At 73.7% G+C, this 56,243-nt stretch carries 52 protein-coding genes and 1 riboswitch (2 of these 53 cut by a window edge); of the genes, 11 read left to right on the top strand and 41 right to left on the bottom strand.

Translation table 11 applies throughout. The features are described from left to right. Both AC3EVP_RS17545 and AC3EVP_RS17540 read right to left on the bottom strand, forming a co-directional pair. Positions 1 to 1,139, bottom strand: partial view of a PucR family transcriptional regulator gene (locus tag AC3EVP_RS17545; protein WP_435130881.1) — the 5' portion only. The gene continues 445 nt to the left of window position 1, outside the view; the window shows 1,139 of its 1,584 coding nt (coding positions 1-1,139); the start codon lies at positions 1,137 to 1,139; its stop codon lies beyond the left edge, outside the window. A 141-nt stretch (positions 1,140 to 1,280) separates the two neighbouring features. Further along, on the bottom strand, positions 1,281 to 3,653 hold the full coding sequence (locus AC3EVP_RS17540) for a type IV secretory system conjugative DNA transfer family protein (RefSeq protein WP_435130879.1): 2,373 nt from the start codon (positions 3,651 to 3,653) through the stop codon (positions 1,281 to 1,283). A 226-nt stretch (positions 3,654 to 3,879) separates the two neighbouring features. Between AC3EVP_RS17540 and gabT the strand changes: the two genes are divergently transcribed. Together gabT and AC3EVP_RS17530 are read left to right on the top strand one after the other, a co-directional pair. Further along, positions 3,880 to 5,211: a 4-aminobutyrate--2-oxoglutarate transaminase gene (gene gabT / locus AC3EVP_RS17535; protein ID WP_435130877.1), complete on the top strand. Its 1,332-nt coding sequence runs from the start codon at positions 3,880 to 3,882 to the stop codon at positions 5,209 to 5,211. A 442-nt stretch (positions 5,212 to 5,653) separates the two neighbouring features. Then, positions 5,654 to 6,292 (top strand): phosphatase PAP2 family protein, encoded by a 639-nt coding sequence (locus AC3EVP_RS17530; protein WP_435130875.1) that lies wholly within the window; start codon positions 5,654 to 5,656, stop codon positions 6,290 to 6,292. Here AC3EVP_RS17530 and AC3EVP_RS17525 read toward each other — a convergent pair. The 7 genes from AC3EVP_RS17525 to AC3EVP_RS17495 all read right to left on the bottom strand — a co-directional run bounded on the left by AC3EVP_RS17525 (position 6,228) and on the right by AC3EVP_RS17495 (position 14,090). Continuing rightward, positions 6,228 to 7,733, bottom strand: a complete 1,506-nt coding sequence (locus tag AC3EVP_RS17525) for a CoA-acylating methylmalonate-semialdehyde dehydrogenase (RefSeq protein ID WP_335981500.1) — start codon at positions 7,731 to 7,733, stop codon at positions 6,228 to 6,230. The genes AC3EVP_RS17530 and AC3EVP_RS17525 overlap by 65 nt on opposite strands. A gap of 100 nt (positions 7,734 to 7,833) precedes the next feature. Next, a complete protein-coding gene (locus tag AC3EVP_RS17520; RefSeq protein WP_335981502.1) occupies positions 7,834 to 8,283 on the bottom strand; it encodes a hypothetical protein in 450 nt (149 codons plus the stop codon). A 160-nt stretch (positions 8,284 to 8,443) separates the two neighbouring features. Further along, a complete protein-coding gene (locus AC3EVP_RS17515) occupies positions 8,444 to 9,838 on the bottom strand; it encodes an NAD(P)/FAD-dependent oxidoreductase (protein WP_435130962.1) in 1,395 nt (464 codons plus the stop codon). Between the two features lies 1 nt (position 9,839). Beyond that, the gene (locus AC3EVP_RS17510) at positions 9,840 to 10,637 is read right to left on the bottom strand and encodes an ABC transporter permease (protein WP_335981503.1); all 798 of its coding nucleotides are present in this window, start codon (positions 10,635 to 10,637) and stop codon (positions 9,840 to 9,842) included. Further along, complete coding sequence (locus tag AC3EVP_RS17505; RefSeq protein WP_435130872.1) at positions 10,637 to 11,578, bottom strand: ABC transporter permease; 942 nt, start codon at positions 11,576 to 11,578, stop codon at positions 10,637 to 10,639. The genes AC3EVP_RS17510 and AC3EVP_RS17505 overlap by 1 nt, the downstream gene beginning before the upstream one ends. Continuing rightward, complete coding sequence (locus AC3EVP_RS17500; protein ID WP_435130871.1) at positions 11,575 to 12,825, bottom strand: ABC transporter ATP-binding protein; 1,251 nt, start codon at positions 12,823 to 12,825, stop codon at positions 11,575 to 11,577. Before AC3EVP_RS17500 ends, AC3EVP_RS17505 begins: the two co-directional genes overlap by 4 nt. A gap of 35 nt (positions 12,826 to 12,860) precedes the next feature. Next, complete coding sequence (locus AC3EVP_RS17495; protein WP_435130870.1) at positions 12,861 to 14,090, bottom strand: polyamine ABC transporter substrate-binding protein; 1,230 nt, start codon at positions 14,088 to 14,090, stop codon at positions 12,861 to 12,863. Positions 14,091 to 14,487: 397 nt separating this feature from the next. Here AC3EVP_RS17495 and AC3EVP_RS17490 point away from each other — a divergent pair, with 397 nt between their 5' ends. Both AC3EVP_RS17490 and AC3EVP_RS17485 read left to right on the top strand, forming a co-directional pair. Further along, the gene (locus AC3EVP_RS17490) at positions 14,488 to 15,645 is read left to right on the top strand and encodes an adenosine deaminase (protein WP_335981512.1); all 1,158 of its coding nucleotides are present in this window, start codon (positions 14,488 to 14,490) and stop codon (positions 15,643 to 15,645) included. A gap of 4 nt (positions 15,646 to 15,649) precedes the next feature. Next, positions 15,650 to 16,357, top strand: coding sequence for a glycerophosphodiester phosphodiesterase (locus AC3EVP_RS17485; protein ID WP_435130868.1), 708 nt, complete (start codon positions 15,650 to 15,652; stop codon positions 16,355 to 16,357). A 102-nt stretch (positions 16,358 to 16,459) separates the two neighbouring features. Here the strand turns inward: AC3EVP_RS17485 and AC3EVP_RS17480 are convergent, their stop codons facing one another. Next, positions 16,460 to 17,905, bottom strand: coding sequence for a gamma-aminobutyraldehyde dehydrogenase (locus AC3EVP_RS17480; protein WP_435130866.1), 1,446 nt, complete (start codon positions 17,903 to 17,905; stop codon positions 16,460 to 16,462). Between the two features lie 206 nt (positions 17,906 to 18,111). Here AC3EVP_RS17480 and AC3EVP_RS17475 point away from each other — a divergent pair, with 206 nt between their 5' ends. From AC3EVP_RS17475 to AC3EVP_RS17455, 5 genes are all read left to right on the top strand, one after another. Beyond that, positions 18,112 to 18,573, top strand: a complete 462-nt coding sequence (locus AC3EVP_RS17475; RefSeq protein ID WP_435130960.1) for an Lrp/AsnC family transcriptional regulator — start codon at positions 18,112 to 18,114, stop codon at positions 18,571 to 18,573. 2 nt (positions 18,574 to 18,575) lie between these two features. Further along, positions 18,576 to 19,955, top strand: coding sequence for an aspartate aminotransferase family protein (locus tag AC3EVP_RS17470; RefSeq protein ID WP_335981517.1), 1,380 nt, complete (start codon positions 18,576 to 18,578; stop codon positions 19,953 to 19,955). Between the two features lie 192 nt (positions 19,956 to 20,147). Beyond that, positions 20,148 to 20,942 carry an ABC transporter ATP-binding protein gene (locus tag AC3EVP_RS17465; RefSeq protein ID WP_435130864.1) on the top strand — a complete coding sequence of 265 codons (795 nt, stop codon included), beginning with the start codon at positions 20,148 to 20,150 and terminating at the stop codon, positions 20,940 to 20,942. 61 nt (positions 20,943 to 21,003) lie between these two features. Then, on the top strand, positions 21,004 to 22,194 hold the full coding sequence (locus AC3EVP_RS17460; RefSeq protein ID WP_435130863.1) for a hypothetical protein: 1,191 nt from the start codon (positions 21,004 to 21,006) through the stop codon (positions 22,192 to 22,194). 419 nt (positions 22,195 to 22,613) lie between these two features. Next, positions 22,614 to 23,690 carry an LOG family protein gene (locus tag AC3EVP_RS17455; RefSeq protein WP_435130959.1) on the top strand — a complete coding sequence of 359 codons (1,077 nt, stop codon included), beginning with the start codon at positions 22,614 to 22,616 and terminating at the stop codon, positions 23,688 to 23,690. 6 nt (positions 23,691 to 23,696) lie between these two features. Here the strand turns inward: AC3EVP_RS17455 and AC3EVP_RS17450 are convergent, their stop codons facing one another. The 10 genes from AC3EVP_RS17450 to rpsB all read right to left on the bottom strand — a co-directional run bounded on the left by AC3EVP_RS17450 (position 23,697) and on the right by rpsB (position 34,760). After that, a complete protein-coding gene (locus AC3EVP_RS17450; protein ID WP_435130861.1) occupies positions 23,697 to 24,773 on the bottom strand; it encodes an ABC transporter ATP-binding protein in 1,077 nt (358 codons plus the stop codon). Then, positions 24,770 to 26,377 (bottom strand): ABC transporter permease, encoded by a 1,608-nt coding sequence (locus AC3EVP_RS17445; protein ID WP_435130957.1) that lies wholly within the window; start codon positions 26,375 to 26,377, stop codon positions 24,770 to 24,772. Before AC3EVP_RS17445 ends, AC3EVP_RS17450 begins: the two co-directional genes overlap by 4 nt. Positions 26,378 to 26,490: 113 nt before the next feature. After that, positions 26,491 to 27,597, bottom strand: a complete 1,107-nt coding sequence (locus AC3EVP_RS17440; RefSeq protein ID WP_435130859.1) for a thiamine ABC transporter substrate-binding protein — start codon at positions 27,595 to 27,597, stop codon at positions 26,491 to 26,493. Further along, a riboswitch (TPP riboswitch) is annotated at positions 27,589 to 27,732 on the bottom strand. It overlaps the preceding gene by 9 nt. 89 nt (positions 27,733 to 27,821) lie before the next feature. Continuing rightward, the gene (gene rlmN, locus AC3EVP_RS17435) at positions 27,822 to 28,940 is read right to left on the bottom strand and encodes a dual-specificity RNA methyltransferase RlmN (RefSeq protein ID WP_435130857.1); all 1,119 of its coding nucleotides are present in this window, start codon (positions 28,938 to 28,940) and stop codon (positions 27,822 to 27,824) included. A gap of 106 nt (positions 28,941 to 29,046) precedes the next feature. After that, the gene (locus tag AC3EVP_RS17430; RefSeq protein ID WP_435130855.1) at positions 29,047 to 30,042 is read right to left on the bottom strand and encodes an SRA domain-containing endonuclease; all 996 of its coding nucleotides are present in this window, start codon (positions 30,040 to 30,042) and stop codon (positions 29,047 to 29,049) included. Positions 30,043 to 30,077: 35 nt separating this feature from the next. After that, on the bottom strand, positions 30,078 to 31,121 hold the full coding sequence (locus AC3EVP_RS17425; protein WP_435130954.1) for a phosphatidate cytidylyltransferase: 1,044 nt from the start codon (positions 31,119 to 31,121) through the stop codon (positions 30,078 to 30,080). 31 nt (positions 31,122 to 31,152) lie between these two features. Beyond that, positions 31,153 to 31,710, bottom strand: coding sequence for a ribosome recycling factor (gene frr, locus AC3EVP_RS17420; protein WP_335981631.1), 558 nt, complete (start codon positions 31,708 to 31,710; stop codon positions 31,153 to 31,155). A gap of 118 nt (positions 31,711 to 31,828) precedes the next feature. Beyond that, positions 31,829 to 32,638, bottom strand: coding sequence for a UMP kinase (gene pyrH, locus AC3EVP_RS17415; protein ID WP_335981529.1), 810 nt, complete (start codon positions 32,636 to 32,638; stop codon positions 31,829 to 31,831). Between the two features lie 244 nt (positions 32,639 to 32,882). After that, on the bottom strand, positions 32,883 to 33,719 hold the full coding sequence (gene tsf / locus AC3EVP_RS17410; RefSeq protein ID WP_335981531.1) for a translation elongation factor Ts: 837 nt from the start codon (positions 33,717 to 33,719) through the stop codon (positions 32,883 to 32,885). 114 nt (positions 33,720 to 33,833) lie between these two features. Continuing rightward, complete coding sequence (gene rpsB / locus AC3EVP_RS17405) at positions 33,834 to 34,760, bottom strand: 30S ribosomal protein S2 (RefSeq protein ID WP_435130852.1); 927 nt, start codon at positions 34,758 to 34,760, stop codon at positions 33,834 to 33,836. Positions 34,761 to 35,275: 515 nt separating this feature from the next. On the opposite strand from rpsB, the gene AC3EVP_RS17400 reads away from it, so the two are divergent. Next, positions 35,276 to 35,740 carry a peptidoglycan DD-metalloendopeptidase family protein gene (locus AC3EVP_RS17400; RefSeq protein WP_335981533.1) on the top strand — a complete coding sequence of 155 codons (465 nt, stop codon included), beginning with the start codon at positions 35,276 to 35,278 and terminating at the stop codon, positions 35,738 to 35,740. Positions 35,741 to 35,857: 117 nt separating this feature from the next. Here AC3EVP_RS17400 and AC3EVP_RS17395 read toward each other — a convergent pair whose 3' ends face one another. The 18 genes from AC3EVP_RS17395 to proS all read right to left on the bottom strand — a co-directional run bounded on the left by AC3EVP_RS17395 (position 35,858) and on the right by proS (position 51,300). After that, positions 35,858 to 36,742 (bottom strand): LLM class F420-dependent oxidoreductase, encoded by an 885-nt coding sequence (locus tag AC3EVP_RS17395; protein ID WP_435130850.1) that lies wholly within the window; start codon positions 36,740 to 36,742, stop codon positions 35,858 to 35,860. A 29-nt stretch (positions 36,743 to 36,771) separates the two neighbouring features. Next, complete coding sequence (locus tag AC3EVP_RS17390; RefSeq protein ID WP_435130951.1) at positions 36,772 to 37,329, bottom strand: TetR/AcrR family transcriptional regulator; 558 nt, start codon at positions 37,327 to 37,329, stop codon at positions 36,772 to 36,774. 65 nt (positions 37,330 to 37,394) lie between these two features. Further along, positions 37,395 to 38,234, bottom strand: coding sequence for an RNA polymerase sigma factor WhiG (whiG, locus tag AC3EVP_RS17385; protein WP_335981539.1), 840 nt, complete (start codon positions 38,232 to 38,234; stop codon positions 37,395 to 37,397). A gap of 279 nt (positions 38,235 to 38,513) precedes the next feature. Further along, complete coding sequence (gene dprA, locus AC3EVP_RS17380) at positions 38,514 to 39,806, bottom strand: DNA-processing protein DprA (protein ID WP_435130847.1); 1,293 nt, start codon at positions 39,804 to 39,806, stop codon at positions 38,514 to 38,516. Beyond that, positions 39,806 to 41,515, bottom strand: a complete 1,710-nt coding sequence (locus AC3EVP_RS17375) for a YifB family Mg chelatase-like AAA ATPase (RefSeq protein WP_435130846.1) — start codon at positions 41,513 to 41,515, stop codon at positions 39,806 to 39,808. The genes dprA and AC3EVP_RS17375 overlap by 1 nt, the downstream gene beginning before the upstream one ends. Further along, positions 41,515 to 41,877 carry a YraN family protein gene (locus AC3EVP_RS17370; protein WP_335981548.1) on the bottom strand — a complete coding sequence of 121 codons (363 nt, stop codon included), beginning with the start codon at positions 41,875 to 41,877 and terminating at the stop codon, positions 41,515 to 41,517. The genes AC3EVP_RS17375 and AC3EVP_RS17370 overlap by 1 nt, the downstream gene beginning before the upstream one ends. Before the next feature lie 78 nt (positions 41,878 to 41,955). Continuing rightward, complete coding sequence (locus AC3EVP_RS17365) at positions 41,956 to 42,282, bottom strand: DUF2469 domain-containing protein (RefSeq protein ID WP_103890395.1); 327 nt, start codon at positions 42,280 to 42,282, stop codon at positions 41,956 to 41,958. An 89-nt stretch (positions 42,283 to 42,371) separates the two neighbouring features. Further along, a complete protein-coding gene (gene lepB / locus AC3EVP_RS17360) occupies positions 42,372 to 43,112 on the bottom strand; it encodes a signal peptidase I (RefSeq protein WP_335981554.1) in 741 nt (246 codons plus the stop codon). A gap of 52 nt (positions 43,113 to 43,164) precedes the next feature. Further along, positions 43,165 to 44,313 (bottom strand): signal peptidase I, encoded by a 1,149-nt coding sequence (gene lepB, locus AC3EVP_RS17355; RefSeq protein WP_435130949.1) that lies wholly within the window; start codon positions 44,311 to 44,313, stop codon positions 43,165 to 43,167. Next, the gene (gene lepB / locus AC3EVP_RS17350) at positions 44,216 to 45,376 is read right to left on the bottom strand and encodes a signal peptidase I (protein WP_435130845.1); all 1,161 of its coding nucleotides are present in this window, start codon (positions 45,374 to 45,376) and stop codon (positions 44,216 to 44,218) included. Before lepB (AC3EVP_RS17350) ends, lepB (AC3EVP_RS17355) begins: the two co-directional genes overlap by 98 nt. Then, positions 45,369 to 46,076, bottom strand: coding sequence for a signal peptidase I (lepB, locus tag AC3EVP_RS17345; protein WP_335981559.1), 708 nt, complete (start codon positions 46,074 to 46,076; stop codon positions 45,369 to 45,371). Before lepB (AC3EVP_RS17345) ends, lepB (AC3EVP_RS17350) begins: the two co-directional genes overlap by 8 nt. 45 nt (positions 46,077 to 46,121) lie before the next feature. Continuing rightward, complete coding sequence (gene rplS, locus AC3EVP_RS17340; protein WP_335981562.1) at positions 46,122 to 46,472, bottom strand: 50S ribosomal protein L19; 351 nt, start codon at positions 46,470 to 46,472, stop codon at positions 46,122 to 46,124. Positions 46,473 to 46,619: 147 nt separating this feature from the next. After that, a complete protein-coding gene (trmD, locus tag AC3EVP_RS17335; RefSeq protein WP_435130842.1) occupies positions 46,620 to 47,441 on the bottom strand; it encodes a tRNA (guanosine(37)-N1)-methyltransferase TrmD in 822 nt (273 codons plus the stop codon). A gap of 1 nt (position 47,442) precedes the next feature. After that, positions 47,443 to 48,015: a ribosome maturation factor RimM gene (gene rimM / locus AC3EVP_RS17330; RefSeq protein WP_335981563.1), complete on the bottom strand. Its 573-nt coding sequence runs from the start codon at positions 48,013 to 48,015 to the stop codon at positions 47,443 to 47,445. Positions 48,016 to 48,177: 162 nt separating this feature from the next. Further along, entirely contained in the window at positions 48,178 to 48,417 is a 240-nt protein-coding gene (locus AC3EVP_RS17325; RefSeq protein WP_335981566.1) for an RNA-binding protein, read from the bottom strand. Between the two features lie 2 nt (positions 48,418 to 48,419). Next, entirely contained in the window at positions 48,420 to 48,860 is a 441-nt protein-coding gene (rpsP, locus tag AC3EVP_RS17320) for a 30S ribosomal protein S16 (RefSeq protein WP_202236462.1), read from the bottom strand. A 147-nt stretch (positions 48,861 to 49,007) separates the two neighbouring features. Beyond that, positions 49,008 to 49,598, bottom strand: a complete 591-nt coding sequence (locus tag AC3EVP_RS17315) for a hypothetical protein (protein ID WP_435130839.1) — start codon at positions 49,596 to 49,598, stop codon at positions 49,008 to 49,010. Between the two features lie 289 nt (positions 49,599 to 49,887). Next, positions 49,888 to 51,300 carry a proline--tRNA ligase gene (gene proS / locus AC3EVP_RS17310; RefSeq protein ID WP_435130838.1) on the bottom strand — a complete coding sequence of 471 codons (1,413 nt, stop codon included), beginning with the start codon at positions 51,298 to 51,300 and terminating at the stop codon, positions 49,888 to 49,890. 126 nt (positions 51,301 to 51,426) lie between these two features. Here proS and AC3EVP_RS17305 point away from each other — a divergent pair, with 126 nt between their 5' ends. Then, the gene (locus AC3EVP_RS17305; RefSeq protein ID WP_435130836.1) at positions 51,427 to 51,954 is read left to right on the top strand and encodes a ribonuclease FAU-1 family protein; all 528 of its coding nucleotides are present in this window, start codon (positions 51,427 to 51,429) and stop codon (positions 51,952 to 51,954) included. Positions 51,955 to 52,071: 117 nt separating this feature from the next. Here the strand turns inward: AC3EVP_RS17305 and AC3EVP_RS17300 are convergent, their stop codons facing one another. The 3 genes from AC3EVP_RS17300 to AC3EVP_RS17290 form a co-directional block, all read right to left on the bottom strand. Then, a complete protein-coding gene (locus AC3EVP_RS17300) occupies positions 52,072 to 52,635 on the bottom strand; it encodes a GNAT family N-acetyltransferase (RefSeq protein WP_435130834.1) in 564 nt (187 codons plus the stop codon). A gap of 117 nt (positions 52,636 to 52,752) precedes the next feature. Next, positions 52,753 to 54,300 (bottom strand): signal recognition particle protein, encoded by a 1,548-nt coding sequence (gene ffh, locus AC3EVP_RS17295; protein ID WP_435130832.1) that lies wholly within the window; start codon positions 54,298 to 54,300, stop codon positions 52,753 to 52,755. A 108-nt stretch (positions 54,301 to 54,408) separates the two neighbouring features. Continuing rightward, positions 54,409 to 56,243 carry the 3' portion of a [protein-PII] uridylyltransferase gene (locus AC3EVP_RS17290; RefSeq protein WP_435130830.1) on the bottom strand. Its footprint extends 598 nt past the window's final position, so the window shows 1,835 of its 2,433 coding nt (coding positions 599-2,433); its start codon lies off the right edge, out of view — the gene reads right to left on this strand; its stop codon occupies positions 54,409 to 54,411.

Below are 56,243 nucleotides of genomic sequence, written 5' to 3'. Positions count from 1 at the left end.
ACCGTGAGCGCCGCGGCGCCCTCGGCCGCGACCAGGACCAGCCGCTCGCCCTCGGTGACGACCAGCACCGGTTCGGCGGCGCGGACCGCCGCGGCCTCCGCCCGCTCGGCCAGCAGCACCAGCGCCTCGGGCAGTTCCGGCGCCTCGACGCCCTGCGGCGCCTCCGCACCGGGCTGCGGCGGCGCGGCGCCGTTCGCCTCGGCGATCATCATCCGCACCGGCGCGTGCAGCAGCGTGCCGTACATCGGGCCGGCGGTGGCGCGGGCGTGGTCGGCCTCGCCGGCCAGCAGCATCCGCAGCAGCGCCGCGGAGAGCCGGCCCTGCGCGGCGACCAGGGCGCGGGACTGTTCGAGGGAGAGCGTCAGCAGCGCGACCGCGGCGTGCACGACGTACCGCGCGGAGGTGCCCAGGCGCTCCTCGGTGCCGACCGCGAGGAAGCCGCGCGGGCGGCGGGCGGTGCCCAGCGACTGGAGCTCGACCCGGTCCTCGCTGCCGGCCGGGCCGGCCACCGCGACGCTCGCCGGGGCCGGCACGGCCCGCAGCCGGTCGATCTCGCCGCCCAGCCGCGCCGCCCGGCGGCCCGCCCACTCCGGCGCGGCGGCCAGCACCGCGCCGGACGCGTCGTACAGCGCCGCCCAGCCGTTCAGGTGCGCCGCCAGCCGGGACAGCAGCGCCGCGGGCCCGTCGGGGGACAGCGCGGCCCGGGTCAGCTCCCGCTGCGCCTCGAACCCGGCGGTCACCGCCTGGTACCGGTCGGCGGCCACGGCCGCCGACACCGCCTTGCTGATCGCGATGAAGGGCGTGGCCCGCGGCACTTCGAGCAGCGGCAGGCCGGCCTCCTCGGCGGCGTCGACCAGGGCCGGCGGCACCTCGTCGTGCCCGACGCCGACGCCGAACCCGAGCCCGACCACGCCCGCCGCCGCCAGCCGCCGCACGTATCCGGCGACCGCGCCGGCGTCGGCGGTGTCCAGCTTCAGCCCGGTGGTCAGCAGCAGTTCCCCGCCCTCCAGATAGGGCGCCGGGTCCTCCAGCTCACTGGTGTGCACCCAGCGCACCTCGGCGGCGAGCTGCCCGCCCGCGGCGAGCACGGTGAGCCTGAGCGACGTGTGGTGCGCCAGCGACGCGAGCGTGAGAGGCATGCCTACCTGGTGCCGTTCGGGGACGGAGGTTCGGGGCCGGAAGTTCGGGGCCGGACTACGGAAGTTCGGGGCCGGACCGAGGACGTGGTTCTGCCGACCGGTCGCCGACACCCTGGAGTCCCCGCACCGTACCGCACCCCCTCACGACCGCAGGTCCACCAGCACCGGCGGCGCGTGCTCCCCCGCGGTCGTCGTCAGCGACACCACCGCGTGGCCGACCGGGACCTGCTGGGCCAGGTCGGCGGCCGACCAGCGCTCCCGCTCCACCTCGCGGACGGTGACCGACTCGGTGGTGACGACCTCGCCGGTGAACAGCCGCCGCACCCCGCGGCTCAGCCGCCTGGGCAGCCCGCCGGACTGGTCGGGGGTGCGGGTGATGTCCTTGGTCTGCACCCGCATGGTGCCCCATGTCTCGGAGAAGAACCGGCCGTCGCGCGGCGAGACGCCCGCGAACACCATCCGGCAGCCCACCGCGCCGACCGCGGCGCCGCGCAGCGCCTCCGGCAGCGCGTCCAGGGAGCGCAGGCCCAGCACCGCGCCGGCGTTCTGGCCCCGCAGCGACGGCAGCGCGCGCAGCGTCGCCTCCGACAGCGCCTGCGCGGCGTCGTCGACCACGATGCAGGCGAACAGCGCGCGGTCCCGGCGGGCGGCGACCGCGGCGGTGAACTGGGCGAGCAGCAGCCGCACCAGTATCCGGGAGGCCTCGGCGTGGCCGCGCTCGGGCAGCTCCACCCGGACCCGCAGCGGGTGCGCCAGCGCGTGCATCGCGAACGGCCGGCTGCGGCCGGAGGTGTCGAAGAACCCGGCGAACGCGGGCCGGTCGAGCACCCCGATCCGGTCGGCGAGGACCGTGCCGATGTCGCCGGGCCGGGCGCTCTGCCGCTCCCGCGCGTCGAGTTCGCGCACCAGGCCCGGCAGGCCCACCGCGTCGACGGCCTCGCGCAGCGCGGCGAAGGCGTGCGGCAGGCCCTCCAGCAGTTCGCGCAGCACCGGCACGGTCGGGAACCTGCCGTGCGCGGCGGCGTAGGGGCCCAGCAGCTGGCCCAGGGCCGTGGCGGCGCGGCGCTGCTCGCTCTCGGGCCCGTCGGTCAGCGCCTCGGCGAGCAGTCCGGCCGCGGTGTCGGGGTCGGTGCTGCCGCCGTACAGGTCGAGGTCGTAGCGGGAGGCGGGGTCGGCGAGGGAGATCACCACGTCGTACGCCTCGGCCGGGCCGAGGTCGACGTCGGCGCCGGCGACCGCGACGACCGCGGCGCGCCCGGCGAGCGCCTGGAGGCACAGCGACTCGACCACCGGGCGCATCAGCAGCCGGCTCTTGCCGGAGCCGGGCGGGCCGACGGCGAGCAGCCCGGTGCCCAGCACCCCGGGGTCCAGGGCGATGCCCGAGCCGCGGTACTGGTAGCCGTTGCGCGGGTCGGCGACGCCGGTGCCGATGCGCACCTGGCCGCCGAGCAGGTCGTGGTCGGCGGTGCGCCGAGGCACGTCGCGGGCGCCGGAGGGGTGCACCATGGCGGCGCCGCCCAGTTCCAGCACGCCGTCGGCGAACTCCCGGGCGCCCTCGGGGCGGGTGTGCACCGCCTGCCACGCCTGGCGGACCCGGGCGCAGTCGACGTCGTTCATCCGCCCGGTGCGGACGTCCTGCGCCAGCCGGTCGGCGGCGGCGCCGTACCCCGCCGCCCGCACCTCCGCCCAGTCGGTGGGGGCGGGCAGGGCCGCGGCGCCGGGGGCGCCCTGCGGCGGCAGCAGGCCCTCGGACCCGGCGGGCTGCCGGCGGGCGGCGCTGCGCGCGCGCAGCAGTTCCGGCCAGCGGCCGTACTTCGCGGCGGCGACCGCCACGACCAGCGCGGCGATCGCGTCGACCTCGTACTCCACGTGCAGGGCCGCCTGCTCGCCGTGCTGGAAGGCCGAGGGCGGGTAGAAGGGGAGGATCAGCGACATCAGCGGCAGGAACTTCTTGTCGCTGAGCACCCAGACGCACACGCCGATCACCAAGGCGGCCGCGGCCCTGGCGCGCGGCTCGCGCAGGTAGCGCCGGCCGACCTCGCCCCAGCTGCCGATCTTCGCGAAGTAGCGGGTGAGCAGCGCCAGCCACAGGCACTCGTAGAACGCGGCGGCGAACTGGCCCACCCGGCTGGGGTGGCTGCCGTGCCACCACGAGCCCGGGGTGAGCAGCGTCAGCGGGCGCCGCCACAGCGGGACGTAGCCGTTCTTCATCAGCGACCACAGCAGCAGCGCGCACAGCAGGGCGAGCACCGCTCCGCCGATCAGGCGGCGGTCGGTCATCCGGTCGGGGTCGTCGGGCGGGCGGGGCACGTGCCCGTACGCGTAGATCCCGGGGGCGTCCGAGACCCGCGGGGTGCGCAGCCAGCGCTCCACCGCGGACAGCGGCGGGGCCTGCACGGGGGCGGGCGGCGGCGCGGCGGGCCGCGGCACCGGGCTGCGGGGCGGGACCGGCGGCGGGGCGGGCTGCCCGTACGGGGGGCCCTGCGGACGGGTGTTGCGGTCCTTGGCATCCATCGCGCGCCTGCTCTCGCCCCTCATCGCCGCCGATGCGCACAATGTAGTCGAGCCGATACCCCGGCAAAAGGATCTTGTCGTTTTACGGTGCCGCCGCCCGCACTGTCCGAACCGGCGAAACCGGCGCCGCCAGTGCGACCGATCGGCGTATGCGGGGGTACCGGGGCCCGCCTAGCCTCCGAAGTGACCGGGGCGTCACAGCACACCGAGTAGGGAGAGCGCCGCCATGACCGCAGTGCCGCAGGAGCGCAGGCTCGTCACCGACGTACCAGGACCGATGTCGCGGGAGCTGGCGGCCCGCAAGTCGGCCGCGGTCGCCGACGGGGTGGGGGTGACGCTGCCGGTGTTCGTCGCGCGCGCCGGCGGCGGCGTCGTGGAGGACGTGGACGGCAACCGGCTGATCGACTTCGGCTCGGGCATCGCCGTGACGTCGGTCGGCAACAGCGCGGAGGCGGTGGTCCGGCGGGCGTCGGCGCAGCTCGCGGACTTCACCCACACCTGTTTCATGATCACCCCCTACGAGGGCTACGTGGAGGTGTGCGAGGAGCTGGCCCGGCTCACCCCCGGCGACCACGCCAAGAAGTCCGCGCTGTTCAACTCCGGCGCGGAGGCGGTGGAGAACGCGGTGAAGATCGCCCGGGCGTACACCAAGCGCCCCGCGGTGGTGGTCTTCGACCACGGCTACCACGGCCGCACCAACCTCACGATGGCGCTGACCGCGAAGAACATGCCGTACAAGGAGGGCTTCGGGCCGTTCGCGCCGGAGGTCTACCGGGTGCCGCTGGCGTACGGCTACCGGTGGCTGACCGGGCCGGAGCACGCGGCGGAGGAGGCCGCGGCGCAGGCGGTCGACATCATCACCAAGCAGATCGGCGCCGAGCACGTGGCGGCGATCGTGATCGAGCCGATCGCGGGCGAGGGCGGCTTCATCGAGCCGGCGAAGGGCTTCCTGCCGCGGATCGCGCAGTTCGCGCGGGACCACGGCATCGTGTTCGTGGCCGACGAGATCCAGACCGGGTTCTGCCGGACCGGTCAGTGGTTCGCGTGCGAGGACGAAGGGGTGGTGCCGGACCTGATCACCACGGCGAAGGGCATCGCGGGCGGGCTGCCGCTGGCGGCGGTGACCGGCCGCGCGGAGATCATGGACGCGGCGCACTCCGGCGGCCTGGGCGGCACCTACGGCGGCAACCCGGTGGCGTGCGCGGCCGCGCTCGGCGCGATCGAGACGATGCGCGAGCTGGACCTGCCGGCGCGGGCGCGGCGGATCGGCGAGGTGATGACGCCGCGGCTGCGCGCGATGCAGGAGAAGTTCCCGGTGATCGGCGAGGTGCGCGGGCGCGGCGCGATGATCGCGGTCGAGCTGGTGCGGCCGGGGACGAAGGAGCCGGACGCGGCGGTGACGGCGGCGGTGGCGAAGGCGTGCCACGCGGCCGGGCTGGTCGTGCTGACGTGCGGCACGTACGGGAACGTGTTGCGTTTCCTGCCGCCGCTGGTCATCGGGGAGGATCTGCTCAACGAGGGCCTGGACATCATCGAGGCGGCCTTCGCCGGCGTGTGAAACCAGGGACGTGCCGTGTGCCGGGTGAGGCCCGTGCGACGCGGGGGACGGGGTCGTGAAGAAGGTGTGCGAGCCTGATGGCGGACGGGTGATCGACGACCCTGATGAGCCGCCTGTGACGTACGGTTTCCGAGGAACACCCCGCACGTGGCCGAATCCCAGTGACGAGGCCGCGGGCGACAACGCGCCGATGAATCCCCATCACCGGCGCGGCAGTGCCCTCGCGCACGACAACGCCGGGACTTCTTGCCCCGGCGATCCTCGCCGATCGGCTGGCCGTTCGTCCCAAACCCCCCGGGACGGACGGTACGGCGATCGCCCTGGCCGCCCCGGAACTCTCCCCCCTGTTCCGGGGCGGCCGACTTCTGCCCGGGCCCGCCTGCTCACCCTCGGCGCCGCCTTCGCCGCGGCCGTCACCGCCTTCTGCCTGCTGACCTGGCAGGTGTCCTCCGGCGGCGGCCTGGTCGGCGACGACTGGCGGGTGCTGCGCGGGGCCCGGCGCGCGGCCGCCGCGCATCCCGCCTTCGACGGCCTCGCGCACGCGCTGAGCGACCTGGGGGACATCGCGGTGGCCGTGCCGGTGCTGCTGGTGGCGCTGGCGGCGGCCGTGCGCCTGGGGCGGCGGGCGGGGCTGCCGCGCTGGTGGCTGCCGCCGGGCGCCGCGGCGCTGGCGATGTGCCTGCTGCCGGTGGTGGTCGGCACCGTGAAGGCGGGGGTGGACCGCCCGGCGCCGGGGCAGGTGCGCGCCGACCCGAGCTACGGCTACTTCCCGTCCGGGCACACCGCGACCTCGTCCGTGGCGTTCGGGCTGGCCGCGCTGGTGCTGCTGCCGTTCGTCCGGCGGGCGGCGCTGCGCGCGCTGCTGGCCGCCGGCACCGGGCTGCTGGCACTGCTGGTCGGGGTCGCCCTGGTGTGGTGCGACTACCACTGGCCGCTGGACGTGCTGGCGAGCTGGTGCCTGGCGGCGGCGCTGCTGTCGGCGGTGGGGGCGGCGCTGCTGGTGCCGGGGGCGGCGGTCAGGAGTTCGTCGGGAAGCCCAGGTTCAGGCCCGCGTGGGAGGGGTCGGGCCACCGCTGGGTGACGGCCTTGCCGCGGGTGAAGAAGCGCACCCCGTCCTCGCCGTAGGCGTGCGTGTCGCCGAAGAGCGAGTCCTTCCACCCGCCGAAGGAGTAGTAGGCGACCGGCACCGGGATCGGCACGTTGATGCCCACCATGCCCACCTCCACCTCGTGCTGGAAGCGCCGGGCCGCGCCGCCGTCGCGGGTGAACAGCGCGGTGCCGTTGCCGTACGGGTTGGCGTTGACCAGCTCCAGGCCCGCTTCGTAGCTGGGCACGCGGACGACGGACAGCACCGGGCCGAAGATCTCGTCGTCGTAGACGGACATGCCCGGGCGGACGTGGTCGAAGAGGGTCGGGCCGAGCCAGAAGCCGCCGGGGTCGCCGTCGACGGCGTGCTTGCGGCCGTCGGCGACCAGCACGGCGCCCTCCGCGGTGCCGGCGTCGAGGTAGCCGGTGACCTTGTCGCGGTGCGCGCCGGTGACCAGCGGGCCCATCGCGGAGCCGGGCGCCGCGCCGGGGCCGACGGTCAGGGTGGCGATGCGCTGCTTGATCCGCGCCACCAGGTCGTCGCCCACCGGGTCGACGGCGACCAGCACCGACACCGCCATGCAGCGCTCCCCCGCGGCTCCGTAGCCGGCGTTCACCGCCGCGTCGGCGGCCAGGTCCAGGTCGGCGTCGGGCAGCACCAGCATGTGGTTCTTGGCGCCGCCCAGGGCCTGGACGCGCTTGCCGTGGCGGGTGCCGGCCTCGTACACCGCGCGGGCGACCGGGGTGGAGCCGACGAAGGAGACCGCCTTGATCCCGGGGTGCTCCAGCAGCCGGCCGACCGCGTCCTTGTCGCCGTGCACGACGTTGAACACCCCGTCGGGCAGGCCGGCTTCGCGCCACAGCGCGGCGAGGAAGTTCGCGGCGGACGGGTCCTTCTCCGACGGCTTGACGACGACGGTGTTGCCGGTGGCGATGGCGAGCGGGAAGAACCACATCGGCACCATGGCGGGAAAGTTGAAGGGCGAGACGATCGCGACCGGGCCGAGCGGCTGGCGCAGCGAGTACACGTCGACGCCGGTGGACGCCTGCTCGGTGTAGCTGCCTCGGGCGAGCTGGGGGATGCCGCAGGCGTACTCGACGACCTCCAGGCCGCGGGCGACCTCGCCGAGCGCGTCGGAGTGCACCTTGCCGTGCTCGGCGACGATCAGCGCGGCGAGTTCCTCGCGGCGGGCGTTGAGCAGCTCGCGGAAGGCGAAGAGCACCCCGGTGCGCTTGGCGACCGACGTCCGGCGCCACTGGCGGAAGGCGTCGGCGGCGGCGCGTACCGCCTCGTCCACGACCTCGGGCCCGGCGAAGTCCACCCGTCCGGTGATCCGGCCGGTGGCCGGGTCGTGGACGTCGCCGTGCCGCTCGGCGGTGCCGGTCCAGGGCCGGCCGGCGATCCAGTGCGTGATGTGCGAGGTCGAGGTCGTCACGGGGTGAGCCCTTCCGTCGTCGTCTGCCGCCCAGTGTCGCCACCGGCGGCGGGGTGCCACAAGCACCCGGCCGGGCGGGCGGGGCCGCGACGCGCGGCGCTCACCCGCCCGCGAGCCGGGCGGCCGCCTCGTGCATCGCCAGTTCCAGCACCACCGGGTCGGTGAGGTGGCCGGTGCCGTCCGGGGGGACCAGCCAGCGCACTCCCCCGGTCGGCCGGCCGGGGTAGGGCACCACGATCCAGGTGCCGCGGCCGGCGCCACGCACCCCGGTGCCCAGCCAGCGGGCGGCGGTGCCCGGCGGCACGAAGAAGCCGATCCGCTCGTCGCCGAAGTCGGCGAGCACCGGGCCGGGCGGGCCGGTGAGCCGGGTCAGCACGTCGAGCGTGGAATAGCCGATCCGGCCGGGCAGGATCAGCACGTCCCACTGCCGTCCGGCGGGCAGCAGCGCCACCCCGAGCGGGCTGCGCTCCCACTCCCGTCTGCATCCGCGCGGGTCGTCCGCGACCGAAGCCAGCCACTCCACCGCGCCCTTCGTACCCGTGTCGGCCATCCTGGGACCCCTCCGTCCGTCGTGCGAGGCGTGTGCCGTCACACGGGAGAGGGCGTGGGGGCCGGATCATTACGCGGGTTTCACCGGCCATCGGATGTGACGCGCCTCACACTGCGAGGGGAGTGGTGCGGGCGAGGCGGCGCCACCAGCGGCGGGGCGGTCACGAGTCGAAGCCGAGGCCGGCCCGGTCCAGGACCCGCAGCCACAGGTTGCGCCGCCCCTGCGACCGGTCGGCCCGCGCCAGCGACCACTGGGTCAGCCCGATCCCGGCGGTGGCCAGCGGCTCGGGCGGGAAGGGCGGCGGGCGGCGGCGGACCATGGCGAGCACCGTGCGCTCGGTGGTCAGCCCCGACAGCAGGTCGAGCATCACCTCGGCGCCGAACCGGGTGGCGCCGACACCGAGCCCGGTGTACCCGGCCGCGTAGGCGACCCGCCCGCCGTGCGCGGTGCCGAAGAACGCCGAGAAGCGGGTGCAGGTGTCGATCGCGCCGCCCCAGGCGTGGCTGAAGCGCACCCCCTCCAACTGCGGGAAGCAGGCGAAGAAGTGCCGGGCCAGCCGCAGGTACGTCGCCGGCCGCTGCTCGTACGCCGGGTCCATCCGGCCGCCGCGCGGGTAGACCGCGTCGTAGCCGCCCCACAGCACCCGGTTGTCGGCGGTCAGCCGGAAGTAGTGGAAGCGGTTGGCGCTGTCGCCCAGGCCCTGCCGGCCGCGCCAGCCGATCGCGGCGCGCTGGTCCTCGGTGAGCGGTTCGGTGGTCAGGGCGTAGTCGTAGACGGGCACGGTGCGGTGCCGGGTGCGGCGCAGCAGCGAGGGGAACACGCCGGTGCCCAGCGCCGCGTGGTGGGCCAGCACCCTGCCGTATGGGGTGCGGACGGCCAGTGCGGCGCCGTGGCGGACCAGGGCCAGCGCGGGGGTGTGCTCGTAGATCCGCACCCCGGCCCGCTCGGCGGCGCGCCGGAGTCCCCAGGCGAGCTTGGCAGGATGGACCATGGCCACCCCGCGCCGGTCGTACAGCCCGGCGTGGAAGGTGGGCGAGTCGACCTCGGCGCGCACCTGGTCGCGGTCCAGGTACTCCAGGTCCAGGCCGTGGTGGAGCGCGGTGGCGTGCGCCTGGCGCAGTTCCTCGGCCTGGTAGGGGGCGGTGGCCACGTCGATCTCGCCGGTCCGCTCGAAGTCGCAGTCCAGGCCGTACCGCCGCACGGCGGCCTCGATGGCGTCGAGGTTGCGTGCGCCGAGGTCCTCCAGCGCCGCGAACTCCCCCGGCCAGCGGGCCAGTCCGTTGGCGAAGCCGTGGGTGAGGCTGGCCGCGCAGAAGCCGCCGTTGCGGCCGGAGGCAGCCGAGCCGATCCGGCCCGCCTCGATGAGGACCACGTCGCGGCCCGGGTCGCGCTCCTTGGCCAGCAGCGCCGTCCACAGCCCGCTGTAGCCGCCGCCGACCACCAGCAGGTCGCAGTGCTCCGCGCCGGCCAGCGCCGGCTGCGCGGCCGGCCGGGCCGGGTCGTCGAGCCAGTACGGCACCGGGCGGGCGGCGGCGAGCGCGCGGGCGGGGTCCATGTCAGCCACGCGCCTTCCGGCGGCCGCCGACGAGTTGCCCGGCCAGCACCAGCAGCACCGCGAGCACGAACATGGCCGTGCCGATCACGTTGACCTGCACCGGGGTGCCGCGCTGCGCCGAGCCCCACACGAACATCGGGAAGGTGACGGAGTTGCCCGCGTTGAAGCTGGTGATGATGTAGTCGTCGAAGGACAGCGCGAACGACAGCAGCGCGCCGGCCGCGATACCCGGCGCGGCCAGCGGCAGGGTGACCCGCAGGAAGGTCTGCGCCGGGGTGGCGTACAGGTCCTGGGCGGCCTGCTCCAGGCGCGGGTCCATGCTCATCACGCGGGCCTTGACGGCGGTGACCACGAAGCTCAGGCAGAACATGATGTGCGCGATGAGGATCGTCCAGAAGCCGAACCGGATGCGCATGTTGAGGAAGAGGGTGCCGAGCGAGGCGCCCATCACCACCTCGGGCATCGCCATCGGCAGGAAGATCAGCATGTTGGTGGCGGCGCGGCCGCGGAAGCGGTAGCGGGCGAGCGCGAAGGCGGTCATGGTGCCCAGCACGGTGGCGGCGAGCGTGGCGTAGACGGCGATCCGCAGGCTCAGGCCGAGCGAGCCGCACATGCCGGAGACGCTGCACGGGTGCTGCCAGGCGTCGGTGGAGAAGTGGTTCCAGGTGTAGTTGAAGCGGCTCTTGGGCTTGTTGAAGGAGAAGGCGAGCACCACCAGGTTCGGCAGGATCAGGTAGCACAGGGCGAGGACGCCCGCGATCACCACGAGGTTGGCGCGCAGCCGGCGGATCAGGCGCATCAGACCAGCTCCTCCGTTCCGGCCCGGCGGATGTAGAGGGTGACGACGGCGAGGATGACCGCCATCAGCAGGAACGACAGGGCGGCCGCCGTCGGGTAGTCCAGGACCCGCAGGAACTGCGACTCGATGACGTTGCCGATCATCTGCTGGTTGGTGGAGCCCAGCAACTCGGCGTTGATGTAGTCGCCGGAGGCCGGGATGAAGGTCAGCAGGGTGCCGGCCACCACCCCGGGCATCGACAGCGGGAAGGTCACCTTGCGGAAGACGGTGAACGGGGTGGCGTACAGGTCGCCGGCCGCTTCGTGCAGGCGCCCGTCGACGCGTTCCAGCGAGGTGTACAGCGGCAGGATCATGAACGGCAGGAAGTTGTAGGTCAGGCCGCACACGACGGCCAGCGGGGTGGCGAGCACCCGGTCGCCCTGGGTGACGCCCAGCCAGGACGTCACGTCCAGCAGGTGCACGCTGTTGAGGAAGGACACCACCGGGCCCTGGTCGGACAGGATCGTCTCCCAGGCCAGGGTGCGGATCAGGAAGCTGGTGAAGAACGGCGCGATCACCAGGATCAGCAGCACGTTGCGCCACCGGCCGGCTCGGAAGGCGATGGTGTACGCCAGCGGGTAGCCGATCAGCAGGCACAGCGCGGTGGCGATGGCGGCGTAGGCCAGGGAGCGCACGAAGTGCGGCCAGTACTCGCTGAGCGCGTCCCAGTAGGTGGCGAAGTGCCAGGTGACCTTGAAGCCGTCCTCCAGGGTGCCGGTCTGCACCGAGGTCGACGCCTGGTACACCATCGGCGCGACGAAGAAGACCAGCAGCCAGGCCACCCCGGCGAGCAGCAGCAGATAGGGCACGCGGCGCCGCCGCGCGGCGGCCCGGCGCAGCGCCTGGGGTGGCGGGGGCGCCTTCGGGGCGGGCGCGGCCAGGGGTTCGGTGGCGGCGGTCATACGGCGGCCCCCTCAGCGGGCTCGGTGCGCCCGGTGCCGCCCGCCCCGGTCGCTGGCCCCGTCCCGGTGCCCGGCGCCGCCTCGTCCAGGTCCGCGCCGAGCCCGGCGCCGATGTCCTGTCCAGCGTCCAGCCCGAAGGTGTGTGCGGGGTTCCAGTGCAGGACGACGGGTGCTCCGGGCACCAGCCGGGTGTCGCGCTCGACGTTCGGCACGAAGACCTCCAGGCCCGCGCCGACCGGGCTGTCGACCACGTACTGGGTGGAGACGCCGATGAAGCTGGAGTCGGCGATCGTGCCGGATATCCGGTTGCGGCCGGCGGGCACCTCCCCGGCGTCGTCGCGGTGGGTCAGGGTGATCTTCTCCGGGCGGACCCCGGCCAGCACCCGGTCGCCGCGGGCGGCCTCGGTGCGGCAGCGGGCCGCCGGCATCGCCAGCTCCTGCCCGGCGCGCACCAGCCGCAGGGTGCCGTCGGCCACGCCGGCCACCTCGGCCTCGATCAGGTTGGAGGTGCCCAGGAAGTTCGCCACGAAGGTGGAGGCGGGGTTCTCGTAGAGGTCGGCGGGCGCGCCCATCTGCTCGACCCGCCCGGCGTTCATCACCGCGACCGTGTCGGCCATCGTCATGGCCTCCTCCTGGTCGTGCGTGACGTGCACGAAGGTGATGCCCACCTCGGTCTGGATGCGCTTGAGTTCGAGCTGCATCTGGCGGCGCAGCTTCAGGTCCAGCGCGCCGAGCGGCTCGTCCAGCAGCAGCACCTTCGGCTGGTTGATCAGGGCCCGCGCCACCGCCACGCGCTGCTGCTGGCCGCCCGAGAGCTGGTGCGGGCGGCGCCGGGCCAGCGGGCCGAGCTGCACCAGGTCGAGCATCTCGCCGACCTTCGCCCGCACCGGCCTGACGCCGCGCCGGCGCAGCCCGAACGCCACGTTCTCGTAGATGTCCAGGTGCGGGAAGAGCGCGTAGTTCTGGAAGACGGTGTTGACCGGGCGCTTGTACGGCGGCAGGGCGGTGACGTCCTGGCCGCCGAGGTGCACCGCGCCGGTGGAGGGGGTCTCCAGGCCGGCGATCATCCGCAGGGTGGTGGTCTTGCCGCAGCCGGAGGCGCCGAGCAGCGCGAAGAACGAGCCGGCCGGCACGGCCAGGTCGAGCGGGTGGACGGCGGTGAAGGCGCCGTAGGACTTGCTGATCCCGGTGAGGCGGACGGCGTCGGCGGAGGGCTGCGGGCTCGGGCTCGTGCTGGGGGTCGTCATGGGGTGTCCTCGGGGGGTGCGGGTGCAGGCCGGGGTCAGGCGCCGATGAGCTTGGCGAACTTGTCCTCGTACCGCGCGTCCTCGGCGTCGGAGAGCGAGCGGAACGCGTGGCCGCGGGCGTCCATCGCCGCGTCGGGGATGATCAGCGGGTTGCTCGCCAGCTTCGGGTCGATCTTCGCCAGGTACGGCTTCACCCCGGCGACCGGGCACACGTAGTTGATGTACGCCGAGACCTGGGCGGCGACCGCGGGCTCGTAGTAGTAGTCGATCAGCCGCTCCGCGTTGGCCTTGTGCCGCGCCTTGTCGGGGATGAGCAGGTTGTCGGTGGAGGAGACGAAGCCGGAGTCGGGGAAGACGTACTCGATGTCCGGGTCGTCGATGCGCAGTTGGACCAGGTCGCCGGCCCAGGCGACGCAGGCGGCGATGTCGCCCTTGCTCAGGCCGTCGGTGTAGTCGTTGCCGGTGAACTTCCGGATCTGCTGGCTGTCGACGGCCTTCTGGATGCGGGCGACGGCCGCGTCGAAGGTGTCGTCGGTGACCTTCTCGGGCAGCTCTCCCATGTCGAGCAGGGTCATGCCGATGGTGTCGCGCATCTCCGAGAGCATGGCGACCCTGCCCTTCAGCGAGCCGTCGTCGAGGAGCTGGGAGACGGAGGTGACCTTCCGGCCGCCGGTGGCCTTCTTGTTGTAGGCGATGCAGGTGCTGATGCCCTGCCAGGGGTAGGAGTAGGCGCGCCCGGGGTCCCAGTCGGGGCTGCGGAAGCGCTGTTCGAGGTTGGCGTAGGCGTGCGGCAGGTTGGCGGAGTCCAGCTGCTGCACCCAGCCGAGCCGGATCATCCGCCCGGCCAGCCAGTCGGTGAGCACCATCAGGTCGCGGCCGGTGTCCTGGCCGGCGGCGAGCTGCGGCTTGATCTTGCCGAAGAACTCGACGTTGTCGTTGATGTCCTCGGTGTACTTGACCTTGATGCCGGTGCGCTTGGTGAAGGCGTCCAGCGTCGGGTGGTGCTTGCCGTCGTCGCTGACGTCGATGTACTCGGTCCAGTTGGAGAAGTCCACCACCTTCTCCTGCGCCGAGTGGTCGGTGGAGGCGGTCTCGCCCTTGCGGCCGGCCGCGGGGATGCCGCAGCCGGTGAGGCCGGCGCCGGCCACGGCGCCGAGCCCGGCGACCCGCAGCAGCGAGCGGCGGGCGAGCGCGGCCCGCCCACTGGTCATGCTGCGCGCCATGGCGGCACGCTGGGGCGGGGAGAGGGTCTCGAACTGCTCCATGGGTGGTGCCCTTCCGAGGGTTCGGCCGGGTGGCGCCGGGCGGGTGGGCCGGGGCGGCCGGATGGACCGGCCCGCTCGGGCCGGGACACCCCGCCGGGGTCGCGAATCCATGTACCAGCGTGGTCAAAGCCTGGATTGATCGCTGATCCTGGCAGAGCCAGCCTCCTCCAACAAGGGATTCCGTTGTTGCCTTTTGGTTAATCGACGGATTCTGTGCCCTGTCCGTTCATCGCACCGATCACCCCGAAGCGCGCGTGAACAGCCACGCGCCGGCCGCCGGCCGCGCCTTCTCCCCCCGCCCCGGCGCGGCCCGGGGGACGGGCGGGCGCGCGGATTACGATGAACGGCACCGGCCGGCGCCCCGGCCGTCCCGCACGTCCCACCGGAGGAACCCCGCATGCCCGAGACCGCACCCGGCCCCTCCCCCGCCGCCGGGACCGCCCCCGCGGGCAGCGCCCCCGCCGCCGCGCCCGCCACTGCGCCCGGCACCGCACCCGGCACCGGGCTGGACGCCTTCATCGCCGGGCTGCCGAAGGCCGAACTCCACGTCCACCACGTCGGCTCCGCCTCCCCGCGGATCGTCTCCGCCCTGGCCGCGCGGCACCCGGACTCCAAGGTGCCCGCCGACCCGGCCGCGCTCGCCGACTACTTCACCTTCCGGGACTTCGCCCACTTCATCCAGGTCTACCTGTCCGTGGTGGACCTGATCCGCGACGCCGAGGACATCCGGCTGCTGACGTACGAGGTCGCGCGGGACATGTCCCGGCAGCAGATCCGCTACGCCGAGCTGACCGTGACGCCCTACTCCTCGACGAACCGGGGCATCCCCGAGCAGGCGTTCATGGAGGCGATCGAGGACGCGCGCAAGGCCGCGGAGGCGGAGTTGGGCGTGGTGCTGCGCTGGTGCTTCGACATCCCCGGCGAGGCGGGCCTGGCCTCGGCGGAGCAGACCGCGCACCTGGCGCTGGACCTGCGCCCGGAGGGCCTGGTCTCCTTCGGCCTGGGCGGGCCCGAGATCGGGGTGCCGCGCCCGCAGTTCAAGCCGTACTTCGACCGGGCCAGGGCGGCCGGGCTGCACAGCGTGCCGCACGCCGGGGAGGCCACCGGGCCGCAGACGATCTGGGACGCCCTGAACGTGCTGGGCGCCGAGCGGATCGGCCACGGCACCAGCGCCGTGCAGGACCCCCGGCTGCTGGACCACCTCGCCGAGCACCGCATCCCGCTGGAGGTCTGCCCGACCTCCAACATCGCCACCCGGGTGGTGACCGACATCGAGGAGCACCCGATCCGGCGGATGGCCGAGGCGGGCGTGCTGGTCACCGTCAACAGCGACGACCCGCCGATGTTCGGCACCGACCTGAACACCGAGTACGCGGTGGCCGCCCGGCTGCTGGGGCTGGACCGCGCGGGGGTCGCGGAGCTGGCGAAGAACGCGGTGCACGCGTCCTTCCTGGAACCGGCGGGCAAGGCGCGGCTGGCGGCGGAGATCGACGCCTACACGCTGTCCTACGGCGCCGCCGCGGGCGGTCCCGGCGTCCCCTCCGCGCGGGGCTGACGCCGTGGCCGCGCGCCCTGGGCACGGGGTAACGGTCGTCGCCCACAGGGGCGACCCTTACGCCCACCGCGAGAACACGCTGCCGTCGGTGCGTTCGGCGCTGCGCAAGGGCGCGGACGTCGTGGAGGTGGACGTCCGCCTCACCCGGGACGGCGTGCCGGTGCTGCTGCACGACCCGACGCTGGAGCGGCTGTGGGGCGTCGTGGCGCCGGTGGCCTCGCTGGCCTACGACGAGGTGGCCGAGGCGACCGGCGGCGGGGTGCCGTCCTTCGCGGCCGCGCTCGCCGAGCTGCTGGCCGGCCCGGACCGGACACGGATGCTGATCGACCTGACCGAGGCCGACCAGGCGCCCGCGGCCGTCCGGGCGGTACGGGAGGCGGGTGCGGCGGACCGGGTCTACTACTGCGGGAAGCTGGCCGCGATGCGCCAGGTGCGGGCCCTGGAGCCCGCCGCCGAGATCGCGATGACCTGGACGACGTCCGCGCGCCCGGCCGACGCGCTGCTGGACGGCCTCGCCCCGCGCTGGCTCAACCTCCGCTTCGGGCTGGCCGATCCAGCGACGGTGGCGTGGGCGCACGACCGCGGGCTGCTGGTCGCCGCCTGGACCGCCGACTGGCGCCGCTCGATGTCCCGCCTGGTAGCGGCCGGGGTGGACGCGGTCACCACCAACCGTCCGGAGGTGCTGCTGCGGCTGCGCGCGAAGGCGGCCTGAGCACCGTACGCGGGCTGAGCACCGTACGCGGCGCGCGGCGCTGACGCGCCGGCGGCCGGTCCGCACTCCTCGGTGCGCACCGGCCGCCGGCGGGGTTCGCGCTCACGCCTCCAGCGAGGTCATGACGTGCTTGATGCGGGTGTAGTCCTCGAAGCCGTACGCGGACAGGTCCTTGCCGTAGCCGGACTGCTTGAACCCGCCGTGCGGCATCTCGGCGACCAGCGGGATGTGGGTGTTGATCCACACGCAGCCGAAGTCGAGCTTCTTCGACATCCGCATCGCCCGGCCGTGGTCCTTGGTCCACACCGAGGAGGCCAGGCCGTAGTCCACGTCGTTGGCCCAGGTGACCGCCTGCTCCTCGTCGGTGAACGACTGGACGGTGATGACCGGGCCGAACACCTCGCGCTGCACCGCCTCGTCGTCCTGCCGCAGCCCGGAGACGACGGTGGGCGCGTAGAAGTAGCCCTCCTCGCCGACCCGGTGGCCGCCGGCCTCGACCTTGGCGTGCGCGGGCAGCCGGTCGACGAACCCGGCGACCTGGGCGAGCTGGTTGGCGTTGTTGAGCGGGCCGAAGAGCACGTCCTCGTCGTCGGGCAGGCCGGTCCTGGTGGCGGCGGCGGCCTTGGCCAGCGCCGCGGTGAACTCCTCGCGCACGCCCTCCTGCACGAGCACCCGGCAGGCGGCGGTGCAGTCCTGGCCGGCGTTGAAGAACCCGGCGAGGGCGATGTCCTCGGCGGCCTTGGCGAGCGCCTGGCTGTCGAGGTCGTCGAAGACCACCACCGGCGCCTTGCCGCCCAGTTCCAGGTGCACCCGCTTGACGTCCTTGGCGGCGGACCCGGCGACCTCGATCCCGGCCCGGACCGAGCCGGTGATGGACGCCATCGCCGGCACCGGGTGCTCGACCATCAGCCGGCCGGTGTCGCGGTCGCCGCAGACCACGTTGAACACGCCCTTGGGCAGCACCCCGGCGATGATCTCGGCGAGCAGCACGGTGGAGGCCGGGGTGGTGTCGGAGGGCTTCAGCACCACGGTGTTGCCCGCCGCGATCGCCGGGGCGAACTTCCACACCGCCATCATCATCGGGTAGTTCCACGGCGCGACCTGCGCGCACACCCCGACCGGCTCGCGCCGCACGATCGAGGTCAGGCCCTCCATGTACTCGCCGGCCGAGCGGCCCTCCAGCAGCCGGGCGGCGCCGGCGAAGAACCGGATCTGGTCCACCATCGGCGGGACCTCCTCGCTCGCGGTGAGCGCGAGCGGCTTGCCGGTGTTCTCGCTCTCCACCGCGACCAGTTCGTCCGCGCGCGCCTCGATGGCGTCGGCGATCCTCAGCAGCGCCTTCTGCCGCTCGGCGGGCGTGGTGTCGCACCAGCCGGGGAAGGCCGCCCGGGCGGCGGCCATGGCCGCGTCGACGTCGGCCCTGCCGGACAGCGGCGCGGTCGCGTACGCCCGGCCGGTGACCGGACTGACCACCTCGGTGGTGCGCCCGTCGGCGGCGTCGCGGAATTCTCCGTCGATGTGGTTGCGCAGAGTACGGAGTTCGGTCACGGCGCTTGCTCCCTGGTCCATCCGGTTCGTGTCCATGTAGTGAGACGCCGCCCAGCTTAACGCCAGGACTGCCGTATTCGACACGCCCGCCGGGCTACAACAACCGATTCAGTGTTGCAGGCGGCTTAACACAACGGAATTCATCGTGCGGGGCTTGCGGGACCGTCGACCTCTCCTGCACAGTGGTGCGCGTGGCCACTCGTGACATGAACGGCGCCTCCGCCTCGATAGACGCGGTCTCGAAGGCGATCATCGAACAGCTCCAGGAGGACGGGCGCCGCCCGTACGCGGCGATCGGCAAGGCGGTGGGGCTGTCCGAGGCCGCGGTGCGCCAGCGGGTGCAGAAGCTGCTGGACCAGGGCGTGATGCAGATCGTCGCGGTGACCGACCCGCTCACCGTCGGCTTCCGCCGCCAGGCGATGGTCGGCGTCAACGTCGAGGGCGACCTCGAGCCGGTCGCCGACGCGCTCGCGGCCCTCGACGAGGTCGAGTACGTGGTGCTCACCGCCGGCTCGTTCGACCTGCTGGTGGAGATCGTCTGCGAGGACGACGACCACCTGCTGGAGATGATCAACAAGCGCATCCGCGCGCTGCCGGGCGTCCGCACCACCGAGACCTTCGTCTACCTCAAGCTCCGCAAGCAGACCTACACCTGGGGAACCAGATAGCCATGACCGCTTCGCACGCCGAGCAGCCCGACCAGTCGAAGTCCGCCTACGACCACCTGTGGATGCACTTCACCCGCATGTCGGACTACCAGGACGCCCCGGTGCCGACCATCGTCCGCGGCGAGGGCGCGTCCATCTACGACGCGCGCGGCAAGCGCTACATCGACGGCCTGTCCGGGCTGTTCGTGGTGCAGGCCGGGCACGGACGCCACGAACTCGCCGAGACCGCCTACAAGCAGGCGCAGGAGCTGGCCTTCTTCCCGATCTGGAGCTACGCCCACCCCAAGGCGGTCGAGCTCGCCGAGCGGCTGGCCGGGTACGCGCCCGGCGACCTGAACAAGGTCTTCTTCACCACCGGCGGCGGCGAGGCGGTGGAGACCGCCTGGAAGCTGGCGAAGCAGTACCACAAGCTGACCGGCAACCCCACCAAGTACAAGGTGATCTCGCGGGCGGTCGCCTACCACGGCACCCCGCAGGGCGCCCTGTCCATCACCGGACTGCCCGCGCTCAAGGCCCCGTTCGAACCGCTGGTGCCCGGCGCCCGCAAGGTGCCCAACACCAACATCTACCGCGCCCCGATCCACGGCGACGACCCGGAGGCGTTCGGCCGCTGGGCCGCCGACCAGATCGAGCAGGAGATCCTCTTCGAGGGCCCCGACACCGTGGCCGCGGTCTTCCTCGAACCGGTGCAGAACGCCGGCGGCTGCTTCCCGCCGCCGCCCGGCTACTTCCAGCGGGTCCGCGAGATCTGCGACCGGTACGGGGTGCTGCTCGTCTCCGACGAGGTGATCTGCGCGTTCGGGCGGCTGGGCACCATGTTCGCCTGCGACAAGTTCGACTACGTGCCCGACATGATCACCTGCGCCAAGGGCATGACCTCCGGCTACTCCCCGATCGGCGCGTGCGTCGTCTCCGACCGGCTCGCCGAGCCGTTCTACCGCGACGGCAACACCTTCCTGCACGGCTACACCTTCGCCGGACACCCCGTCTCGGCGGCCGTGGCCCTCACCAACCTCGACATCTTCGAGCGCGAGGGGCTCAACCAGCACGTGCTGGACCACGAGGCGGCCTTCCGCGCCACCCTCGACCAGCTGCGGGACCTGCCGATCGTCGGCGACGTGCGCGGCAACGGCTTCTTCTACGGCATCGAGCTGGTCAAGGACAAGGCGACCAAGGAGACGTTCACCGACGAGGAGACCGAGCGCGTGCTGTACGGCTTCCTGTCCAAGGCGCTCTTCGACAACGGGCTGTACTGCCGCGCCGACGACCGCGGCGACCCGGTGATCCAGCTCGCCCCGCCGCTCATCGCCGAGCAGCCGCTCTTCGACGAGATCGAGTCCATCCTGCGCGGCGTGCTCAAGGAGGCGTGGACGAAGCTCTGACCGGCCGCCGGCCGCTGAGCACGGACCGCAGCCCGCCCCCTGCCGCCCGGCAAGGGGCGGGCTGCGCCGATCGGGGGGTTCGCGGGGGCGCCTGCGGGGCGGGCGCGGCGGCCGCGCATAGCGTGCCGAGCAGTGACCGGACACGTCCCGGGCTCGTTGCCCGGGTGAACTCGCGATCCGCGGAGGTACGGCATGGAGGCCCCGCCCGACAACGACGTGCTCTGGGCTCGCGCCCTGCGTCACTCCTACCAGGGCTCGCCCGCGCTGCTCGGCGTGTCGGTCAGCGTGCGGGCCGGGGAGATCCTCGCGCTCGCCGGACCGCGCGGCGCGGGCAAGTCGACGCTGCTGCGCTGCCTTTCCGGACAGCTCGTCCCCGACGAGGGCGAGGTCTGGTTCAACAGCGGCCCGGTGCACACACTGCCCGACCCCGCCCGCGAGCGGCTGCGCCGCGACCGGTTCGGCTGGGTCGGCACCGACCCGCACCTGCTGCCCGAGCTGAACGTGTGGGAGAACGCCGCCCTGCCGCTGCTGCTGCGCGGCGAGAGCAGCCGGACCGCGCGGACCGCCACCCGCGAGTGGCTGGAGCGCCTCGACATCGGCGACGTCGCCCGCAGCCGGCCGGCCGGGCTGTCCGCCGCTCAGCGCCAGCGCGTCGCCGTGGCCCGCGCCCTGGTCACCGGCCCGGCCGTGGTCTTCGCCGACGAGCCGACCGCGACGCTGCACCGCGACGACCGGGCGCACGTGCTGCGCACCCTCACCAGCGCGGCCCGCTCCCACGGCATCACCGTCGTGCTGGCCACGGCCGACCCCGACATCGCCGCGCACGCCGACCGGACCGTGCCCTTCGCCGACGGCCGCGTGGTGACCGCCGCGCCGGAGCAGAACTCGGGCCAGGGCGCCGCCCAGGGCAAGGGGCCGGCCCAGGGCAAGGGCAAGGGGACGGGGCAGAACCCGGACCTGGCCGCTCCCCGCCCGGCCAGCGTATGAACGCCCGCGTACGGCGCCCGCGCCCCGGGCGGAGCGCGGCCGGCCGCGGGGGGTGCGGCCGGTGCTGAGCCTTCGGCTGCTGCGCGGGGCGAGTCCGGCGGCGCTCGGCCGGTGGGTGCTGGCCGCTCTCGCGTCGTGCGGCACCGGACTGCTGCTGCTGGCGGCCCTCGGCTGGGCGCTGGCCCACCCGGGCGGCGCCTCGCACACGGTGGTACGCCTCGGCTGGTGCGTGGTGCCGGCGATCGTCAGCGTGCAGCTGGCGGTCGCGGTGGGCCGCGCCCAGTCGACCGGCTGGCCCCGGGCCGGGCTCACCGCGGTCGGCCTGGGCCGGAACGGCCTGGTGCTGCTCGCCGCGGCGACGGTGACCCTGGTGTGCGCGTGCGGCAGCGTGCTGGCGCTGCTGCTCTTCCTCCAATTGCGCGGCGACGTGACCGGTGTGCCCTACCACGGCGTCGGCCCCGGGCTCCTGGCGGCGGGCCACAGCCTGCCGCTCGCCGGGGCGGTCACGCTGCTGGCCCTGGTCCCGCTGGCGGCGGGCGCCGCGAGCGCGGCACGGCTGCGCACCGAGCAGCGCCCCGACGGACGGCGGACGGACGGGCAGCGGCCGGACCGGGGCCGTGCCCGCCCGGGCGGCCCGGACGCGGGCGCGATCGAACCGGACGAGCAGGTGCCCGCCGGGCTCCCGTGGGGCGTCGCGCTGATCGCCGTCGGGCTGGCGCTCGAGGCGACAGCCCCCGACCGGCACACCTTCCCGCTGCCCAGCGGCCTGGGCGCGATGGCGCCGGCCGCGGTCGGCGGCTGGGTGCTCACCGCCGCCGGGCTGGTGCTGGCCGGCCCCGGACTGGTCCACGCCTGCGGGCGGTTGCTCGCCGCCTACCGGCCCGGCGGGCTGCGGCTGCTGGCCGGGCGCGGGCTCCAGCACGAGGCGCGGCGGCTCGGCCGCCCGCTCGGCCTGCTCTCGGCGACCGTGGCGGCGCTGGTGGCCGGCTACGGCCTGCACCAGGACAGCGGCCGCACCCTCGGGCCGGTCACCACCTTCGCGGTGCTGCTGATCTGCATGTGCGTGCTGGCCTCGGCCGCGCTGGCCGCGCGGGAGTCCCACGCCGCGCGCGCGTCCGCGCGGGCCGCGCTGCGCGAACTCGCGGCGCCCGCCGCGGTGCTGCGCGCGTCGGCGGCGGTACGGGCCGGCGTGCTGGCGGTCGCGTTCCTGGTGCCGGCGCTGCTGGTCGCGGCGCTCTCGCCGACGCCCTAGCGCTCCCTCTCCCGGTCCGCAGCCCCTCCGCCTCCCGGCCCGTAACCCGTCCGCTTCCCAGTCCGCAGCCCCTCCCCTTCCGGCCCGTAACCCGTCCCCTTCCCGGCCCGTAGCCCGTCCCCTTCCCGGCCCGTGGCCCCTCCCCCCGTCCCGATCCGTCCCCGGCGCCGCGCGCGGTCCTCCCGCACGCGGCGCCGCGTCAACGGCGCGCCGCCGCTGTCCCTCTTCGCGGCGGCCCGGCGCCGACCGCGGCGCGCTATCGTGCTCGCGTGGCAGCGCCTACCTCCCCAGACTCGCCCCGTCCCGCCCGTCCGCGGCTGCCGCGTCCCGCGGCCGGCCCGTACCGCGGCCCGGTGCCGCCCGAGCCGCCGAAGGCGCCCTCGGGCGCCGCGCCGGAAGGTGTCCGCCGGACCCGCGAGGTGGAGACGCTGGAGGAGTTCGACGCGGTCGCGCTCGGCGGGTCCTTCGCGGACTGCCGGGTGCGGGCGGTGGACCTGACCTCCCGCACCTTCGCGCTGCTGGTCACCGACACCTCGCAAGCGGTCTTCCTCGGCTGCCCGATGGAACCGCAGGCGCTGGCCCAGGTGCGGGCCGGCGGCGCGCTGGTCTTCCCGCCGGTGCCCGGCCTGCCCTTCGACCCCTACCGCGCGGCGCCCTACCGGCCCGAGGAGCTGTACGCGGGCCTGGCCGAGAGCGGCTACGGCGCGACACCGGACGCGCTGACGTACGACTGGTGGCTGCGGACCGCCGCCGAGCGCGACGTGTTCGCCTCCATGCTGCGCTCCATCCACGACGACGCGGTCTCCGACGCCCTGGACGAGCAGCTCGGCGGCGAGCAGGTGGTGGGCGTGCTGGGCGGGCACGCCATGGAGCGCGGCACCCCGGCGTACGCGGGCGCCGCCCGGCTGGGCCGCGCGCTGGCCACCGCCGGGCTGACCGTGGCGACCGGCGGCGGCCCGGGCGCGATGGAGGCGGCGAACTTCGGGGCGTACGCGGCCGCGTACGACGACGTGATGCTCGGCAAGGCGCTCGACGTCCTCGCGGGCACCCCGTCCTTCGCGCCCTCCGTCGACGCCTGGGCGTCCACCGCCTTCGAGGTGCGCGAGCGCTGGCCGGACGGCGGGCCCTCCTACGGCCTGCCCACCTGGTTCTACGGCCACGAGCCGCCCAACCCGTTCGCCGCGCACATCGCGAAGTTCTTCGCGAACGCCACCCGTGAGGACGGGCTCCTGACACGCTGCACCGCCGGCGCCGTCTTCCTGCCGGGCGCCGCCGGCACCGTCCAGGAGGTCTTCGACGCCGCCACCGCCAACTACTACGGCTCGCACGGCGACCCGGCCCCCATGGTCCTGGTCGACCACGCCCACTGGACCGCCGAGCTGCCCGTCTGGCCGCTGCTCCAGGCCCTCGCCGACGGCCGGCCCATGAGCGCGCGCATCACCCTGGTCGACAGCGTCGACGAGGTGCCCGCGGCGCTGGCCCGCCTCAGCGCGTAGCCCGCCTCACCCCGCGGCCGGGCGTTCGCCGGGAGCGGCCCGCACGGCGGACCGGGCGAGGACGACGACGTCCTCGGGGGCGAACACCGCGCCCACCCGGGCGCCGATCTCCGGCGCGTCGCGCAGCGCGCACTCCGCTTCGAGGGCGGGCCCCTGCGCGGGCTGGAGCAGCACTCCCACATGGCCGCCGCGGAAGGTCCGCGAGACCACCTCGCAGCGCGGTCCGGCGCCGTCGGCCGGCCCGAGCCGTACGCCCGAGGGCCGCACGAGCAGGCGGTGCTCGCCGTCGGGGGTGCCGTCGGGGACGGCCAGCTTGCCCCAGGCGGTCACCGCGACACCACCGCTGACCACGGCGTCGGTGATGTTGTCGAACCCCAGGAAGCGGGCCACGAACTCCGAGCCGGGCTGCTGCCACACCTCGAGGGGCGTACCGCTGCGCACGATCCGCCCGTCGCGCATCACCACCACCCGGTCCGCGAGCGCGAACGCCTCCCCCTGGTCGTGCGTGACGGCCAGCACGGTGGTGCCCAACTGCCCGAACAGCCGACGCAGTTCGACGACCAGCCGTTCGCGCAGGGAGCGGTCGAGCTGGCCCAACGGCTCGTCGAGCATCAGCAGCCGCGGCTCGGACGCGAGGGCGCGGGCCAGCGCGACCCGCTGCTGCTCGCCGCCGGAGAGGGTGGCGACGGGGCGGGCCGCGGCGCCGGGCAGCCCCACCAGGTCCAGCAGTTCGGCGGTCCGCCGCTCGCGGTCCTGGCGCGGCATCCCGTGCATGCGCGGCCCGAACGCCACGTTGCCGCCGACGTCGCGCTGCGGGAAGAGCTGGTGGTCCTGGAACATCAGCCCGACCCCGCGGCGGTGCGCGGGCACGCCCCGCTGGTCGGCGCCATCCAGCAGCACCCGGCCGCCGTCGAGCGCCTGGAGCCCGGCGACGGCGCGCAGCAGGGTGGACTTGCCGCTGCCGGACGGCCCGAGCACGCAGACGATCTCGTGCGCGGCCGCGTCCACGCTCACCTCGTCCAGCGCGGCGCGCGCCCCGAACCGTACGGTGGCCGCGTCCACGCGCAGCAGGGTGCCGGTCATCGCGACCTCTCCGACAGCGGGTACTCCAGGATCAGCAGGCTGGCCGCGCAGACCACCATGAGGATGGTGCTCAGCGCCATCGCCTGGCCGTAGTTCATCTCGCCGGCCCGGCCGAGCAGGCGGGCGACGGCGACCGGCAGGGTGGGGCTGTCGGGGCGGGCGATGAAGACCGTGGCACCGAACTCGCCGAGCGAGACGGCGAACGCGAACCCGGCCGCGATGCCCAGCGCCCGCCGTACCAGCGGGAGTTCGACCTCGCGCCAGACCCGCAGCGGGGAGGCGCCCAGCATCGCCGCGGCCTCCCGCAGCCGTTCGTCGACGGCCCGCAGCACCGGCAGCATCACCCGCACCACGAACGGCGCGCCGACCAGCGCCTGGGCCAGCGGCACCAGCAGCCAGGAGTCCCGCAGGTCCAGCGGCGGCTTGTCGAGGGCGATCAGGAAGCCGAAGCCGACGGTGACCGCGGAGGTGCCCAGCGGCAGCATCATCAGCCCGTCGAAGCCGCGCATCAGCCGGCCGCCGCGGCGGGTCAGGGCGGCCGCGGCCAGCCCGCCGACGACCAGGGCGATCACGGTGGCGGCGGCCGCGTAGCGCACCGAGTTCCAGACGGTCTGCAACGGTGGGACGAGGAAGGTGCCGTCGCCGCCGGTGGTGCCAAGCGCGCGGTAGAAGGCCAGGCCGTAGCCGTTCGGGCCGTCGAAGGAGCGGGCGGCGAGCACGCCGAGCGGCAGCAGGATCAGCAGCGCGACCGAGGCGAGGACGGCGGCCAGCAGCGCGCGTTCGCCCCGGCCGCGCGGGCGGTGCGCGGTGCCGGCCGGGTCGACCAGGCGCAGCGCGGACTCCCCACGCCGGGTGGTCCAGGCGTGCACGGCCAGGATCGCGGCCACGGCGGCGAACTGGAGCAGGGTGAGCACGGCCGCGGTGGGCAGGTCGAAGATCTCGGCGGTCTCCCGGTAGATCTCGACCTCCAGGGTGGCGCGGGTGGGGCCGCCGAGGATCTGGATGACGCCGAAGGAGGTGAAGGTGAACAGGAAGACCATCACCCCGGCGGCCGCGACGGCAGGCCCGAGCGCGGGCAGGGTGACGCGGCGCCAGGCGGTGAGGCGGCCCGCGCCGAGCATGCGGGCGGCCTCCTCCTGGCGCGGGTCGAGCTGGGCCCACAGGCCGCCGACGGTGCGGACGACCACGGCGTAGTTGAAGAAGACATGCGCGATGAGGATCGCCCACACCGAGGTGTCCAGGCGCACCCCGAACAGGCTGTCGGTGAAGCCGCCCTGCCCGAGCAGCGCGAGGAACGCCGAGCCCGCGACGACGGTCGGCAGCACGAACGGCACCGTGACCACGGCCCGCAGCAGCCGCTTGCCGGGGAAGTCCAGCCGCGCGAAGGCGTACGCCCCCGGCAGGGCGACCACCAGGGTCAGCGCGGTGGAGGCGGCCGCCTGCCAGCAGGTGAACCACAGCACGTGCCGGACCGAGCCGTCGCCGAGGACGTCGCCGATCCGGCCGAGCTGCCAGCGGCCGCCCTCGTGCAGGCCGCGGCCGACGATCGCCGCCACGGGGTAGGCGAAGAAGGCGGCGAAGAACGCCAGCGGCAGTGCGGCCAGGGCCGCTCCGGTGAGGACGCGGCGGCTACCACGGTGGGAGCCGGCCCGCGGCGCGGCGTTGCGCGGTGCGGCCTTGCGCGGCAGCCCGTTCTTCGGCGCTCCCTCCCGTGGCGCTACAGGACGATCGAGTTCCACGACTTCACCCAGTCGTCCCGCTTCGCGGCGATCTTGTCGGGCGCCAGCGTCGTGGGGTGCGGGACCTTCGCGCCGTACTTGGTGAACACCTCGGGCTCCACCGCGCCCTTCACGACCGGGTCGACGTACATCTGGAGCGGCATGTCCTGCTGGAAGGTCCGGCTGAGCATGAAGTCGATGAACGCCTTGGCGCCGGCGGGGTTCTTCGCGCCGTGCAGCAGCCCGGCGAACTCGATCTGGCGGAAGCAGGTGCCGGTGGCCACCCCGACGGGCGACTGCGCGGGCTGCGGGGTGACGCCGACCACCTCGGCGGGCGGGCTGGAGGCGTAGGAGACGACCAGCGGCTTGCTGCCCTTGGCCTTCTTGCCGGCGGCCGACCCGGAGAAGGCGTTGTCGTACGCCTGCTCCCAGCTGTCGACGACCTGCACGCCGTTGGCCTTCAGCTTCTTCCAGTACGCCTGCCAGCCGGAGTCGCCGTAGGTGGCGGCGGTGCCCAGCAGGAAGGCGAGCCCCGGGGAGGAGGTGGAGACGTTCTCGGTGACCAGCAGGTTCTTGTACTGCGGCTTGACCAGGTCGGCGAAGGTCTGCGGCGGCGCGAGGTGGTGGGAGGTGAAGTAGGCGCGGTCGTAGTTGACGCACACGTCGCCGGAGTCGATCGGCGTCACGCGGTGCTTGGCGGCGTCCAGTTGCACGTCCGCGGCGACCTGGTCCAGGCCCTTGGCGGTGTAGGAGTCGAACAGGCCGTTGCTCAGGGCGCGGGAGAGCAGGGTGTTGTCGACGCCGAAGAAGACGTCGCCGCGCGGGTGGTCCTTGGTGAGGATGGCCTGGTTGACCGCGGCGCCCGCGTCGCCGCCGCGCAGCACCTTGACGGTGTAGCCGGTCTCCTTGGTGAACTGCGCGAGCACCGAGGAGGAGGCGGCGAACGAGTCGTGGCTGACCAGGGTGACGGTCTTGGAGGGCTTGCCGGCGGCCGAGGAGGAGCCGGAACCGGAGCTGGAGCTCGAGCCGCAGCCGGCGAGGACGGTGGCGCCGGCGGTGGCGAGGACGAGCGCGCCGATGGCACGCCGACGGATGGTGCTGTTCACTGTGTGACTCCCTACGCCGGTATGACCCGGATCAGGTGGGAGGGTCTGCGGCCTGGGTCCCTCGACGGTCCTGCCGTCGGATCGGGTCCCAGCCGCACTCTCAGCGCCGTCTCAGGCGCTCCCCTGTCGGATGTTCACTTGTCCTGCGGTTCTGCGGTCGTGCGGTTCATGTGTCCTGCTGTTCATGTGTCCTGCTGGTACGACGAACACACCAGCGCACCGTATCAGCGTGCGGAGGCGGCGAGCTGACCGCAGGCCCCGTCGATCTCCTGGCCGCGGGTGTCGCGGACGGTCACCGGCACGCCGTGCGCCTCCAGTGCGGCCACGAACGCCCGCTCGTCCTCCGGCCGGGAGGCGGTCCACTTGGAGCCGGGGGTCGGGTTGAGCGGGATCAGGTTCACGTGCACCCGGTGGTTCTTCAGCAGCCGGCCGAGCCGGTCGGCGCGCCACGCCTGGTCGTTGACGTCGCGGATCAGGGCGTACTCGATGGAGACGCGGCGGCCGGAGACGTCGGCGTAGTGCCAGGCGGCGTCGAGCACCTCGCGGACCTTCCAGCGGGTGTTGACCGGCACGAGGGTGTCGCGCAGCTCGTCGTCGGGGGCATGCAGGGACACCGCGAGGCGGCACTTGAAGCCCTCGTCGGCGAAGCGGTGCATGGCCGGGACCAGGCCGACGGTGGAGACGGTGATGCCGCGCTGCGACAGCCCCAGCCCGTCGGGCGCCGGATCGGTCAGGCGCCGGATCGCGTCGACGACCCGGCGGTAGTTCGCGAGCGGCTCGCCCATGCCCATGAAGACGATGTTCGACAGCCGGTCCGGGGCGCCGGCCGCGCTGCCGGGCACGTCGCCGTCGCGCAGGGACCGCATCCCGGCGACGATCTGGTGCACGATCTCGGCCGTCGACAGGTTGCGGTCCAGGCCCGCCTGGCCGGTCGCGCAGAACGGGCAGTTCATCCCGCAGCCGGCCTGCGACGAGATGCACATCGTCACCCGGTCCGGGTACCGCATCAGCACCGACTCGACGAGCGTCCCGTCGAAGAGCCGCCACAGCGTCTTGCGGGTCTCCCCGTCGTCGCACGAGGCGTGCCGCACCACCGTCATCAGCTCCGGCAGCAGGTCGCCGGCCAGCTTCCCCCGCGCCCCCACCGGAATGTCCGTCCACGTCGCCGGATCGTCCGCATAGCGCGCGAAGTAGTGCTGCGACAACTGCTTCGCCCGGAACGGCTTCTCCCCCAGCGCCGCCACCGCCTCCCTCCGCTCCGCGGGCGAAAGATCAGCAAGATGCCGCGGCGGCTTCTTGGCCCCGCGCGGCACGGCAAACGTCAGTTCTCCGGGTACAGGCATGATGCCTACCAGTGTCGCAGACCCGCGGCAAGTAGCTGACCGTCGCATAACGTGGAGCACCGGCAACGCATAGCAACGAGGCGGGCGCTCCTGCGGCCACTGATGGCTACTGCACCGGGAACCCTTCAAAGCCGTCGTCGGACTGGGTGACCAGGGCGATGTTTTCGGCTGCCAGGAAATCGCGGAGGTCCTCGCCCGGGTCGCCGGGCAGCAGCACCGCGAGCCGTAGCCCAGGGGGTGTGTTCAAGTGGCGTCGGTAGTCGCGCAACTGCCCAATCGCCATGCGAACGTCGATACGTCGGCTCTTGCCCTTGGCTTCGTACAACACATTGTCGGTGTCGTCGTAAAGGTCGGTCATCAGCGATCCGGGCTCGCCAGCCACGGTGATCTGATGGCGATGGAAGGTATGTCCTGCCTCGGCCAACACCTGCTGGAAGGCGGTCACCAACTGGCCCTCTCGCCGCACTATGGCAACTGATCCGCCCGGCAGGTTGGCGGTGGTCTGGTCCGTTCCATGTCGCTCTACCGGGACGGCTGTCGCCCCGGGTGTCCCAATCCGGGGCTCGGAACTCGTCGGTACCTCAAGCACGGTCGTCGCCGGCGCAGGCTGCAAGAGGTCACGGTCGGTGAGCGCCAACTCTCCGGTCGCAGCCGGCCGCAGCCGAAAGACGTAAAGGCGGCGAGGCTCCACGCTGTTGGACGTACTCCAGCACTCTTCGTAGCTCTGCTCAGGATCGACCACGACCTGGCCGACATAGCGCTGCCGCACGGTTTTGGACTTACCTACGTATCCGTCAGCGACGAAGAGGTGTACCTCACGGCCCATCTCTGCATGGCGCAGCAATGATCCATTGACGCCCGTCAACGCTTGATCGCCCGTGGCGCCAGCACCGGTGTACAGATAAAGCGGTCCGCGCTCGTCATCCTCGGCGCGACCGTCGAAGGTGTAGCCGTGTTCGGCGCCCGCCTGCGGGTCCGAGAAGACCAGCACCATTTTCGTGTCGACAATGGGGACGATCCCACCCTGGAGCGACCCGCCTACCAGACGAGCAAGCTCCGCGCGCGTGGTGAAGTCGCCAGGAACGAGACGCGGTATCGGCATGGCCTCAATCTAGCGGCAACGCCCACGGCTTGGGGTCAGCCCTGGCCGACGAAGGAGACGAGGAGGAGCCAGACGACGGGGGCGGTGGGGAGGAGGGAGTCGAGGCGGTCCATGATGCCGCCGTGGCCCGGGAGGAGGGTGCCCATGTCCTTGATGCCGAGGTCGCGTTTGATCATGGACTCGCCGAGGTCGCCGAGGGTGGCGCTGACCGCCGCGGCCAGGCCCAGGAGCAGGCCCTGCCACCAGTGGCCGCCGTCGATGAAGTACTGCATGAGCAGGGCGCCGACGACCATCGCGAAGCTGATCGCGCCGACCAGGCCCTCGCGGGTCTTGCCGGGGCTGATCCGGGGCGCGAGCTTGTGGCTGCCGAAGCGCCAGCCGACCGCGTAGGCGCCGGTGTCGCTGATCACGGTGAGCAGCAGGAAGACCAGCACCCGCCGCGGACCGTCGTCGGCTGCGAGCATCATGACCACGAACGTGGCGAGGAACGGCACGTAGAACGCGGCGAACACGGCCGCGGTGACGTCCCGCAGGTAGTCCTCGGGCGGGGTGGCCATCCGCCAGACCAGCACCGCGAGCGCGGTGAGCGCCATCGCGATCCACGCGCCGTCGGCACCGCGGACGTACCCGGCGATCACCATCGCGGTGCCGCCGACCGCCAGCGGGACCAGCGGCGCGTGGATCTGCTTGCGCTCGGCGAGCCGGGAGGTCAGCTCCCACAGCCCGACGACCACCGCGACCACCACGATGCCGACGAAGACCGCCTTGACCACGAACAGCGCCGCCACGACCACCGCACCGAGGCCGACACCGACCCCTATCGCCGCCCGCAGGTCGCGCCCGGCGGACTTCTTCGCGGCCGGCGGTGGGTCCTGGGGCGGCGCGGACGGTGGCGGTGGCATGGTGGAGATCTTCCTCCTGACCCCGGGCTCCGTGGCGGAACCCGCCGCGTGACCGGCGCGTGGCGAAGCGCCCCAGGAAGAATCGTTCACGGAACGTCGCCTCGCGTCGTCGTCAGGTTGGTGGTCGGCCGGGGGGAACGTGCGGCGGTCCGGCCCGGACGCGCAGGGTCCGGCCAGGACACATCAGGTGCGCGGGAGACCGCGGAGGTCAGACCTCCAGCAGCTCCGCTTCCTTGTGCTTGAGCAGCTCGTCGACCTGCGCCACGTACTTCGCCGTGGTGTCGTCCAGCTCCTTCTCCGCGCGGCGCACCTCGTCCTCGCCGCTCTCGCCGTCCTTGACGAGCTTGTCCAGCGTCTCCTTGGCCTTGCGGCGGACGCTGCGGATGGAGATCTTCGCGTCCTCGCCCTTGGCCTTGGCGACCTTGATGTACTCGCGCCGCCGCTCCTCGGTGAGCTGCGGGAACACCACGCGGATGATCCGGCCGTCGTTGCTGGGGTTCACACCGAGGTCGGAGTTGCGGATCGCCTCTTCGATGTTGCGCAGGCTGCTGCTGTCGAAGGGGGTGATCACGGCCATCCGCGGCTCGGGCACGGCGAAGGAGGCGAGCTGGTTGATCGGGGTGACCGCGCCGTAGTACTCGGCGACGATCTTGTTGAACATCGCCGGGTGCGCACGGCCGGTGCGGATCGCCGCGAAGTCGTCCTTGGCGACGACGACGGCCTTCTCCATCTTCTCCTCGGCCTCGAGGAGGGTCTCTTCAATCACCATGTGCTCCTGGTATTCAGAAGGCAGAGCCGTCGGGTCCGGGCCCCTGCGCGCGTCTTCGTGCTCTTCCTGCACGGTGTCGGACCGGGCAGCCTGTTGTCCATACCGGCCGCGCCGGTCACGCCCTGGTGCCCTGGTCGTTGACCAGCGTGCCGATCTTCTCACCCTTGACCGCGCGGGCGATGTTGCCCTCGGCGAGCAGTTCGAAGACCAGGATCGGCAGTTTGTTGTCCTGGCAGAGGGTGATCGCGGTGAGGTCGGCGACCCGCAGGTCGCGGGCGATCAGCTCGCCGTACTCCAGGGCGTCGAAGCGGACGGCGTTCGGGTTGTGCTTCGGGTCGGAGTCGTAGACCCCGTCCACCCCGTTCTTGCCCATCAGCATCGCCACCGCGTCGATCTCCAGGGCGCGCTGCGCGGCGGTGGTGTCGGTGGAGAAGTAGGGCATGCCCATGCCGGCGCCGAAGATGACCACGCGGCCCTTCTCCAGGTGCCGGACGGCGCGCAGCGGGATGTAGGGCTCGGCGACCTGGCCCATGGTGATGGCGGTCTGCACCCGGGTCTCGATGCCCTCCTTCTCCAGGAAGTCCTGGAGGGCGAGGCAGTTCATCACGGTGCCGAGCATGCCCATGTAGTCGGAGCGGGCGCGGTCCATGCCGCGCTGCTGGAGTTCGGCGCCGCGGAAGAAATTGCCGCCGCCGAGCACGACCGCGATCTCGTAGCCCTCGCGGACCACCGCGGCGATCTCCCGGGCGATGGCGTGCACCACGTCGGGGTCGACGCCGAGCCCGCCACCGCCGGCGAACGCCTCGCCGGAGAGCTTGAGCAGGTAGCGGCGCGGAGCGGTCCCGTCGCGGCCTTCGTGCTGCTGCCCGCCGCCCTCGTGGGTGTGGTCGCGGGCCTTGCGGGCGCCTTCGGCACCATCATCCATGGGAGATCTCCTCGTGCACGTACCGAGGAGGCCATTGCCGTGGGTCCTTATCGGTTCCCGGTACGGCAATGGCCTCCTCGTCACCTCTGCGGCCGGCCGGCGGGCGGCCGGCCGCGTACGGCCCTGGCGGACCGTCTGTCTTGCCCCGTACGGCCGCCGGGCGGCCGTACGGACATCGGTGGCAGCCCGCGGCGGCCGAGTCGGTGTCTGCGGCCGGACCGGCGGGTGCCGGTGGGTGCGGACGTCAGACGCCGACGCGGAAGCGCGCGAAGGCCTTCAGGGTGACCCCGGCCTCGTCGAGCACCTTCTGCACGGTCTTCTTCGCGTCCTTGGCGAACGCCTGCTCCAGGACGACGTTCTCCTTGAAGAAGCCGTTGACCCGGCCTTCGACGATGCGCGGCAGGGCGGCGTCGGGCTTGCCCTCCTCGCGCGCGGTCGCCTCGGCGACGCGGCGCTCGTTGGCCACGGTCTCCTCGTCGATCTCGTCGCGGGTGAGGAACTTCGGGGCGAACGCGGCGATGTGCTGCGCGACGTCCTTGGCGGTCTGCGCGTCGGCCTTGTCCAGCTCGACCAGCACGCCGACCTGCGGGGGCAGGTCCGGGCTGGTGCGGTGCAGGTAGGAGGCGACGTAGCCGCCGGTGAACTGCGCGAAGCGGTCCAGCACGATCTTCTCGCCGAGGGTGGCGTTGGCCTCGTCGACGAACGCCTGGACGGTCTGGCCGTCCTTGATCTCGGAGGCGAGCAGCGCGCCGAGGTCGGCCGGCTTGGTGGCGGCGACGTGGGCGGCGATCGCGTCGGCGACGGCGACGAACTTGTCACCCTTGGCGACGAAGTCGGTCTCGCACTTCAGCTCGACGAGGACGCCCTCGGAGTTGTCGGCGGCGATGAGGGAGACGACGGCGCCGTTGGAGGCCGAGCGGCCCTCGCGCTTGGTGACGCCCTTCTGGCCCTTGACGCGGAGGATCTCGACGGCCTTGTCCAGGTCGCCTTCGGCCTCGGTGAGGGCGTTCTTGCAGTCCATCATGCCCGCGGCGGTGAGCTCGCGGAGCTTCTTGACGTCGGCGGCGGTGAAGTTCGCCATGGGTGTGAGTCTCTTCCCGGATGGTCGGTGGATCTACGGGTGAACGGCGGGGGCGCTCGGCCCCCGCCGTTGTCACGCGTGGTGCTGTTCCCGGACGCTCGCGTCCGCGGGCGGTCAGGCGCCGGTGGCGGCGTCGCCCTCGGTGGTGGCGGGCTTCTCGTCGGCCGGGGCGGCGGCGGGCGCCTCCTCCGCCGGGGCGGCGGCCTCGTCGGCCGGGGCGGCGTCGGCCGGGGCGTCGGCAGAGGCGGGGGCCTCGGCGTCGGCCTTCTTCTCGCCCTCGAGCAGGTCGCGCTCCCACTCGGCGAGCGGCTCGGCGGCGCCTTCGGCCTTCTTGTCGCCGGTGGCGGCGCCGGAGCGGGCGATGAGGCCCTCGGCGACGGCGTCGGCGATCACGCGGGTGAGCAGCGTGACGGAGCGGATCGCGTCGTCGTTGCCCGGGATCTTGTAGTCGACCTCGTCGGGGTCGCAGTTGGTGTCGAGGATCGCGACGACCGGGATGCGGAGCTTGCGCGCCTCACCGACGGCGATGTGCTCCTTCTTGGTGTCCACGATCCAGACGGCGCTGGGCACCTTCTGCATCTCGCGGATACCGCCGAGGGTCTTCTCCAGCTTGTCCTTCTCACGGGAGAGGACGAGCAGTTCCTTCTTGGTGAGGCCGGAGGCGGCCACGTCCGCGAAGTCGATCTCCTCGAGCTCCTTCAGGCGCTGCAGGCGCTTGTAGACGGTCGAGAAGTTGGTGAGCATGCCGCCCAGCCAGCGCTGGTTGACGTAGGGCATGCCGACGCGGGACGCCTGCTCGGCGATGGCCTCCTGCGCCTGCTTCTTGGTGCCGACGAACATGATGGAGCCGCCGTGCGCGACAGTCTCCTTGACGAACTCGTAGGCGCGGTCGATGTACGACAGCGACTGGAGCAGGTCGATGATGTAGATGCCGTTGCGCTCGGTGAAGATGAAGCGCTTCATCTTCGGGTTCCAGCGGCGGGTCTGGTGCCCGAAGTGGACGCCGCTCTCCAGCAGCTCCCGCATCGTGACGACGGCCATGGCCGTACTCCTTGAGGTACTCGGTTACCGCGACCGCCGGACGGTGGCCGCGCCTGACGTCCCGACGCGCCGTGCCACAGGGGACCGAGGGGCGCGGCCACCGCCCGTGACCATCAAGGTCCGGGGTTGGTGGCGGGGCGTGCGAAGTCGACCCGGTGACCCGGGTCGCCAGGGAAAGTGTACGGGACCGCCGGAGCCGCGGGCGACACCCGAGTTGTCCACAGGGTGCGGACCAAGATCATCGCGGGCGGGGCGCGGTGGGTCATCGTGGGGACATGGCGTACACGGCGGTGTGGTTGACGGTGGTGGCGGTGGTGCTGGCGGCGGGCGGAAGCGTGGCGGCCGGGGCCGAGGGCGGGGCGGGCACGGGAGTTGGGGACGGCGCCCGGGCCCGGGCATGGGAGGCGGCGGGTCCGGGGTCCGGGTCTGGAGCGGGGTCGACGGCGAGGTCGGGGTCGGGAGCGGGGTCGGCGGGCTGTACGGGGCCGCCGGGTCCGGCGGCGCGGTGCTGGCCGGTGGTGGGGCCGGGGGCGCGGGGCCGCCCGCTGGTGCTGCGTGCGTTCGAGCCGCCGGCGACACCGTGGGCGGCCGGGCACCGCGGGGTCGATCTGGCGGCCGGGGCGGGGGCTTCGGTGCGGGCGGCCGCCGCGGGCGAGGTGGCGTTCGCCGGGCCGGTCGGGGGCGTCCCGGTGGTGGTCGTGGCGCTGACCGGCGGTCTGCGCACCACCTACGAACCGGTACGGGCCGCCGTCGCGGTGGGTGCGGCGGTGGCGGCCGGGGACCGGGTGGGCGAGGTTGCCGTAGGGCGGCTGCCGCACTGCCCGGAGGTGTGTGTGCACTGGGGGCTGCTGCGCGGGGACGTCTACCTCGACCCGCTCACCCTGCTCCCGCCGGTGCTGCGCCGGGCCGGGCCGTCCCGGTTGCTGCCGGTGGCGGGGGCGGGCGGCGGCGGGAAAGGGGTGAGCGGGCGGAAGGGGTGAGCGCGGCTGCCGGGCGGGCGGCGGACGCGGGCGGGCCGCGGAGTGGGGCGGTGGAGCGGTGGAGCGCGGGGCCGCGGAGCCGGGCGGGCCGCGCGGTGGCGGCCCGCCCGGGCCGGATCAGCTCAGCGGCAGTACGGCGGCCAGCTCGCGCCACTCCTCACGCGGCAGGGCGCCGTCGGGGCGCAGCACCTGGAGGGCCACGTGGTCGGCGCCGGCCTCGTGGTAGGCGGCGACGCGGGTGCGGACGTCGACGGTGTCGCCGATCGCAAACAGGGCCTCGAGCAGGGCGTTGCTGCCGCCGTCGGCGAAGTCCTCGTCGGTGAAGCCGAGCCGGCGCCAGTTGTTCACGTAGTTGGGCAGCTGGAGGTAGCCGGCGAGGGCGGCGCGCGCGGTCTGGCGGGCCCGGACGAGGTCGGAGTCGAGGACGACGCCCAGCTCGGGGGCGAGCAGCCGGTCCGGGCCGAGGGCGGCGCGGGCCTGTGCGACGTGCTCGACGGTGACCAGGTACGGGTGGGCGCCGGCGGAGCGGTCCGCGGCCAGCTTGAGCATGCGGGGGCCGAGGGCGGCGAGCACCCGCCGGGCGGGCGGCACGGGGACGGGTGCGGAGTCCAGGCCGTCGAGGAACTCGACCATCTTCGCGTACGGGTGCGCGTACCCCTCGGTGATGGGGGCGTGGCTGACGCCGAGGCCGAGCAGGAACCGCTCGGCGGCGCCGGGCTCCAGCGCGGCGACGTCCCGGGCGACTTCCTCGGCGGGCTGGTTCCAGACGCTGAGGATGCCGGTGGCCAGGGTGATGCGGCGGGTCGCGGCGAGCAGCGGCACGGCGCGGGCCACCCGGGGCGAGCCGCCGAGCCAGATCGCGCCGTAGCCGAGTTCGTCCAGCTCCGCGGCGGCCGCGCGGTTCTCGTCCGGGGACTCGGCGTTGTCCTGGCTGAGCTGGAAGGCCCACACGCCGACCCGGCCGATGTTCTGCTGCGGTGTTCCTGGGGCTTGTGAAGTCATACCAGCGGCAACAGGGCGCTGTCGGCGGGCTATTCCGCGCTGTCCGCCGACCGGGTGACGCCGTGCAGGGCCATGGCGACGGCGGCCTCGACGATCTCGGTGGGCATCTCCGCCGCGCCCAGCTCGATCCGGCGGACCGCGGCGTCGACCACGCCTTGCAGCAGCATGGCGGTGAGCCGCGGCTCGGGGTGCCCCAGGCACGACAGTGCGGCCACCACCATGGCGATCAGGCCGCCGTGCGCGGCGCGGATCTTCTCCCGGGCGCCGGCGTCCAGCTCGCCGGCCGAGATCGCCACCACCGCGCGGTGCCTGCGGTCGCCGACCAGGGTGAGCTGGCTGCGGACGTACGCCTCGATCTTGTCCGCGGGGGTTTCGGCGGCCTGCATCGCGGCCTCGACCTCGGCGGCCCAGACCGGGAAGTCGACCGCGCACAGCTCCTCGACGACGGCGGCCCGCGAGCGGAAGTACTCGTAGACCGAGGAGCGGGCCAGTCCGGTCCGCTCGGCGAGGGCGGGGAAGGTGAGGGCATCGGTGCCGCCCTCGGACAGCAGGGTGCGGGCGGCGTCCAGCAGGGCGCGGCGCTGCATGGTCCGGTGCTCGGCCACCGAGGCCGCTCGAATTCTCGGCATTACTCCACTGTAGACAGTCCGGCTCAGCGTGCCTCCATGTCGGCGAGCTTCGCCCGGAGTTGGAGGACGGACTTGGTGTGGATCTGGCTGACCCGGCTCTCGGTGACGCCCAGTACCTGGCCGATCTCGGCGAGTGTGAGCCCCTCGTAGTAGTAGAGGGTGACCACGGTCTTCTCGCGTTCGGGGAGGGTGTTGACCGCGCGGGCGAGCAGGCGGCGCAGCTCGCGGTCCTCGGCGACGTCGGACGGGTTGTCCGCGCCGGTGTCCTCCAGGGTGTCGACCAGGCTGAGCCGGTCGCCGCCGTCGGCCCCGACGTGCAGCAGCTCTTCGAGGGCGACGACGTTGGCGAGCGACAGCGCGCTGAACACGCCGTGCAACTCCTCCAGGCCCACGCCCATCTCGGCGGCGACCTCGGGTTCGCTGGGGGTGCGGTGCAGCTTCGCCTCGAGCGTGGCATAGGCCCGCTCGACCGCGCGGGCCTTCTGCCGCACGGAGCGCGGAATCCAGTCCAGCGCCCGCAGTTCGTCGATCATGGCGCCGCGGATGCGGGTGATGGCGTAGGTCTCGAACTTGATCGCCCGGTCCGGGTCGAACTTCTCGATGGCGTCGATCAGGCCGAACACCCCGGAGGACACGAAGTCGGCCTGCTCCACGTTTGCGGGCAGCCCGACGCTGACCCGCCCGGCCACGTACTTGACCAGCGGCGAGTAGTGCAGGATCAGCTGCTCCCGCAGCCGCGCGTCCCCCGTGGACTTGTAGGTCCGCCACAGCGCGTCGAGCGAGGTGGGCGCGCCGGGCCGGGGGGTGGCCCGGGCGGTGGCCACGGCCGTCGCCTGTTCGGACCCGGGGGTGTGCTGGGGCATACGTTGTCGTGAGCCGTTCTGCCTTGGCGTGGGCGGGAGATCAAACCTCCGCGAGCGTAGCGTGACCATAGTGTCGCGGATTGCTACGGCATCCGTGTGGGACATGCGCAGATACGTTCCTCTATGGGTGCGGGCGGTCCGTGCGGGGCGCACGGGGGCGCACCGGACAGCGCGGGGGCATGAGGGCAATCATGCGCCGCCCGTCGCCGCCGCACCGTCCGCCCTGCGAACACCGCAGGTCAGCGAGGTTCCGTGTCACCTGATGGGGTGTCGGCCGCGTCAACCTGGCGACGTTTTCGGGCCGTCGCGCCCGGTACGGACCAACCGCCAGCGCCCGCACTCGCGTACGACGAACCCGAGTGCCCGCAACTCGTGGAGCCGGCCGAGCGTGTCGGCCGCCGAGAGGCCGAGCAGGTCGGCGAGGTCCTGCTCCGCCGCGTCGCCGCGGCCGGGCATCGCCTCCAGCACCCGGGCCGCCGCCGGGCGCAGCAGGTCCCGGGGCAGCACCGGGCCCTGCCGGGCCGGGGCGAGGTCGGCGCCGATCTCCCCGACCAGTTCGACGACTTCGGCCGCGTCGGTGACCATCTGCGCGCCGCCGCGCAGCAGTTCGTGCACCCCTTCCGACATGCTGCTGGTGCAGGGCCCGGGCACGCCCATGGTGATCCGGCCCAGCTCCGCCGCCCGCCGCGCGGTGATCAGGGAGCCGCTGCGGTAGCGGGCCTCGACGACGACCGTGCCCCTGGTCAGCGCGGCGATGACCCGGTTGCGCAGTACGAACCTGGACCGGGTCGGGTGGTCGCCGGGCGGCAGTTCCCCGACCAGCAGCCCCTGTTCGGCGATCGCGGCGATCAGGTCGCTGTTCCCGGACGGGTAGGCGGTGTCGATGCCGCTGGCCACCACGCCGATGGTGGCGCCGCCGGCCGCCAGCACGGCCCGGTGCACGGCGCCGTCCACGCCGTACGCCGCCCCGGACACCACCGCCCAGCCCGCGCCCGCCAGCCCGGCGCCGAGCCGGACCGCCATGTGCCGGCCGTAGTCCGTGCAGGCGCGGGCGCCGACCACCGCCACCGATCGCAGGGCCCACAGCCGCAGCGACGGCCTGCCGCGCACCCACAGCCCGTAGGGCCGCTGCTCCGCCAGGTCGTCGAGCTGGCCGGGCCAATCGCCGTCGCCCGGGCACAGGAACCGGCCGCCCGCCCGGTGCGCCGCGGCCAGGTCCGCGACCGGGTCGGCCCGCGCGGCCCGCGCCCGGTATCCCGCGGTCCGCTCCGGGCCGGCCCCGGGCAGCCGCCGCCCGCCGAGCGCCGCGGCCAGCGCCTCCCGCGGACCCGACTCCCGCACCGCCCGGCCCATCACCTTGTCGCCGGGGTCGGCCACCCTGGTCAGCGCGACCCGGGCCAGCCGCTCCGGCCACCCCACCACCGCGTCCGGCCCCGCGGCGCCGGTCGGCCCGCCCCCGGCGTAGACGGCCCGCAGCTGCTCCTCGACCGCGCCGGCGCCGGTTTCCGGCCCGGCCGGAGCAGCCGCGGCGCCCTCCTGCTCCGGGGTCCGGCCCGCCCCCTCCCCGGCCATCACGCCCTGCCCGCCACGGCCGCCGCTCCCCTTTGCACCCCGGTGCGCAACTGGAGCGCCAGCAGCACGTGTTCGGGGGTCGGCCGGTCCGCGCCCGCGAGGTCGGCGACGGTCCACGCCACCCGCAGCACCCGGTCCAGGCCCCGGGCGGTGAGCAGGCCGCGCTCCATGTCCCGCTCGACCGCGCGCAGGGCGCCGGGCGCGACATGCCACCGGGTGCGCAGTTCGTGGCCGGGCACCTCGCTGTTCAGCTTCCAGGGGGTGTCCTGGTAGCGGGCGGCGGCTCTGGCGCGGGCCTCGCGGACCCGCGCGCCCACCACCGCGGTGGACTCCCCGGCCGGGCCCTTACCGCCAGGTCCGATCAGCTCGGCCCGGCCGACCGGCTCGACGTCCACCCGCAGGTCCACCCGGTCCAGCAACGGCCCGGACAGCCGGGCCTGGTAGCGCCGCACCGCGCTCGGCGAGCAGTCGCAGCCCCCGCCGATCACCGAGTACCGCCCGCAGGGGCAGGGGTTTGCCGCCAGCACGAGCATGAAGCGGGCCGGGAGCCGTATCACCCCCGCGGCCCGGGCCACGACCACATGGCCGGACTCCAGCGGCTGCCGCAGCGCGTCGAGCGACTGGGAGCTGAACTCCGGGGCTTCGTCGAGAAAAAGTACGCCCCGGTGAGCGAGGGAGACCGCGCCGGGCCGCGGCAGTCCGCTGCCGCCGCCGACCAGCGCGGGCATGGTGGCCGAGTGGTGGGGCGCGCAGTAGGGCGGGGTGTCGACCATGGGGCGGCCGAACGGGAGGATGCCGGCCACCGAGTGCACCGCGGTGACCTCCAGCGACTCCTGGCGGGTCAGCGGCGGCAGGATGCCCGGCAGGCGCTCGGCGAGCATGGTCTTGCCCGCGCCCGGCGGCCCGTGCAGGTAGAGGTGGTGGCCGCCGGCCGCGGCGACCTCCAGGGCGAGCCGGGCCGCCCGCTGCCCCGCGACGTCGGCCAGGTCGGGCCGGTGCCGGTCGCTGTCGGGGCCGGCGCCGCCCTCGGCGCCCGGGCCGCCCGTGAAGTCGGTGCTGCCGAACCCGGCGCCGCCGAACCGCGCCCCGCCGAAGACGCCGGCCCCGCTGCCGCCGAGCCCGTCTCCCACCCCCGCAGCCGCGGCCGGCAGCGCCCGCCGGCCCCCCGCGGTGTCCTCGGGCTCCTCGGGCACCACCTCGTCGTTGAGCACCGCGACGAGCTGGCGCAGGCTGCGCACACCCAGCACCGACACGCCGGGCACGAGCGCCGCCTCCGACGTGGTGCGCTCGGGCACCACCACCTGCCGGTACCCCGCGTCGGCCGCGGCGAGCACCGCCGGCAGCACACCGCGCACCGGGCGGACCCGCCCGTCGAGCCCCAACTCGCCGATCATCATCAGGTCGGCGATGGCGCTCGGCGCGATCCGGCCGCCGGCGGCCAGCACCGAGCACGCCACCGCCAGGTCGAAGCCGGAACCGCCCTTGGGCACCGACGCCGGGCTCAGGCCCACGGTGAGCTTCTTCTGCGGCCAGGTCTCCCCGCTGTTCACGATCGCCGCGCGCACCCGGTCGCGGCTTTCCACCAGGCTCTTGTCCGGCAGCCCGACCAGCGCGAAGGCGGCGACGCCCGGCTCCAGGTCGGCCTGGACCTCGACCACCACGCCTTCCACGCCGACCAGCGCGACGGAGCAGGTGCGGGCGAAGCCCATCACGCCACCCCCCGCACGTGCTCGACCCGCGGCGCGCCGCGCGCGGGCAGCACCACGCCGACCAGGTCGATCCGGACGCCGCCGGGCGGCGCCCCGCCGTGCTCGGCGGCCCACCGCTCGGCGAGCGACCGCAGCCTGGCCGCCTTACCGGGCGTGATCCCCGCCATGGGGTGCTGGTGGCCGCCCTCCCGACGGGTCTTCACCTCGCACACCACCACCGCGTCGCCGTCGGCCGCGACGATGTCGATCTCGCCCCGGCGGCCCCACCGCCAGTTCCGCGCCAGGATGGCCAGCCCGGCGTCCTGCAGGGTCCGGGCGGCCACACCTTCGCCGTACCGCCCCAGCGCACCTCGTGCGTTCATCAGTACCACCTCCGTCACTCACAGTGACAGAAAGTGGCCCACCAAAGATGATCTTGAACGCCGGCCTGTGGAAAACTCTCAGTTGTTGAAGCCGGAGTCGTCCGACGGCAGATCCAGGTCCGCCTTGTTCAGTTCCTCGATGTTCACGTCCTTGAACGTGAGGACCCGGACCTGCTTGACGAAGCGGGCCGGCCGGTACATGTCCCAGACCCACGCGTCGGCCATGGACACCTCGAAGAACACCTCGCCCTGGACCGAGTGCACCTGCATCTCGTAGTCGTTGGTGAGGTAGAAGCGCCGCTCGGTCTCGATCACGTACTTGAACAGGCCGACGACGTCGCGATACTCCCGGTAGAGCTTCAGCTCCATCTCGGTCTCGTATTTTTCGAGGTCCTCGGCGCTCATGGCATGTTCCCCTTCAGCCGTACGTGACCCCATTGTGCGCTACGCGGGGACCGCCGGAGCCGCACACCGCCGTATCACCCGCCGCCGCCTCAGCCCGAGCGCCGCCGCACCAGGCCCGCCAGCGACGGGTACGCGGCCCCGCCGAGGATCAGCACCACCCCGGCCACCACCGCCGCCAGCAGCCAGCGCAGCGGGCCGTAGGCGGACGCGCCGCCGCCGGTCAGGCCGTCGAACGCGGAGGTGCGCGCCACCGACCCGGCCCGGCCCAGCGGCCACGCCGTGGCCTCCACCCGGGCCTTCACGTCGGAGGCAGGCACCGCGCCGCCCTCGGCGTCGTCCAGGTGCAGCCGGGAGTCCTGCGAGACCGCCCGGTTGTCGCCGACCAGGAACAGCTTGCCCGCGGGCACCTTCGTCTCGAACTTCGTCGCCGACGCCTGCCCGGTCGCGTCCAGGTACGTCTCGTCGACCGGCTTGCCGTCGACCATCAGCCGCCCGCGCGCGTCGCAGCAGGAGACCGTGTCACCGCCGACCCCGACGACCCGCTTGACCTCGGGCAGGTCGCCCCACAGCTTGTCCTTGAAGACCACGATGTCGCCGCGGTGCACCTCGCCGCCGGAGACCCGCTCGGCCAGCACCTTGTCCCCGGGCCGGACCGTGGGCTCCATCGAGTTCGTCGGCACCGTGTAGGGCCGGTAGACCACCGCCGCCCACGCGAAGCCGCCCAGGAAGAGGACGCAGCCCAGGGCCACGGCGATCCCGGACAGCCGGTGCCCGGTCCCGCCGCGGCCTTTGGATACCACCTGGCGGCTGCTCGTACGTGTCGCGCTCATGGAGCCGCACCCTATCCGGCGGCACGCGCCCCGGTCAGCCCTCTCAGCCCGCTCAGCCCTGCTCCGCGCCCGCCGCCTCGTGCCGGCGCAGCAGCCGGCGCCGCCGCAGCATCACCAGCGGGACCGCGCCGGCCACCCCGAGCGCGGTCGGGGCGACCGTGCCTGCGGCATTGATGCCCGACTGCGAGAACGTGCCGGGGATGCCCAGCCAGTCCCAGCGGTTGATCGGCCAGGCGACCACGATCGCGCGGCCGACGACCTGCTTGGTCGAGACGGTGCCGTCGGTGTGCTTGCCGTTGATCACCTCGTCCATGTGGTACCGGGAGTCGAGGGAGTCCTGGCGGTGGTCGCCCATCACCCAGATGTGGCCCTTGGGCACATGGACGGTGAACGGCTTGTCCGGGCTGCACGGGGTGTTCCCCGGGTAGACGTACGGCTCGTCGAGCGCCTTGCCGTTGACCATCACCGGGCCCGTGCCCTTGCAGCTGACGGTGTCGCCGCCGACCCCGATCACCCGCTTGATCAGGTCCTTCTCCTCGGCCGACGGCATCAGGCCGATGAAGCTCAGCGTCTTCTGCAAGCCGCGCACCACCGGATTGCTGCTCGGCGGCGGGTTCTCCGGCAGCCAGCCGCCCGGGTCGTGGAAGACGACGACCTCGCCGCGGGTCGGCTCGGAGCCGAACCACGGGGTGAGCTTGTCGACCAGCACCCGGTCGCCCCTGAGCAGGGTGTTGTTCATGGAGTCCGACGGGATCGAGAACGCCTGCACCAGGAACGTCTTGATCAGCAGCGCCAGCACCAGCGCGATGCCGATCAGCAGCGGCAGCTCCTTCCAGAAGGAGCGCGGCTTGCGCGCCGCGGCGGGCGCCGGCTCACCGCCCGAGGGGTCCTCGCCCTCCGGCCCGCCGGGCCCGCCGGGGCCCTCGGGGTCGTAGCGGTGCGCGCCCACGCCGTTCACGTCCTCCGGCCTGGTGCCCGCCACGGGGACGTAGCCCGGCTCGTAACCGGGCTGGCCCGCCGCGCCGCCGTCACCGGGAACGCCCGGGTCGTACGCCGGGCCGCCCGGGTCGTAGCTCTGGCCGCCGGGCTGGTGGCCGCCGGGGTCACCGCCGCCCGGGTAGCCGCCGTCGGAGGGCCCGGGGACCCTGCCGACGGACGGGCTGCCGTATGCCGCGCTGCCCGTCGAGTCCGCGGGGACCACGCCGTCGGCCCGTGCGCCGTCCGCAGGGGGCACCGGGCGGCCATCCCCCTTCTCGGGCTCGCCGGAACCGGACCGCGCGCCGACCACCAGGTCCCCCACATCCACTCCTCATTCGATAACGTCGCCCGCGCCGGATTCGGCGCAGGCCCACCATTCCCATAACGAGCGGGAGTTCCGCAGGAGTCGGGAGCGGGTCGGTCCTTTGAGCATTGTTGGCCGAGTTGTCGGTCCCGTCCACCATAGTCCCGGCCGCTGTACGGCCCGGGAACGCCGCGTCGGCCCGCGGCACCGAGCCGAACGTCGCGGGCGCCTTCAGCCGCCGCCAGTGCCCGATCGGCCAGCCGATCACGACCGCCCGCCCGACCACCTGCTGCTCGGAGATGGTGCCGTCGGTGTGCTTGCCGTCGATCACCTCGTCCATGTGGTAGCGCGAGTCGGCGGAGTCCGAGCGGTGGTCGCCCATCACCCACAGCCGGCCCAGCGGTACGTGCACGGTGAACTTGATGGTCGAGGGCGGGTTGCCGGGGTAGAGGTAGGGCTCGTCCAGCGGCTGTCCGTTGACCGTCAGCCGGCCCTGGGCGTCGCAGCACTTCACGGTGTCGCCGCCGACGCCGATCACCCGCTTGATCAGGTCCTGCTCGCCGGAGGCGGGCAGCAGCCCGATGAAGCTGAATGCCTGCTTGACCTGCTTGAGCACCACCGGGTCGGGCTTGGGCGCGGGCTCGCCCTGCAGCCAGCCGCCGGGGTCCTTGAAGACCACCACGTCGCCGCGCTGCGGCTTCGCGCCGAACCACGGGGTGAGCTTGTCGACCAGCACCCGGTCGCCGATCCGGATGGTCTGCTCCATGGACCCGGACGGGATCACGAACGCCTGCACCAGGAAGGTCTTCAGCAGCAGCGCGATGGCCAGTGCCACCAGGATCAGCAGCGGCACCTCGCGGGCGGTGGCGCGGCGCCGTTTGCGCCTGACCTTGCGGGCGAGCTTGCGCCGCTCCACCCGGCTGCCGCTGACCGGCGCCGCGGGGGGCGCGTCGGTGCCGCGCGGGCGGCCCCGGTTACCCATGCGCACCGGCCGGCGCGGGCACGTGGGAGAAGGTGGCGGGGCGGCGCAGCCGGGTCCAGTGGCCGGGCGGCCAGGCGATCCACTCGGCGCGGCCGATCACCTTGCCGACCGGTACGGTGCCGCCGCCGGGGTCGCCGAGGTGGTCGCGGGAGTCGGCGGAGTCGGCGCGGTGGTCGCCCATCACCCACAGCCGGCCCGCGGGCACCACGATGTCGAACGGGTCGCGGGAGGGCGCGTTGCCCGGGCGCAGGTAGCCGGTCTCGTCCAGGGCCCGGCCGTTGACGGTCATCCGGCCCTGGGCGTCGCAGCAGGTGACGCGGTCGCCGCCGACGCCGATCACGCGTTTGACGTAGTCGGTGCCGGCGGTGGTGGTGAAGGAGTCCTTGCCGTCGAACACGATCACGTCCCCGCGCCGGGGCGTGCCGCCGAACCGGTACGCCAACTTGTTGACCAGTACCCGGTCGCCGACCCGCAGTGTGTTCTCCATGGACGAGCTGGGCACTTCGAAGGGCTCCACCACGAAGTGGCTGACCAGCAGCAGCGCGGCGCAGCAGGCGAGCGCGAGCAGCAGCGTGCGGTGCCAGTCCTCCCAGAAGTCGGCGATCCGCTCGCTCACGACGGAACGCGACCGCTCCTCCGGTTCCGCCTGATCGGCGGTGGGGGAACGGTCGCGCTCCGGGGTCACTGCTTCGCTGTCCATCGGGGCGGAAGCTTATCCGGCCCGCCCCAAGGGAAGGTCAAGCGATCAGTTGTCGCGCTTCTCCTTGATCTTCGCGGCCTTGCCGCGCAGCTCACGGAGGTAGTACAGCTTCGCGCGGCGGACGTCGCCGCGGGTGACGACCTCGATCTTCTCGACGATCGGCGTGTGCACCGGGAAAGTGCGCTCGACGCCGACGGAGAAGCTGACCTTGCGGACCGTGAAGGTCTCGCTGATCCCCGCACCCTGGCGGCGGATGACGACGCCCTTGAACTGCTGCACACGGGAGCGGTTGCCCTCGATGACGCGCACGTGGACGTTGACGGTGTCGCCGGGGCGGAAGGCCGGCACGTCGGTGCGCAGGCTCGCGCTGTTGACGCTGTCGATCAGGCTGCTCATGGTCGTTCGTCGCTTCCTCGCCGATGCCACAGGTCATCGGCGGCATGCTCGTGTCGGATGTTCATCGGTCCTACGGTGTGGCCGCCTCGCTCCGGGCGGCGGCTGTCCCCCTGTGGCAGGGGCGCTCGCCGGGCAGGCAACAGCGGGTCATTCTTCCACGGCGTCGGGGTTGCGCCCAAATCGGCCGTCGGGGCCGGGCTGCCAGCCCAGGATGCTGAGCATCTCGCGGTCCTTCTTGTCGAAGGCGGCGGGGTCGGCGCGCTCGACCAGGTCGGGCCGGTTGGCGACGGTCCGGCGCAGCGCCTCGTCGCGGCGCCAGCGGGCGACCTTGCCGTGGTGGCCGCTGAGCAGCACCTCGGGGATGCCGCGGCCGCGCCAGGAGGGCGGCTTGGTGTAGACCGGGCCCTCCAGCAGGTCGGCCATGGCGCCGGGGGCGAAGGAGTCGTCGGCGTGCGACTGCGCGTTGCCCAGGACACCGGGCAGCAGCCGGGCGACGGCCTCGGTGACGACCAGGACCGCGGCCTCGCCGCCGGCCAGGACGTAGTCGCCGATGGAGACCTCGCAGACCGGCATCCTGGTGGCGTACTCGGCGGTGACGCGGCTGTCGATGCCCTCGTAGCGGGCCGGGGTGAAGACGAGCCAGGGGCACCGCGACAGCTCCACCGCGGTCTGCTGGGTGAAGGGACGGCCGCTGGGGGTGGGGACGACCAGGACGGGGTCGTGGGCGCCCTGCTCGTAGCCGTCGGCGAGGGTCTGGTCCAGGGCCTCGCCCCAGGGGCCGGTCATCATCACCATGCCGGGCCCGCCGCCGTACGGGGTGTCGTCCACCGTGTTGTGGCGGTCGTGCGCCCAGCCGCGCAGGTCGTGCACGCGCACGTCGAGCCGGCCGGCCGCGCGGGCCTTGCCGACCAGGGAGACGTCCAGCGGCGCGAGGTACTCGGGGAAGATCGTGACGACGTCGATCCGCATGTCAGGCGCCGCCCTCACCCGGAGTACCGCCCTCGCCCGGAGTACCGCCCTCGCCCGGCGCGGGAAGCTCGTCCAGCAGCCCGGGCGGCGGGTCGATCACGGCGCGCTGCTCGGCCAGGTCGATCTCCGGCACGATCGCCGAGACGAACGGCACCAGCACCTCGCCGCCCCCGGTGCGCGCCACCACCAGCAGGTCCTGGTACGGCAGGTGCGTGATCTCGGCGATCCGGCCGATCTCGCGGCCGTCGACGGTCACCACGTCCAGGTCGATGAGCTGGTGGTCGTAGAACTCCTCGGGGTCCTCCGGGGTCTCCTCCGGGTCGACCTCGGCGATCAGCAGGGTGCCGCGCAGCGCCTCGGCGCCGTTGCGGTCGGTGACGCCCTCGAAGCGCAGCATCAGGCGGCCGGAGTGCACCCGGCCGGTGGCGATGGTCAGCGGCCCGGTCGCGGCCGGGTCGGTGGCCAGTACGGCGCCGGGTGCGAGCCGCAGCTCCGGCTCGTCGGTGCGCACTTCGACGCTCACCTCGCCCTTGATGCCGTGGGCGCGTCCGATCCGGCCGACTACGAGCTGCACGTCCTGCTCAACTTCCGCTGGGGGAACGGTGGAGGCCGCGGCCGGTGCGGACGCGGCGGGAAACGCGTCGGGCCGGAGGCGGTATGACCGCCTCCGGCCCGGTGCAACGAAAACCCGGTGTGCCGGCGGGCGCCGGCACCCACGGGGACGTGGCAGGCGCGCTCAGCGCACCTGGTCCACGTCGACGAGGTCGACCCGGACACCGCGGCCGCCGAGGGCGCCGACCACGGTGCGCAGTGCACGCGCGGTACGGCCGTTGCGGCCGATGACCTTGCCGAGGTCGTCGGGGTGGACCCGGACCTCCAGCACACTGCCGCGGCGCAGCGTCCGCATGCCGACCTGTACCTCGTCGGGGTTGTCGACGATGCCCTTCACAAGGTGCTCAAGGGCCTCTTCCAGCACGCTCAGGCCCCGGTGGACTCGGCCGAGGCGGTGGCCTCGGCGTCGTCGGCCTTCTTGTCAGCCTTCTTCGCCTTGGGGGTGATCGCCTCACCCTTCGGCTCGTCGGCGGTGTCCTTGGCCGCGGCCTCGAACAGCGCGCGCTTGTCGGCCTTCGGCTCCGGCTGGAGCAGCGGGGCCGGGGCGGGCTCGCCCTTGAACTTCTGCCAGTCGCCGGTGAGCTTCAGGATGGCGAGCACGGGCTCGGTCGGCTGCGCGCCGACGGAGAGCCAGTGCTGCGCGCGGTCGGAGTCGACCTCGATGCGCGACGGGTTCTGCACCGGGTGGTACAGGCCGATCTCCTCGATGGCCCGGCCGTCACGGCGGGTACGGGAGTCGGCGACGACGATGCGGTAGTGAGGCGCGCGGATCTTGCCCAGGCGCTTCAGCTTGATCTTGACTGCCACGGGAGTGGGTTCTCCTGGAGTTGACGTGTTTGGGCACGCGGACGGCCACGTGGGGTTGTGGAGGTCGTGCGCCCGGCGGACGCGTCAGCCGAAGGAGAGAGGGTTCCTGCACGGCTGTCGAGTTCTCAGCTGAACATTCTGCCACAGTCAGGCGACCCCAACGACCTCCGGGATGCGGAAGGGTTGCCCGCAGGCTCCGCACATGATCGGGGCCTGGGCGAGGACCGAGGGCACCACCCGGACATTCCGCCCGCAGTCGCAGACGGCCTTGACCCGCACGCCGCCGCCCGAGGAGCCGTGCCGGGCGGCAGGTCCCCGGAAGGAGCGGGCGGTGTCGTCGGTGGTGGCCGCGGAGTGCGCCTTCAGCGCGCGCTGGAGCCGCTCGATGGTGGCCCGGTAGCGCTTGCGGGTGTCGGGCCGCATCACCACGAGCGAGAAGCCGCTGCTGGGATGCGGCTCGTCGGCGTGGTCGAGCCCCATCTCGTCGGCGATGGTGAGGAATCTGCGGTTGTGGTAGCGGCCGGCGCGCGAGGTGTCGCGGATGCCGCGGGCCGCGGCGATGCCGTGCACGGCTTCGTGCAGCAGCCTTTCGAAGGAGAGCTCGGTGCCGCAGGCGGACGAGGACTCGCCGATCAGGGACTCGGGCGCGGCCAGATCGGGCAGCTCGGGGTGGTGCCGTTGAATATCGGCCCAGGCGACTGCCAGCTCGGCGGCGAGAACAGGTGGTGTCGTGCTCACGCCGTGACAACGAGCCGGGCGCCCCCGGTGTTCCTATTCCGGGCCAGCCCAATTAATTTGCACTGATCGGTCAGTTCCGGATGTTGCGCATGGATACGCATGACGCGGGGCGGGTGCGGAGGGACCGGAGTAACACCGGTGAACCTGCGCACCCGCCCCAAGCGCGGACGTATGAACATATTCCGTACGCCGACGGTCGGTCAGCGGACGCGGCCGGGAGCGCCGCGGGGAGCCGCCCGCCGGCCCGTAGGCGCCGCCCGACGGCGGCCCCGTGGGCGCGGGACGCGATCTAGTAGGCGCGGGCCGCGATCGCCACGGTGCCCGGGGCGTCGTCCGCGACCGGCACCGAGCCGTCCTCGGCGACCAGGCAGCGCACCGACACGCCCTGCTCGGCGAGCTTGGCCTCGCCCTCGGGGCCGAGGTCGGCCCACGGGATGCGGGCCCAGCCGTCGGCCGCGGCCTCGACCGCTTCGCCGACCGACGCCACATCCACGGTCCGGGCGAGCCGGCGGTCGCGCGACTCCTGGAGCAGCCGCGCCTGGTCCTCCTCCAGCACCTTCGGCAGCACCGAGGTGAGCGCGTCCAGCGCGACCGGCTCCTTGCCCCCGGGGATGCGGCGGGCCAGCATCGCGGTGCCGCCGGCCAGGTCGCGCGGGCCGATCTCGATCCGCACCGGCACGCCCTTGAGCTCCCAGTCGACCGCCCGCCGGCCGAACGGGGTGTCCGTCCGGTCGTCCACGACGACCCGCAGCCCGGCCGCGCGCAGCTGCTCGCCGACCTCGCGCACCTTCGCCACCACGGCCTCGTCGTCCTTGATCGCCAGGACGACGACCTGCACGTGCGCCAGCTTCGGCGGCACCCGCAGCCCGTTGTCGTCGCCGTGCATCATCACCAGCGCGCCGATCATCCGCGTGGTGCTGCCCCAGGACGTCTGCCAGACGTGCTCCTGGGTGCCCTCCTTGGACAGGTAGGAGGTGTTGAACGCCTTCGCGAAGTTCTGCCCCAACTCGTGGCTGGTGCCCAGCTGGAGCGCCTTGCCGTCACCCATCATCCCTTCCAGGGTGAGGGTGTTGATCGCGCCCGCGAACCGCTCCCTGGCGGTCTTGCGGCCCGGCACCACGTCCATCGCCAGGACGTTCTCCATGAAGTCGGCGTAGACGTCGTACTGGATGCGGGAGGCGAACTCGCGGGCGTCGGCCTGGGTGGCGTGGGCGGTGTGCCCCTCCTGCCACAGGAACTCGGTGGTCCGCAGGAACAGCCGCGGCCGCAGCTCCCAGCGCACCACGTTCGCCCACTGGTTGATCAGCAGCGGCAGGTCGCGGTAGCTCTGCACCCACTTCGAGAAGTACTCGTTGATGATCGTCTCGGACGTCGGCCGGACGACGATCGGCTCCTCCAGCTCCTTGCCGCCGCCGTGGGTGACCACCGCCAGCTCCGGCGCGAAGCCCTCCACGTGCTCGGCCTCGCGGGTCAGGTACGACTGCGGGATGAAGAGCGGGAAGTACGCGTTCTGCGCGCCGACCGCCTTGATCCGCGCGTCCATGTCGGCCTGCATCCGCTCCCACAGACCGTAGCCGTACGGCCTGATCACCATGGTGCCGCGCACCGGTCCGTTGTCGGCCAGTTCGGCCTTGTTGATCAGGTCCTGGTACCAGCGCGGGAAGTCGTCCGCCTGGGGGGTGAGAACGGGAGCCTTAGCCATGGGCCGATGGTACGGCCCCGCGCCGCCGCAGCGTGAATCGGTTGCCGCCGGGGCACCCGGCCGCCCGCGGCGCGGCGCGGGGGAAAACGCCTGGCCGCCGGGCGCCGGCTCGGCCACAGTAGCCGCATGCCGACTCCGCCCGCCCCGCCGCACACGCCGCCGCCCGCACCGCTGCCCGCCGGCTCCCCCGCCGTCGTCCGCCTGCTGAAGGCCGGCCGGGAGAAGGTCCGCTACGACGCCACCGTGCGCTTCGACGACGGGGTCCGGGTGACCGTCACCGCGCCCTGGTCGCTGCCCGCCGTCCGCGACTTCGGCTTCGTGCGCTTCGCGCCCGGCGACGTGTTCACCGAGCACTACTGGCGCGACCGCTGGTACGCGGTCAAGGAGGTGCGCGACCCGGCCGGCGCCCTGAAGGGCTGGTACTGCGACGTCACGCGCCCGGTCGCCGTCGAGGGCGGCACGCTGCTGTCGGAGGACCTGGACCTCGACCTGTGGGTGTCCGCCGACGGCGCCGACGTGCTGCGGCTGGACGAGGACGAGTTCGCGGCGAGCGGACTGGCCGCCAAGGACCCGGCCGCCGCCGACCGGGCGGTGCGGGCGCTGGACGAGCTGGAGCGGGTGGCCAGGACCGACGGGCTGCCCTCCCTGCTGTGACCCGCGCCCGCGGCCTGTGATACGCGGCCTGTGACCGGTGATCCGCGACCTGCGACCTGCGGCCCTGGCCCCTGCACTCCCTGCCCCGTGACCGCCCGCGCAGCGCGCCGAACGCCGCTACGGCTGCGCGGCGCCCCACTCCTCGGCGGTGAGCGCGAACCGCTCGTGGTCCCGCCAGTCGCCGTTGATGTACAGCATGCGCGGGGAGAAGCCCTCGTGCCGGAAGCCCAGCCGCCGGGCCATCGCCAGCGAACGGTCGTTGTGCGGCTGAACGTTGATCTCCAGCCGGTGCAGCCCCAGCCCGCCCGGCCGGGCGGCGAAGCAGCGGTCGACCACCAGCCGCAGCCCGCGGGTCATCCGCCCGGTGCCCGCGTACGGCAGGTAGCTGTCGTAGCCGAGCGCCGCGTTGCGGAAGCGGCCCAGCACGATGTTGGCGACGTTGCACACGCCGACGATCCCGCCCCCGGCGGCGCCGGACGCGGCCGCCTCGTCCTCGCCCTCGTCCTCGTCCTCGTCGAGGATCAGGAACGTCCGCAGGCCGTCGCCCTGCCGCCGCAGCAGCTCGGGCAGCGCGTCCGGCTCGACCGGGTTCCACGGCCGCAGGTGCGCCGCGGACCGCAGCACGGCGGCGCGGTGGGCCTGGGCGTCCCCCAGCCGGGGCTCGCGGATCGAAATACGCATGATCGCATCATCCCAGCCGACCGCGGCCGCCGCGCGCCGTCCGCACAGGGCCCCGCACCGCGCACAGCGGCGGGGGCCGGCGGTCCGCGACCGCCGGCCCCCCTTGCTGACGCCAGGTCAGCCCATGAACTTCTTGAACTCGTCCGGCAGTTCGAAGTCCTTGCCGCCCGGCAGCTCCGCCGGGCCCGCGCCGCCGCCCTGCTGCTGCTGTTCGCGGCGCGCCGCGGCCGCGGCCGCCTCGGCCTTGCGCTTCATCGGGTTGCCCGACTGCCGCTTGCCCTTGGCCTGCTTCTGCTGCTTCTTCTGCCGGCCCGGGCCGCCGCCCATGCCCGGCATCCCGGGCATCCCCGGCATGCCGCCGCCCTGCGCCATCCGCGACATCATCTTGCGCGCCTCGAAGAACCGCTCCACCAGGCTCTTGACCGCGCTGACCTCGACCCCCGAGCCCTTGGCGATCCGGGCCCGGCGCGAGCCGTTGATGATGTGCGGGTCGGCCCGCTCGGCGCGCGTCATCGACTTGATGATCGCGGCGGTGCGGTCGACGTCCTTCTCGTCCAGGTTGTTGATCTGGTCCTTGATCTGGCCCATGCCCGGCAGCATGCCGAGCAGCTTGGAGAGCGAGCCCATCTTGCGGACCTGCTCCATCTGCGCCAGGAAGTCGTCGAGCGTGAACTCCTTGGGGCCCTTGGCCAGCTTGGCGGCCATCTCCTCGGCCTGCTGCTGGCTGAAGGTCTGCTCGACCTTCTCGATCAGCGACAGGACGTCACCCATGTCCAGAATCCGCGACGCCATGCGGTCGGGGTGGAAGGTGTCGAAGTCGTCGAGCTTCTCGCCGTTGGAGGCGAACATGATCTGCTTGCCGGTGACGTGCGCGATCGACAGGGCGGCGCCGCCGCGGGCGTCGCCGTCGAGCTTGGAGAGCACCACGCCGTCGAAGCCGACGCCGTCGCGGAAGGCCTCCGCGGTGTTCACCGCGTCCTGGCCGATCATCGCGTCGACCACGAACAGGATCTCGTCGGGGCGGGTGACGTCCCGGATGTCCGCGGCCTGCTGCATCATCTCCTGGTCGACACCGAGCCGGCCGGCGGTGTCGATCACGACGATGTCGTACTGCTGCGTCCTGGCGTACTCGATGGAGTCCCGGGCGACCTGGACCGGGTCGCCCACGCCGTTGCCCGGCTGGGGCGCGTAGACCGCGACACCCGCCTGCTCGGCGACGACGGAGAGCTGGTTGACCGCGTTGGGGCGCTGGAGGTCGCAGGCGACCAGCAGCGGGGCGTGGCCCTCCTTCTTCAGCCAGCGGCCCAGCTTGCCCGCGAGCGTGGTCTTGCCGGCGCCCTGGAGGCCGGCCAGCATGATCACGGTCGGCGGCTGCTTGGCGAACCGCAGCCGCCGGGTCTCCCCGCCCAGGATCGTGACCAACTCGTCGTTGACGATCTTGATGACCTGCTGCGCCGGGTTCAGTGCCTGGGAGACCTCGGCGCCCAGGGCGCGCTGCTTGACGTTGGCGATGAAGGCCCGCACCGCCGGGAGCGCGACGTCGGCTTCCAGCAGCGCGACGCGGATGTCGCGTGCCGTGGCGTCGATGTCCGCCTCGCTCAGGCGGCCCTTGCCCCGGAGGCTCTTGAAGGTATTCGCGAGGCGATCAGACAGAGTGTCGAACACGGTGGTCGCAGGTCCTCAGGGGTCGGGGGCGGAAGACAGTCGCCCTCCAGGGTATCCGGCCCGCGCGCCGAGCCGGATGCCCCGGGCGGAACCCGCCGGAATCGGCCGTCAGCGCAGGGCGGCCTCGACCTGGCGGGCCACTTCCGCGGCGCGGGCCGCGGGCAGCGGGTCGCCGTCCTTGCCGACGAGGTAGAAGGCGTCGACCGCGTTGGCGCCCAGGGTGGAGATGCGTGCGGAGCGCACGGTGACGGCGGTCGCGGCCAGCGCCAGGCCGATCCGGTGCAGCAGGCCCGGGGCGTCATGGGCGCGGACCTCCAGCACGGTGGCGGTCTGCGAGGTGTGCCCCGGGGCGACGGTGGCCCGGGCCGGCGGCGGCACCACCCCGCGGCGGCGCGGGTAGGCGGCCTCCCGCTCGGCCAGCCGCGCCTCGATGTCCAGGGAGCCGTCGAAGGCGCGGGCGAGGTCGGCGCGCAGCCGGGCGGCCTCGGGCAGCGCCCCGTACTCCGCGGAGACCCGCCAGCTCAGCAGGGCCACCGGCCCCTCCCCCACCGGGTCGACCGCGCGCAGGTCGGCGGCGCGCACGGTGAGCCGGTGCAGGGCCAGCACCCCGGCGGCGTGGGCGAGCAGGCCCGGCCGGTCCGGTACGGCCAGCAGCAGTTCGACGCCGAGCGCCTCGTCCTGGGCGTCGCCTTCCGGTTCCGGCTCGGCCTTGGCGTGCAGGGCCAGTACGGGGCCGCCGGTGCGGGCCGCCTCGATGGCCAGGCGCTCCTCCTCGGCGGTGGGCTCGCGGTCGGCGCTGTCGGGCAGGTCGCCGGTGTCCAGGGCGCCGGCGACGCGTTCGACCAGGTCGGCCAGGAGGGAGGCGCGCCAGGTGCTCCAGGCGGCGGGCCCGGTGGCCAGCGCGTCGGCCTCGGTGAGGGCGGCGAGCAGTTCCAGGGTGGAGGTGTCGCGGACGGTCTCGGCGACCGTGCGGACGGTCTCGGGGTCGTCCAGGTCGCGGCGGGTGGCGGTGTCGATGAGCAGCAAGTGGTGGCGGACCAGCAGGGCGAGGGTGTCGGCGTCGGCCGGGCCGAAGCCGATCCGGGCGGCGACGTCGCGGGCGATCACCTCGCCGGCCTCGCTGTGGTCGCCCGGCCAGCCCTTGCCGATGTCGTGCAGCAGGGCCGCGGTGAGCAGCAGGTCGGGGCGCCCGACCCGGCGGGTGAGGCCGGACGCCTGGACGGCCGCCTCGACCAGGTGCCGGTCGACGGTGAAGCGGTGCACGGCGTTGCGCTGCGGGCGGCAGCGCACCCGCTCCCAGTCGGGGAGGAGCCGGGTGATCAGGCCCTCGGCCTCCAGGGCCTCCCAGACCGGCACGGCGGACTCGCCGGCGCCCAGCAGGGTGAGCAGTTGCTCGCGGGCCTCGGCCGGCCACGGCACGGGCAGCGGCCGGGCGGTGGCCGCCAGGCGCCGGACGGCGTGCAGGGACAGCGGCAGGCCGGCCTGGGCGGCGGCGGCCGCGGCGCGCAGCGGCAGCACGGGGTCGCGTTCGGGTTTGGCGGCCAGCGCGAGCACCGCCTCGCCCTCCTGCTCCACGACGCCCTCGGCGAGCGGGACGCGTTCGGCGGCCGCCTGGGGGCTGGGGGCTCGGCCGCGGCCGAGCAGGCCGCGGCGGCGCGGGCGGGACGCGCGGGCGCGCAGCACCCGGGCGACCTCGCGCCAGGTGACGTCGGAGGCGTAGGCGATCCGGCGGGCGGCCTCGTAGACCTGGCGGAGCAGGGCGTCGGCGTCGGGCAGGTCGAGGGCGTCGGCGACCTGGTCCTGCTCCTGGAGGGCGAGCCGGTCGGTGGCGCGGCCGGTGGCCAGGTGGAGGGCGTCGCGGGTGTCGAGCAGCCTGCTGCGGGCTTCTTCGAGGCCCTCGCGGGGGGCGTCGGCGAGCCAGGAGGCGGCGACGGCGCGCAGCG

This window comes from Actinacidiphila sp. bgisy144, assembly GCF_057708105.1.
This window is presented reverse-complemented; position numbering and strand designations above follow the sequence as displayed.

Bases quoted from the DNA above. Each gene is read 5' to 3' on its own strand.
- rlmN (WP_435130857.1), bottom strand. From the start codon at position 28,940: ATGCCTGTACCCGGAGAACTGACGTTTGCCGTGCCGCGCGGGGCCAAG.
- tsf (WP_335981531.1), bottom strand. From the start codon at position 33,719: ATGGCGAACTTCACCGCCGCCGACGTCAAGAAGCTCCGCGAGCTCACC.
- rplS (WP_335981562.1), bottom strand. From the start codon at position 46,472: ATGAGCAGCCTGATCGACAGCGTCAACAGCGCGAGCCTGCGCACCGAC.
- AC3EVP_RS17495 (WP_435130870.1), bottom strand. From the start codon at position 14,090: ATGGAGCAGTTCGAGACCCTCTCCCCGCCCCAGCGTGCCGCCATGGCG.
- AC3EVP_RS17390 (WP_435130951.1), bottom strand. From the start codon at position 37,329: ATGCAGCGCCGCGCCCTGCTGGACGCCGCCCGCACCCTGCTGTCCGAG.
- AC3EVP_RS17395 (WP_435130850.1), bottom strand. From the start codon at position 36,742: ATGACTTCACAAGCCCCAGGAACACCGCAGCAGAACATCGGCCGGGTC.
- dprA (WP_435130847.1), bottom strand. From the start codon at position 39,806: ATGGCCGGGGAGGGGGCGGGCCGGACCCCGGAGCAGGAGGGCGCCGCG.
- lepB (WP_335981554.1), bottom strand. From the start codon at position 43,112: ATGAGCGCGACACGTACGAGCAGCCGCCAGGTGGTATCCAAAGGCCGC.
- AC3EVP_RS17520 (WP_335981502.1), bottom strand. From the start codon at position 8,283: ATGGCCGACACGGGTACGAAGGGCGCGGTGGAGTGGCTGGCTTCGGTC.
- AC3EVP_RS17510 (WP_335981503.1), bottom strand. From the start codon at position 10,637: ATGCGCCTGATCCGCCGGCTGCGCGCCAACCTCGTGGTGATCGCGGGC.
- AC3EVP_RS17300 (WP_435130834.1), bottom strand. From the start codon at position 52,635: ATGCGTATTTCGATCCGCGAGCCCCGGCTGGGGGACGCCCAGGCCCAC.
- AC3EVP_RS17515 (WP_435130962.1), bottom strand. From the start codon at position 9,838: ATGGACCCCGCCCGCGCGCTCGCCGCCGCCCGCCCGGTGCCGTACTGG.
- trmD (WP_435130842.1), bottom strand. From the start codon at position 47,441: ATGCGGATCGACGTCGTCACGATCTTCCCCGAGTACCTCGCGCCGCTG.
- AC3EVP_RS17465 (WP_435130864.1), top strand. From the start codon at position 20,148: ATGGAGGCCCCGCCCGACAACGACGTGCTCTGGGCTCGCGCCCTGCGT.
- AC3EVP_RS17540 (WP_435130879.1), bottom strand. From the start codon at position 3,653: ATGGATGCCAAGGACCGCAACACCCGTCCGCAGGGCCCCCCGTACGGG.
- lepB (WP_435130845.1), bottom strand. From the start codon at position 45,376: ATGGGTAACCGGGGCCGCCCGCGCGGCACCGACGCGCCCCCCGCGGCG.
- whiG (WP_335981539.1), bottom strand. From the start codon at position 38,234: ATGCCCCAGCACACCCCCGGGTCCGAACAGGCGACGGCCGTGGCCACC.
- AC3EVP_RS17365 (WP_103890395.1), bottom strand. From the start codon at position 42,282: ATGAGCGCCGAGGACCTCGAAAAATACGAGACCGAGATGGAGCTGAAG.
- AC3EVP_RS17375 (WP_435130846.1), bottom strand. From the start codon at position 41,515: ATGGGCTTCGCCCGCACCTGCTCCGTCGCGCTGGTCGGCGTGGAAGGC.
- AC3EVP_RS17450 (WP_435130861.1), bottom strand. From the start codon at position 24,773: ATGACCGGCACCCTGCTGCGCGTGGACGCGGCCACCGTACGGTTCGGG.
- pyrH (WP_335981529.1), bottom strand. From the start codon at position 32,638: ATGGATGATGGTGCCGAAGGCGCCCGCAAGGCCCGCGACCACACCCAC.
- AC3EVP_RS17475 (WP_435130960.1), top strand. From the start codon at position 18,112: ATGAACGGCGCCTCCGCCTCGATAGACGCGGTCTCGAAGGCGATCATC.
- proS (WP_435130838.1), bottom strand. From the start codon at position 51,300: ATGGCTAAGGCTCCCGTTCTCACCCCCCAGGCGGACGACTTCCCGCGC.
- AC3EVP_RS17370 (WP_335981548.1), bottom strand. From the start codon at position 41,877: ATGAACGCACGAGGTGCGCTGGGGCGGTACGGCGAAGGTGTGGCCGCC.
- lepB (WP_335981559.1), bottom strand. From the start codon at position 46,076: ATGGACAGCGAAGCAGTGACCCCGGAGCGCGACCGTTCCCCCACCGCC.
- AC3EVP_RS17490 (WP_335981512.1), top strand. From the start codon at position 14,488: ATGCCCGAGACCGCACCCGGCCCCTCCCCCGCCGCCGGGACCGCCCCC.
- AC3EVP_RS17305 (WP_435130836.1), top strand. From the start codon at position 51,427: ATGCCGACTCCGCCCGCCCCGCCGCACACGCCGCCGCCCGCACCGCTG.
- rpsB (WP_435130852.1), bottom strand. From the start codon at position 34,760: ATGGCCGTCGTCACGATGCGGGAGCTGCTGGAGAGCGGCGTCCACTTC.
- gabT (WP_435130877.1), top strand. From the start codon at position 3,880: ATGACCGCAGTGCCGCAGGAGCGCAGGCTCGTCACCGACGTACCAGGA.
- AC3EVP_RS17500 (WP_435130871.1), bottom strand. From the start codon at position 12,825: ATGACGACCCCCAGCACGAGCCCGAGCCCGCAGCCCTCCGCCGACGCC.
- AC3EVP_RS17470 (WP_335981517.1), top strand. From the start codon at position 18,576: ATGACCGCTTCGCACGCCGAGCAGCCCGACCAGTCGAAGTCCGCCTAC.
- AC3EVP_RS17505 (WP_435130872.1), bottom strand. From the start codon at position 11,578: ATGACCGCCGCCACCGAACCCCTGGCCGCGCCCGCCCCGAAGGCGCCC.
- AC3EVP_RS17430 (WP_435130855.1), bottom strand. From the start codon at position 30,042: ATGCCGATACCGCGTCTCGTTCCTGGCGACTTCACCACGCGCGCGGAG.